Here is a 55,557-nt window from a genome sequence, read left to right on the forward strand (position 1 = left end):
GCGTCTAAGCATTTTCTTTTTAATTAACTTGCCCGCTTTATCGACGCCAACAGCATGAAAAACAGACTTTGCGATATCTAAACCGATTGTAGTAATCTTCATAGGTGGACCCGTCCTCTTTCTGATGAGTTTTAGCGACTACATCGTGGCCCATTGCGAGGCCGATTAAAAGTGGATGGGTCCATTCCATTATCCATGACCGAACTCACGCACTCTTTATTAAATCAAGAGCTCTATTCGCCCTGCGGCAACTCCGAGTGGAGGTGTATTCCTTGGAGTTTTGAGTCGTTAGATAGCGATTGAACAGCAAAAAATAAGCGCGAAAAATGAGAAAGCTAAAACGATATCAAGTGATTACCCATCAAACTGTATAAAAAACCGCTACCGCAAAAAAGCAAATTCCTATAGCATCATTTATACCCATTTACATGGATGTGGCAGTGGCCATATTTGAGATTTAGTCAACAAGCGATTTATGCCCTGCAAACAGCGCAGCGCATAAATACTAAGACGTTAACTGCTACCTAGAATTGAGATTATGCGCGTAAAACTAAAAAAGATAGCCGACAATTTGAGCGATGAAGAACATTCATCTATCGCGGATGAAATACGCCAAGGAAAAATCGATGGTATATCTCTATCATACTTAGGTGGTGCTTTTGGTCCTACATGGTCTGCGGGTAACGATTACAGTTTAGATTTCCTGAAACACTATTCGGGCATTAGAGCTTTAGAGATTTTTCTTCCTGCGCTAACAAGTATTGATGCTATTGCTGAGCATGTAAACGATATAGAGTTTTTGAGTCTGGGAGAGCTTAATAAAAAAACTGTATCTTTAAGGCCTCTATCAGATCTGAATAAGTTAAATTCTCTGAGTTTGGTCAAAAATAAGAAAGATATCGATTCTATAGCTACGCTCACTAGCCTTAGAGACCTAACCCTTTCAGGGTATCAAGAAAAACAAATAGAGCATGTTGCCAGTCTGAGTAATTTAGAAAGTTTATATTTGGGTTTCGGCACATTTGAAGACCTAAATGCTATTAAAGGATTATCTAAGTTAACAAGCCTAGAAATACTTTGGGTAAAGAAATTACACGACCTAAGTGCCCTGGAAAACCTGACATCTCTTGAGATATTGCATTTAAGTACTCTAAAGCAAGTTACATCCATTCCAGATGTTTCCAATCTAAAGCACCTTAAGAGCTTGGTCATGGATACCATGAATGGACTTTCCTCTTTGTCAGGTATTAAAGGTAGCTCAATTAACGAATTGGCTGTAATTAATTCGAAGATAGATCCTGTATTGTTTTCTGAGCTAAATAATAGTTTGCCAGTGCTGCAGCGGCTTGTACTTGGTCTCGGAACTAAAGGGAAAACAAATGAAGCATCTAGTTTCTTTGATAGTTCCGTTATATGCGACACATTTAATGATTTAAAATACAGTACAGCCAGAGGCTATAGAATTGAGTTCTGCAGTTAACAAGGCGCTGCTGTCGAACAAATTTTCCGCTGCGCTCCGCAGAGCGCGGCGTTAGGCATACACAATGAGCCGTAGATACCTTAATCTTCAAGAAGCCAAGTCGGCGCTTAAGCGAGGGAAAGCAGTTGAGTGCTTTCTTGGTGGCTGTGAACGGGATGGCCGTGCTGGTATTCAGTGGCTAAGCGTTCGAGGTCCCAAATCCGAAATAGATGTTTCAGTTTACGAAACTGCTGATTTGGGTGATGAATCATTCCTTAATATTTATGAGTTTGGTCCACTAGATCCAGACCTAGAGCTAGAGGATGCCAATGAGGTCAAATCATTCACTTCATTTGGCCAAGCGATAGAGTTTATTGAGCAACGATTCGCAGGATCATCTGAAAGGTTATTGAACGAGTTTATGATTCAAGATGAATATGCCGACTATATTTCGAGGGGCCGGAAGTAGAAATGCCTAACAATCGCAGGCACAGCGACGGCCTTTTCGTTGCAGCTCCGCCTTCACTACAAAGCCGCGCGTGCTGCGGGCGTTAACTTTATGGAAGAACTATGCACCCTCAAGCACCGCTTAAATTTTGCTATCAGGCCCTTACAAAAAAGGCGGCAAGCTATTATCGCTGGTGGGTTATCGGCACTATGTTACTTGTTCTTGCTGCATTCGTTGGTGTTACAGCTTTTGAAATGGCTGAGTGGTTATTATTTTTAACCTTTGTCCTTGCAGGGATGGTAATGACTATCACAACGCTAAGGCTTTTCTTAGTGAAACTATTTGAAGAGAATGCTGATGCGATTAATCTGTTCTCTAGTTATTTTCCGTCTCTGCTAGGCACCCGTAGATTGGAGTTAGCTTGTAAGATAACAAATTCAGTTTATTACGGAGTGTTTTATCTTTGTTGTTATTTCTTGTTGGCAGCTATTTTTTTGTTCCCGCTGTCTTTAGTTGTAGAGTATGCAAAAAGTTAACAAGGCAAGTCAGCATCGCACCTTCGGTGCTGGACTCGCTAACGCTCGCCGCTTGCGGCGTTATGTTCTCAGGGAGAGGTTGTGAATTTGGAGCACTTTTTACGAGCCGTGTTTATTGCTATAGCAATATGTTTTGTTCCAATTATGCTGTTTTACTGGAGTAATGAATCTGACTTAATAACAATGGATTTTAAATACTTCTATGGATCAATACGTTTTGTTTTAGTGTTCTATTTTATATTCTCAATTATTGGATGGATGTTAATTGGCTTTCCTGTGCATTGGGTGGCAGTAAAGTTCTTTAATCAGAATAAATGGTGTTATTTTTTAGGGATTCTAGCTTTCGGTATTCTGATTTCACTACCTTCTATGAAAATTGAATTGTTTTTGTTTTATGCAGGTATTTCGGGATTACAAGCAATCTTATTTTTGTGGTGGTTAGCAAGAGAACATAATAAGTTGCTTAAACGGACGTAAAACAGTTGGCTTGCGTTTGTAAGGTGATAACCCATAGGAATTTTAATCCGAACTCCACGAATTAGAGTAAAAAAACTAGCTCACTTTTGTACAAATGTGAGTTATAATATTCTGTGGAAATGACTATTCATGTAACATTATTCAGTCGGTTTTAATTCGCGAAATAAAAAGAGCATTAAGGATGAACTTAATGCTCTTTTTTATGGATAAATGCCTGCTCAAACTGTATTGCGGTAATGGGTTTACCGTAGAGGTAGCCTTGGCCTAAGTCGCATTCCTCGTGGCGAATAAAGGCATCTTGTTCTAGGGTTTCTACGCCTTCGGCGATCACTTCCAAGTCCAGTTTCTTACCAATGGCAATAATTGCCTTTGTTAACTCTCTATTTTGTTCGTTTTCTTCGAGTTTACTAATAAAGCAGCGATCGATTTTTAAGGTGTCGAAAGAGTATTTTTGTAGATAACTTAAGGATGAGTAGCCTGTGCCAAAATCATCTAGGGAGATGCGGATACCGAGTTCTTGTAGTTTTTGGATGGCATTGTGGGCAATATGTTCATCCTGCATCAGCATGCCTTCGGTAATTTCAAGTTCTAAGGCGGTGGGTGGCAATTGATAGAGGGTGAGTAAGTCGGCTATGTGTTCGCTAAAGCGGGGATTGCGCATTTGCAAAGGGGAAATATTGATGGCGATTTTAAACTCTTGGCCTACCTCGCGACACCATTTTGCCGCCTGAGACAGCGCGGTATGCAATACAAAATTGCCAATATCAATAATCTGGCCATTACGTTCAGCTAAGGCGATGAATCTGTCTGGGGCGACATTGCCAAGGATGGGATTATGCCAGCGCAGCAGGGCTTCGGCACCAATCACTTGCTTCGTCTTTAAGTTAATAAAGGGTTGGTAATGCAGGCTTAACTCGTTCTTGTTCAGTGCATCGACCAAGTGGGATTCCAGTTGATAGCGTAGGTTTAAAGCGGCTTGCGTATCTTGATTAAAGAAGCTGTGAGTTGAGCCATCAGCCTTGCTGATCGTCATGGCCGCTCCGGCTTTTTGCAGCAGGATGGCGGCATCGATACCATCCATAGGCGCTTGTGCTATGCCCATGCTCGAGGGAATCGTGATTACAAAATCAGCCACACCAAAGGGCGTGTTACAGCAGTTAAGCACTTTATTGATGAGTTTATTGGTTTCGTTATTCGAAGGTTTGTGGGCTTGAATAATCACAAATTCGGCGCCAGCGATGCGGGCGATAAAGGTGTTTTCATCGGTATAGTGCTGTAAACGTTGGCTGAGAATAGTGAGAATTTTATCGCCAATCAGGTAACCATAACTGTCGTTGATGGATTTGAAATTGCGCAGCCCAAGATAGAGTACTGAAATCTTTTCTTTGCGATTAACTTCTTCGAGCATGATAGACAGACTATTAATCAAATTGATGCGATTGGGTAATCCCGTCAGTGGATCATAGCTTTTATGGTATTCCAGTGAGGTTTCGGTGGAGGTGCGGTTTTCGATTTCTTTGATGAGCTTGCCGCTAAGTTCGGCGAGTTCATGGGTGCGCTGTTGTACTTTTTGCTCTAGCTGCTGATTGTGCAGTTGTAGCTTAGCCTGTTGATAAAGGGTGACTAGGTTAGCTTCGATACCATTTTGAAACCGAGCGAGTAAGCTGCGAAAAGATTGGGGGTAATTATGCTCTTGGCTATCGAGCATGCAGATAGTGCCAAAGGCACTGCTATCTGGCCAACGTAAAGGTAAACCACAGTATGCGATCATGCCGAGTTTAATGTCAGGATTTTTGTCCCAGTTTTTATCCTTTAGGGCGTTAGGAATGTGGAGTTCCTTACCTTCTTTGATCACTGTTTCGCAGTAAAGCCCGTGGCCTAAACTGTCTTTATCATGTTTTTTATAGGGATTACCTTGGGTGCGGCTCGAGGTAAAGACCTCAATATCGGTTTGATGGACACGCATGATCAAAGCGGCGGGGGTGTCGACTAATTCAGAGAGCAAATCTAAGGTTTGTTGCCAGTTATCAACCATTTCTTGGGGAACAACGATTTTGTCTGTGTCGATAGCAATGTCGGCAAATAAACGATCTTTTTGAGACTGGTTAATGGCGAGGTTGTATGGCATGAATGCTCAGTCCTAGAGGCGCGATACTATTCATAAACTATAGTCTTTTTACTCATGATGTGAGTCTTTTCGGTAAATTTAGTTACTGCAAAATCTCGGTTCTATCTTAAATGCTGCGCTGTTAGATCTCTTAAGTGTTAGGTAAGAATTCAACGGTACTCTAACACTAAATGTTCTGATTTTTGGATTTATTAGTGAATAACTATCTGAAATATAAAGTTATGATGACATTTATGGATTTTGCTAAGGGGCATTTAATTACGCCGCTTTTAGTGTTTGCAGTGATCATAGTGGGGCTTGAATGGACTCACGCTGATATGAAAGTTGCGACTTTGTTATTTCATTGGCAAGGGGGCATCGACTCTTGGCCATTGAGAGGATATTGGTTGACCGAAGATTTACTGCATGTCACTGGGCGTAACTTTGTCATCTTGCTGGCGGTGAGTGTCGTAGTCGGCATTGCCTTTAGTTTTCGAAGTGACAGGGTAAAACCGTACCGCAAGGGCCTGATTTACCTATTTAGTAGCGTATTGGTGAGTGTGTTGCTGGTCCGAATTGGCAAGAGCGTTACTCACATGACCTGCCCGTGGGATGTGATTGAGTTTGGCGGCCAGATGATACATTCATCCTTGTTTTCTCGTTTACCTAAAAGTGCTGAGTTTGGTCAATGTTTCCCGGGTGGCCATGCCAGCGGCGGGTTTGCTTGGGTTGCCTTGTATTACGTGCTGCGTGAGTATCGCCCGCATTTAGCTAAGTTTGGATTAATCTTTGGTTTGAGTTTAGGCCTAGTATTTGGCATTGGCCAAGAGTTACGCGGCGCCCACTTCTTGAGTCATGATTTATGGAGTTTAGCCATAGCATGGACGTCCGCTAGCTTACTCTACTATGTGTTTTTTCTGCACTCGCCTGCGTTTAGAAAGTCTAAATTGGTCGCTTTGGGTCAAATGTTCAAGGTTACAAGTAGTGGAATATCGCAAAAATAACGAGCTGTGAAGCTAAAGCCCTGAGTCCTTATTGGGTTCAGTGTTTTTTTATGGCTTAAAATCTAAATTCGAAGCGCATATCAGGTCTGCGTAGGCGAGATCTTTCATCTAACAGTTGGTTTTTTTCGTTGAGTAGGCTGTTTTTCTGTTTCAATAAGTCAGCCTTGTCGGTGAGATTATTGATCTTGCCATCAAGACTGCTTATTTCTCTCTCTATGGTATTTAAGCGATCGGCAATCTCAGTTAAACGTTTGTTGGTCAGGTATTGTTGATGGCCTTGGTTATAGCGCTCAACAAACTGGTTATTACTGCAAACCCCATAATAACTTTCTCCTGCTAAGCCTACGCGGTAGCCATTTTCTGGCACGCAGTAACTGGCTAACCCTTGCTGGTATCCTTGTTTCCACTGCGCGGTATCGACACTGAGATTAAATTCACGACAATCTTTTTGATATTGATTTAATTGCCCAGAACTTGTCCCACGGTTGCCATCGGCAAGCCCAAGGGCAAACCAATCACTATTGGCGCATTCTTCAATAGATAAGCTGCTGCATTGAGTCAGGGATAAGACTGAAAGTGCGAGGAAAATGCTGGGATAGTGCATGGATAAGTTCTCTATATGTTGTGGCGTTTAGGATAAAGGCTCTTATGGGGGAGATCTAGCTATATATACCGCCGTTTATACGGTCATAGATGCGTTTTGTTGGGCTGAATCCATCACAGTTTAGCGGATGAATACATGATAACCAGCTGATATTGTGTTAGTTTGTGGTTAACACTTTAAATGTCTGCTTTGGTGCTCGCTATGATTTCACTTATTTCATCTGCGTATTCAGCTTCATTACCGGCAGTTAAGTCGGCTCATCAATCCCTTGATACCGCCGAGCCAAGCGGACTTAAATCCTTTACCTATGGTGCATTAGGGCTGGCGGCTCCTAAAGCTGAGGTCAGTTTTGATGGCACTGCAAGGAGTAAAATACCTGAGCCTAGTGCGGATGATGTAGATGACGTTAAGAGTTCAAACGACACTTATTACAGTGCAGGCCAAATATTGAAAGCGGCGGCGACCGTGGGCAGTGTGATTGCCTTGTTTGTTTGAGTTAAGTTCCTGCACCAATTTAGCTATGGGTATTATTTCAACTGGCTTGAATTGGTATATTCGCCGCGGAATATGGCTTGTTGTTTTGAGTCTGGTTTTATTGGGGTGAGCATAAAAGAATATTCTTTTAGTTAAAGTGGTATTTTCAGTCTCTTTCTTTGCCAACGCGCTGAGTAAATCTGGTATTGTGTTTAACACGCAAGTGCATTAGTTTTTACTTAAAATTCGTTTAACAATCCTAAACTATATTCATCAAACTTCCGCTGGAGACCGCTTTTGTATGAAGATTTGCCCGCAGTATTCCATATCATGCCTAAGTAAGGTATAAGGGCGCTATGAAAACTCCGAAACGAATCCAACCCCTGGTTGATGAAGGACTGGTCGATGAGGTCATTAGCCAGTTAATGAGCGGTAAAGAAGCGACTGTGTACGTTGTACGCAGTGGTGATGATATCCGCTGTGCCAAAGTCTATAAAGAAGCGGACAAGCGCAGTTTTAAGCAAGCTGTGTTATATCAAGAAGGCCGAAAAGTCCGTAACAGTCGTCGCGCGCGCGCGATGGAAAAAGGGTCTAAATTTGGCCGCGATCAGCAGGAAGAAGCTTGGCAAAATGCTGAAGTTGAAGCTCTTTACCGTTTAGCGAATGCGGGTGTACGTGTGCCAACGCCTTACGGCTGTTTCGATGGCGTGTTGCTGATGGAGTTAGTGACGGATGCCGAGGGCAATGTCGCGCCGAGATTAAACGATGTCAGTATGTCGGCAGAAAAAGCCTTGAAGGATCATGCGTTGGTGATGACCTATGTCAAACGTATGCTCTGTGCGGGGTTAGTGCACGGTGACTTGTCTGAGTTTAACGTGTTAGTTGATAGTGAAGGGCCAGTGATTATCGACTTACCTCAGGCCGTCGATGCCGCTGCAAATAACCATGCTAAATGGATGTTAGCGCGTGATGTGAATAACATGACTCAATACTATGGTTTGTATGCTCCTGAGCTGTTAAAAACACAATACGCCAAAGAAATTTGGGCCCTGTTTGAAGCCGGTGAATTGAAGCCTGAAACGCCATTAACGGGTGAGTTTACCGAAGTGCTGGTTGAAGCCGATGTTAGTGCGGTCTTGGAAGAAATCCAAGCAGCCTTTGAAGAGGCGCAAGAGCGTAAGCAGCGGATCCAAGAGGCAAACGAAGAAGACTATTAATCGTCAGTCGTTGTTTTTCACCCATAAAAAAGACGCTCAAAGTAGCGTCTTTTTTATGCTAAAAATTAAGTGAAATTATTATTTTTGTTGTTGATTTTATTATTGTTATTTAATTTTTGGCGTTAGCCAATCCTTGGCTTAATCCCCGATGGAAGCTGGGGCCATCCTTATTGCTACAAACAAGCTAGCAATCATCGAACAGTGTAATAAAAGGACAAGAGCTGAGAGAGAAATATGTTCATGACTTGGGGGAGCACAATTCACATATTTAATCTTTGGGGAAGATAACTCCCTCAATCCTTGCCGAAACCTTGGTCACTCCTCAGTCAATCTATGTAATACCAATCACGGCCTTCCTTGGCGCACTACACTCATTGCAGTGCTGGATCATCATTGATCCTGTGAATAAAATGACAAGGCCAGAGAGAGAAATATGTTCATGACTTGGGGGAGCACAATTCACATATTTGATCTTGGGGGAGATAACTCCCTCCCTAGTCTTGTCGAAACTTTTGCATTGTCCCTATCCGTTTGTTGCTGTTAATACTATTTCCCAATCTTCGCTGGGTTCATCAATTTGGACGACAAGGCCGGACTAAAAAGGGCGCTGTTATTATTGTTGTTAGCACATCTTTTACATCGTTAGCGTTATCAGCAGGGCGATATGCAATCTCGTCCGGCCTTGTCTATTCGGGCACGTTTAGCTTGTTGTACAGGCTAACCTATCGTGCGTAGCTCTTGATTGAGCTGTTTAATTTTTTTCTGTAGCTGGGCAATCTCACTCATTAATGCGCATTCTCTTTGCTGGGGTTGCAGATCGCTTTCTCGCACCCATTGGTAGACTGCCTTGGCAGATAAACCGTATTGGCGTGCAACATCCGACAGTAAGCGACCTTGTACTTTAACCTCGGTGATAACATGTAGCTTGAGACTATTTTCTGCGATTCCCATGAGCGTTCCCTCTTTTACTGCCTTCGAACCAAAATATGACCGTTTGCGTTGCCTTTTATTGATGATAGTGACGCTGTTCTAAATCCCACTGGCTCAGACCTAGATGGCGCAGACAAATCCATTCGTGGCGACATAGTGCGATAAAGTTCATGACCGTTTTCATACTTCCTCCTTCATGACCCTAAATACTCGAGCCCATTTTCTGTCTCGATAGGTCCATTTAATTTGGATTAATCCTGTTGAAGTCGACTCTAGTTTTTCGGCGATGTTTACCGCGTCTGACTGTCTACTCACTTAGTAGTATGTAAAATTCGTGCCAATATTCTAATTTTTATTTTAACCTTTTAAATCATTGGATTGCGCCTTCGATTAAAACAGCGTTATTTTTTAGTGCCGCCAATAAAGGTGCAAGGTGCACTATTTCGGTGCCATAGACTTGATATGACATTGGGCGGTACAAGCCATCATTGAAGCCCGAAATCTGTATCTTTGCTGACTAAAATCTGGATTAGCATAATTGAAGATGGATAAAGGATTGTCTCCAGCGCAATTGCTTATATACTGCCTGCTTTGTGGCAATCCCTAGGTCATTCGTATTACCTAATGGACGTGATATTTCTTGCCCTTTTGAGCGGTATTCACAGTCATCAATCATATAAAGAGGTTATAAATGATGAAGTGTTTTCAGGCAGTGCAATCTAAACCATCCCTGTTAGCCATAGTGGTATTGACGACTGCGCTAGTTGCATCGGGTTGTACAACAATCAATCCCTATTCAAACGAAGAACAAACCGCTAAAGCGACCAGTGGCGCATTGATTGGTGCCGTCGCGGGTGCCGCAATTGGAGTGGTATCTTCGAGCAAGAGCGACCGCGGTAAAGGTGCCTTAATTGGTGCAGCATCGGGCGCTGCAGTCGGTGGTGGTATTGGTTATTACATGGATGTGCAAGAGACTAAATTACGCCAACAATTAGCCTCAACGGGCGTGAGTGTGACCCGTAACGGCGATAACATCATTTTGAATATGCCTAATGAAGTGACCTTCGGCGTAGATCAAACCGAGTTAAGTGACGGTGCTAAACGCGTGCTGAATTCAGTGGCGGTTGTGGCCAAGGAATACAGCAAAACGCAGCTCAACATATTAGGTTATACTGACAGTAGTGGTTCAGACTCTTACAATTTACGTCTGTCACAGGTCCGTGCTAGCGAAGTGGGTAATTACTTGATGAATAAAGGCGTTGCCTCTGCCCGTGTAAAATCAAAAGGTATGGGTGAAGCGAGTCCTATTGCATCAAATGCCAATGCAAATGGCCGCGCACAAAACCGCCGCGTTGAGATCGTACTAATACCAACGGGTAAATAGTCTGGTCTAAGCACAAAGTTCTCGCTGAAAAAGTCGCCTTGGGCGACTTTTTTGTTTTCAGTGATGGGCTAATTGAATGATTAGCTTGCTGTGCTTCAATTAGACAATTTGTCCTTTATGAAGCGCACCTTGAGTGACCTGCACCACAAACATATCACTGCTAATTACCTTGGGATGAGTTCAGCTTGATCCCTTTATCGATTTCACGTTCTGTATGGGAATAAGTCCCAAGAATGACTTTTAGTGTCTAAAGGAGAATATGACTATGATAAGCAAAAATGTGTTAGTAGCCTTGAGTTTAAGTCCTGTCATCATGGTGACAGCTGTACAAGGAGTGCCGATGAAAGCCGAACTGACCACAGGAGTCGCGCCGATAGAACTGCGCGCCGCAGGCAGTTTAAAGGCTGCGATGAGTGATATTATTGCTGCTTATCAAGCACAGTCGCAAATGAGTGTTGTAGCGCAATATGCGCCCTCAGGTTTATTGTTAAAACGCATTCAAGAGGGCGAGAAAGTTGATATCTTTGCCTCGGCAAATATGAAACATCCACAGGCATTAGTGGATTCGGGTCAGGGCGAAGCGGTGCAAATGTTTGCCCGTAATCAACTCTGCGCAATTACCCAAGACACAGTTCAGGTGACGAGTGCGACGTTACTCGATACCTTGTTAGATTCTAAGATTAAAGTCGGCACCTCAACCCCGAAAGCCGACCCCGCGGGTGATTATGCCTGGGCCGTTTTTGCTAAGGCCGAAGCGGTAAAACCCAATGCGAAAGCCGCGTTAGAGACCAAGGCATTACAACTGACGGGCGGCCCTGAGAGCGTTAAACCGCCTAAAGATCGCAACCCCTATGGCTGGGTGATGGAAAACAAGCAAGCGGATATCTTTTTAACCTATTGCACTAATGCTGTGCTGGCTAAAAAAGAAGTGCCGAGTTTACAAATCATCGACTTACCGCTGGAACTCGCCGTGGGTGCCGACTATGGTTTACTGGTTTTACAAGGCGCTAATACTGCCGCTAAGCCGTTAGCTGAGTTTATTCTATCGACCAAAGGCCAAGCGATTTTGAGCAGTTATGGTTTTCAACCTCCGGCAAAATAGCCTTCTTTAGTTTTCCAGCGGGATAAAAAACGGCACCTTTGAGGTGCCGTTTTTGTTATTAGCTCAAACGGTTAAAGCGTTAGTTCATCAGGTAGAGCGTCGCTAACCCGAGGAAGGCGAACAGGCCAACCACGTCAGTGACTGTAGTGAGCACCATACCGCCAGCGAGGGCAGGATCGATTTTAAGTCTTTTTAAAATCAATGGAATACTCGCACCTGCAAGCCCTGCTACTGTCATGTTGATCAGCATGGCGCTACCAATTAAGCCCGCCAGTGCCATATCATCCTTCCATAGCCACACGGCGACAAAGACTAAAATCGACCACATCAAACCATTGAGAAAACCAATCGATAGCTCTTTACCGATAAGCCAGCGAGCGTTGCTTTGGCCGATATGGCCTAAAGCAATACCGCGGATCACGAGCGCTAAGGTCTGATTACCGGCAACACCGCCCATGCTAGGGACAATCGTCATTAGGATGGCGATAGTGGCAAATTGCTCAATAGTGCCTTCAAACATATTGCTGACCGACGATGCGAGCAGGGCGGCGAATAAGTTTATGGTGAGCCAGAGCGAGCGACGTAGGGTACTTTTTAGTACAGGACCAAAGGTATCTTCATCTCCGTCCATCCCCGCCATACCCATCATGGAATGTTCAGCATCTTCGCGGATAACATCGACTACGTCATCGATTGTGATACGCCCGAGCAGCTTACCATCACTGTCGACGACAGGTGCCGATACCCAGTCATTGCGTTCGAATTTCTGCGCGACTTCGCTGTCGGACATGCTCACCGGAATACTTTGAATATTGGGATCCATGATATTGCGAATTGTGGTGCTTGGCGCGCAAGTCAGCAGATCTGCCAGCCTAACACCGCCAAGGACTTTGTCCTGTTTGTCGACCACATATAAGGTATCTGTGGTGTCGGGTAGGTTGCCCCTTTGCCGAAGATAGCGCAGCACCACATCGATATTCACATCGGGTCTTAAGGTGACAGTATCCGTGTTCATCAAGCTGCCGGCGGTCTCATCTGGATAAGATAGAGCTTGTTCTACCCTCAGGCGATTTTGCTCCGTCATCGACTGCAACACTTGTTTGTAAACGGCGTCGGGAAGACTTCGCAGAATATAGGCGAGATCGTCGGTGTCCATGCTTGCTGTCGCTTTCGCGACTCGCTCAGGGCTCATGCTGCGGATCAGTGGGTCTTTGAGCTCTTCACTCAACTCATCGAGTATGTCGCCTATTTGTTCCTGATCGATGAGCTGCCACAATACTTGTCTGGCACTTGGCGGTGATGATTCTAAGATCAGCGCGATATCTGAGGCGGCCATTTTTTGCAGCATATTGCGCACGTGTACGAACATGCCGCTGCTAAGCGCTTGGTTTAACTGGTCAAGACTATGTCCGGTGTGATCGTTTTCTGCATTATCTACGGGCATTTGTCCTCCATTGTGCGGCAAATTGGTTTGAGATCTTAGTGTTGGGCTAGGATTTTACGGTGACTAAGCGTCAGTCGATGACACAGATTAAGACGGCTAAGGTAAGGTTAAGGCCAGCGCCAGCGCAATGACCGCTAGTGTAATCGCCTGTGGCTTGTATCGTCGAGCGACAAATGTTTTGCCATGTGTGAATGGCAAGTTTTTTAAACTAGACATGAAGTGAAACTAACGATGAAGTGCTTAGTGTGAAGTGAAACTAACAGGCTTCGTCAAACTTAGCGTCGATTAAGGCACAAATGGCATCGAGAGCCGGCTCTGCATCTGGGCCTTCGGCGATAAGCTTGATGGTCTTACCCATGCCAGTTTCAAGCATCAGTAAGCCAAGTACACTGGCGGCCGATGCTTGTTTATCGCCTTGGATTAAGGTGATGGTCGCATCAAACTCGGAAGCCAGTACCACCAACTTAGTGGCGGCACGGGCATGTAAACCGAGCTTATTACAGATGGTTATCTGACGTTCAAGTTTTGGCATTATTGAGCTCTCGATGACGGGCATAAACTTTATGTTTACCGTTACTAAAGCGTTTGGCCAATTGCTCTGCGACGTAAACCGATCTGTGCTGTCCACCTGTGCAGCCAATGGCTACCGTTAAATAACTGCGATTGTTACGCTCGAGGTGCGGCAGCCAAGTCTCCAGTAAATTTTCGATTTGCCAGATGAACTTATTAACCAGTGGTTGACGATTTAAGAACTCAGCTACGGGTTCATCTAAGCCAGTCAATGGCCGCAGCGCCAACTCCCAGTGGGGATTGGGCAGGAAGCGCACATCGAACATAAAGTCGGCTTCGGTGGGCATTCCGTGCTTAAAGCCAAAGGACTCGAAGTTGATCACGAGTTCTTTATCGACACTACCAAGGAGAATTTGTCTGACTTGGTCGCTTAAATCATAGATATTCAAATTCGACGTATCTATGTAGTGATCGACCAGTTTTGACATAGGCTCGAGCAGTTTCCCCTCCAGCTTTATCGCTTCTTGCAAAGAGACTCGGCTCTTCGACAAAGGATGCAAACGGCGGGTTTCGCTGTAACGCTTGAGCAGAATTTTATCGCTGGAGTTAAGGAAGAAGCTCGTTAACTCAGTATCTGGAGGTAGGCTAGCGAGTTGTTTTACTAAGACCTTATCCTGCTCAGGCATGTTACGCACGTCGACACTGATGGCGACGAGATCGTTACTGCCTTTGAGTTGCTCAAGCAAACTGCCAATCAATGGCAAGGGAAGGTTATCGACACAATAATAGCCGAGATCTTCGAGTACCCTAAGGGCGACAGATTTGCCTGAGCCTGAGCGGCCCGACACTATGACCAGTTTCATCCAGTGATTACCTGATAGAGTTCCGTTTCATCATGCGTCTTGCGTAATTGCTTTAATATTTGCTTGTCGCTCAGCTTTTCGGCCATGCAAGACAAGGTACTTAAGTGCTGCTGACATTGGTCTGCAGGCACCAGTAGTGCAAATAAAATATCAACAGGTTGCTTATCGATAGCATCAAATGCTATCGGCTCTTCACACTTAATTAGTATGGCAATGGGCTGATCTATATCGGCTAGTCGACCATGTGGAATGGCGATGCCGTTACCTATACCTGTGCTTCCCATCTTTTCGCGCGCCACTAGGCTTTCGAATATCTCTTGAGATGAGAGGGTCGGGTACTGGGCAGCGACTAAGTCGCTGATGAGTTCCAGTACCTTTTTCTTGCTGCCCGGAGTGGCGCAGGTAGTGCACTCCGGCCGCAGTATGGTACAAAGTTCCATTATTAGTGTTTTGTTAACTTCTCTTTGTGTTTAATAACCTGACGGTCAAGCTTGTCAATCAGGGCGTCTATAGCGGCATACATGTCAGCATGCTCTGAAGTAGCAAAAACTTCACCACCTATGAGGTTTATTCTCGCTTCGGCAATCTGTTGCATTTTCTCAACATTGAGCACAACGTGCACATTATTGATCTGTTCGAAATGGCGTTCAAGTTTTGAAAACTTTTCTTCTACATATGCACGTAACGATTCGGTAATTTCGACATGGTGTCCACTTAGGTTTATTTGCATAGAAACGTCCTCCGATATCCACTGTAGGTTATAAACTTTTACGCTGATTAGAAGGTGGAATAAGCATAGCCTCTCGGTACTTCGCAATGGTTCTGCGGGCTACGTTGATCCCTTGTTCTGCCAGAAGTTGTGCCATCTTACTATCGCTTAATGGTTTTTTCTGGTTTTCCGCTGCCACCAGTTTCTTTATAAAGGCTCTGATTGCTGTGGATGAGCACTCACCACCATCGTCAGTACCGACGTGGCTAGAGAAGAAGTATTTTAGTTCAAAAAGTCCCTTAGGGGTATGCATGTATTTTTGAGTTGTGACCCGTGAGATGGTGGACTCATGCATTTCTACCGCTTCGGCAATATCGTTAAGCACCATAGGCTTCATGGCTTCTTCACCATACTCAAAGAAACCTTGCTGATATTGCACTATGCAATTAGCAACTTTAAGCAAAGTATCGTTACGGCTTTCTAAGCTCTTAATAAACCATTTAGCCTCTTGCAGATGGCCGCGAATAAATTGGCTATCGGCTTGGTTTTTGGTACTGCGTGCCATAGAAGCATAATGTTGATTTACATTGATTTTTGGCATGCAGTCAGGATTAAGCTCAACGACCCAGCGGCCATTTTTCTTCGACACAGACACATCTGGGATAACGTATTCGTCATTATTGGGCGTGATCAACAAACCTGGGCGAGGATTGAGGGTTTGGATAAGTGCTATACCATCCCTTAATTCATCTTCTTTTAATTTAGTCTTACGCATCAATAACCTAAAATCACGGGCGGCGATCAGATCTAAATGATCTTTGATCAGCATACGGGCGTTTTCTAGGTTGGGAGTATCAGCGGCGAAATGCGACAGTTGGATCAGCAGGCATTCACTTAAATCGCGGGCGGCAACGCCTATGGGATCAAAATGCTGAATACGCTTGAGTACGGCTTCGACTTCGTCAAGCTCAACTTCAGGATTGCCCATGGCTTCGAGAATTTCTTCAGTGCTTTGGGTGAGATAGCCCTGATCGTCGATGGCATCAATAATGGCGGTGGCAATGGCTAAATCGGTTTCAGAAAACGGCGTGAGGTTTTTTTGCCATTCTAAGTGTTCGTACAAACCTTCACTGGTCTCGCCTTGGAAGGGCATATCGTCTTCACGACTGCCGCCGGGGCCTGAGTTTGGGGAGGCGGTAAACACTTCATCCCATGTGGTGTCCATGGGGAGCTCATCGGGCATGGATTCTTTGGTTAGCGACTCTGCCGTATCTATGGTGGAGCTGTCTTTTTCTGGTGGCAGAGTGCTAGATTCACTGAAATCCGTATCGGATAGCGTTTGGTTTACAGGGGTTTTAGTGGCGTCGAATTGATCCTCTTCCAGCTCGAGAAGGGGATTAGAATCTAATGCTTGCTGGATCTCTTGCTGCAGTTCTAATGACGACAGTTGCAACAGACGTATAGCCTGTTGTAGTTGTGGCGTCATGGTTAACTGTTGACCCAGTTTGAGCTGGAGTGACGCTTTCATGTTACCGCTGATCCCTACGTTATTATTGTTGGATGAGGTCGCTTATTATCATTTTGAGTGAAGCCCAATGGCGGTATAAATTGCCTCCATTGGCTTCGCTCGATTAACTATAGCCTGAATTGTTCACCTAAGTACACAGCCCTAACTTGCTGATTGTCTAAGATCTCTGCTGGAGTTCCTTCGGCAATCAGGTTTCCGTGACTCACAATATAAGCATGTTCACATACATCTAATGTCTCGCGGACATTATGGTCTGTGATCAGTACGCCAAGGCCGCGACTTTTGAGTTGTTCGATAATCTTCTTGATGTCGATAACCGAAATAGGATCGACGCCGGCAAACGGTTCATCGAGCAAAATGAACTTAGGATTAGCGGCTAAAGCCCGCGCAATTTCGACGCGACGACGTTCGCCACCCGACAATGACATGCCTTGGCTGTCACGGATGTGGGTGATATGAAACTCTTCGAGCAGATGTTCTAGTTCTTCTTCTCGTTCTTCGTTTTTAAGTTCTTTACGAGTTTGCAGTACGGCCATGATGTTGTCATGAACAGTTAGCTTACGAAAGATACTGGCTTCCTGCGGTAAGTAACCTATGCCTTTGCGGGCACGCAGATGCATAGGATCTGCGGTTAAATCATCATCGTCGATAAAGATATGCCCCTTATCGCTCTTCACTAGCCCGACAACCATGTAAAAGGTCGTGGTTTTACCGGCACCGTTTGGACCGAGTAGGCCAACGACTTGACCGGTTTTTACCGTCAGACTGACGTCTTTAACCACTTGGCGACTCTTGTAACTTTTTGCCAGATTTTGTGCTCTTAAGGTGATTTGGGTCATTTAGAGTCCTGCTTTTTTACAGGTTTATCCGCTGGAGCATCTGATTTAGCATCATCTTGATAGTTTTCTGGCTGAATAATAGTGATCACGCGATCGTCACCACTGCCAGTACTCTCGGCCATCAATTTCTGTTGAATCATGTTATAGCGGATTAAATTGCCTGTAACTTGGCTACCCGCTTGATCTAATGACGCCATACCTTTCAGAGTTAAGGTGCGGCTTGCCATATCGTAACGAATTTCTTTCGCGCTCGCCGATGCAGGACGGCCATCGTCTAATATCTGGCTATACGTAGCAGGGTTGCCTGTGGCGACTAAAGTTTTGCTATTTTCACCTTCAGCGGAAAATGCACGCAGTTCATTTGCTTGGATTTTTATTGAGCCTTGGGTAACTTCCACCGGACCAAAGAAGATGATCTGGTTGTTTTTGATATCCGCAGTTTGGCTCACAGCTTTAATTTTGACTTCTTGCTTTAAGTCGCCCACTTTCGCGAAAGCACTCATGCTCATAATTAGCATTAGGCTGGCAAGTAATATGTTATTTTGCTTCATATGTTCCTACTACCTGACTGGTCAATTGCACTTCTTGCGCGTTGAGGTCGGCATAAAGGCCTTGGCCTTGAATATTAAAATCTTTCCCTGTGACGTAAATGGTACGGTCAGAGGTCATTATCATAGTGTTGAGATCGAGTTCCAGATAACTGGTGGACAAGGTCTGAATCGGTTCTTCTGGGCTAATGGCATCGATAATAACATTATTTTCTAATACAACCTTGCCAGTTTCCTTGTTTAGCTTGCCCTGATCTGCCCTGAGCTGCCATTGTGCTTTACCTTGGTCTGGATAAACAAGATAAACAGGTTGAGTAAAGAAAGTTTGATTCGTTGAATCATAATGTTCCATGTGTTTCGCCGTCACACGGCTATTCACTAGTCCTTGCTCATTGAACTCAACACTGCGCAGATCTTCAACGATGAAATCTGGGGTATTTTGATCTTTTACTCTGTTATCGGAATCACCGCTGTGTTTGTTCTGGACCTGCCAGTAAAGCGCTAGTGCGGTTCCAAAAAAAGCGATAATCGCGAGTGTCACACGACTCATATACTCATTCCATGGGCCGAAGTGAATTTATTTTGACTTAGGAGTAACAGATCTGTGAGTTCACGCAGTGCACCGTGGCCACCATTGAGCGTAGTCACAAAATGGGCGTGTTGGCGTACATAGGGGTGGCCGTCAGCAACACTGACCGCTAAACCGACGACATTCATCACGGGGAGATCGACAATATCATCACCGATATAAGCCACTTCTTCTGGGGTGACACCATAAAGTGCGAGCAATGCTTCATAGGGCTCGAACTTATTGTCTACGCCTTGGTAAATATGGGTAACACCAAGGGCTGTCATACGGTTTTCAACGATTTTAGATTGACGTCCTGTGATCACGGCGAGGTTGAAACCGCTGGTGAGTAGTGATCGCACGCCATAGCCGTCGCGAGTATGGAAGGCTTTGAGCTCTTCGCCGCTATTGCTCAAGTAAATACGGCCGTCGGAAAACACCCCATCGACGTCACAGATTAACAGTTTAATCTTTTGCGCGCGTTGCCACACATCATCACTGATTGGGCCGTAAAATCCTTGCTGTGGCATTAAATGACTCCTGCTTTTACCATATCGAGCATGTTAAGAGCGCCAATAGGATGGCGATCTTTATCGATAACAATTAATCCGTTGATATTTTTTGAGTCCATCACTTGCAGTGCTTGGGCGGCCAACACATTATCTGTGATCGTGACGCAGTTACGGGTCATCACATCGGCAATGGGCGTCGTGCGTAAATTCACTTCGGCATCAATAACGCGGCGTAAATCACCGTCGGTGAAGATACCAACCAGCTTGCGCTGATCATCGATAATCGCCGTCATGCCTAAGCCTTTCTTGGAGATTTCGTACAGAGCTTCTGTGATGCAAATATCGTGGTTGACGAGCGGTAAGTCATCACCGCTATGCATGACATCGCAGACTTTTAACAGCAACTTACGTCCTAATGCACCGCCAGGATGGGACATAGCAAAATCATCACGGGTAAAGCCTTTAGCTTGTAGTAGCGCAATGGCGATGGCATCGCCCATCACTAAGGTTGCTGTGGTACTTGAGGTTGGGGCAAGTCCAAGTGGGCAAGCCTCTTCTGGGACTTCAATACATAAATGCACTTTAGATAATCGCGCCATATTCGATTCGGGTTTACCCGTTACCGCAATAACAGGCACGCCCATACGTTGGATGACTGGCATTAAGGTGAGGATTTCACTCGACTCACCAGAATTTGAAATCGCTAAAATCACATCGTTATCGGCCAATACACCCAGATCGCCGTGGCTGGCTTCCCCCGGATGCACAAAAAATGCGGGCGTTCCTGTGCTGGCGAGGGTGGCAGAAATCTTATTGCCGATATGGCCCGATTTGCCCATTCCCATGACAATCACTTTGCCTGTGCAGTTGAGGATCAACTCGCAAGCCTCTGCAAATTCAGCCGAATCAACATATTGATAAAGATTGTCTAGGGCTGACTTTTCAATGTCGATAACTTTACAACCCCATTGGCGCAGTTGTGATTTGTCTACCATGTCTATCTCTCTTTTTGCATTGTCTTTGTCGCCCCATTGATGGGATTGGAATAGCACAATTTGGTACGCGATAAAGATGATATGTAATAGGCTTTCTGCCAAGTATTAGTTTGTTTTCAGACAATTTAGCTTATGTCTTGCTGTGGTTAATTACCGAAAACAGCAAAACAATTGCGGAAGGCTAGAGCGATTGATCCGACTCGTCAAGTTCAGCTGCGTTAGCTATTCATGCACAATAACGTGTTTAGCGGCAGAAGGCCTTGAGCAATATCATCGTCTTTGTCGTTTATTTCAATGGATTTATCCCATATCGCAGCGGGTATTACCCTATGGGATGCCTCTATTGCGCAATTGCGTATCGACTCTCCCCGATAAACGTGGGCGAAGAGTGAGCTAAGTGCGAACGAATTAGCCAATACTGCCAATTCTGCAACTAGGTTGAAAACATTAAGTAACATTTTACCTGTGCAGAGTGAAAACTTAGGGCGCATTTTCGCTGTAAATGAGGCAAATTGAAAGTATCGCAGGGCGATAGTGTCGATTCGGTTGTAGGTTAAAGCGCAATTACGTACAATTTGCGGCTCTTCGATTGGTCAGTCTCGGAAGACTAGGATCACCTCATTTGCAAATGTCGGAATCAAGCATGACTCAAGAACAAACGCCGTTGGTTGAGATCCGTAATTTGGGGTTTAGCCGCGGTCAGCGTGTGATATATGAAGATATTAGCCTGTCCATTCCAAGGGGCAAGGTGACGGCGATCATGGGGCCGAGCGGCATAGGCAAAACGACCCTGTTGAAATTGATTGGCGGCCAATTAACGCCTGACCATGGACAAGTGTTATTCGACGGTCACGATATCCATGGCGTGAGTCGTAATGAATTATTTAGTCTGCGTAAGCGGATGAGCATGCTGTTTCAAAGTGGCGCGCTGTTTACCGACATTAATGTGTTCGATAACGTGGCGTTTGCGCTGCGTGAACATTCTGGACTGCCTGAAGACATTATTCGCACTATCGTGTTGATGAAGCTTGAAGCCGTTGGTTTACGTGGTGCCGCTCAGATGATGCCAAGCGAATTGTCCGGTGGTATGCAACGCCGCGCCGCATTAGCTAGAGCCATAGCGCTTGAACCTGAAATGGTGATGTACGATGAGCCTTTTGCAGGGCAAGACCCAATATCGATGGGCGTGTTAGTAAAGCTTATTCGTGAGTTATCCGATGCGCTGAATCTGACTTCAATTGTGGTGTCCCACGATGTGGATGAAGTGCTTGGCATTGCCGATTATGTATATGTGGTGGCTGACAAAAAAGTCATCGCCCATGGTACCCCTGAAGAATTAAAGTACGCTGATAATCCGCAGCTGAAACAGTTTATTCAAGGTGCTCCGGACGGCCCTGTGCCGTTCCATTATCCGGCAAATGATTACCAGCAAGAATTAATGGCAAAAGGAGTTGGCAAGTGAAGTTAATCGACAGTATTGCCGACTTAGGCCGCAGCGCGATTGAGTTAGTGCTCGGCTTTGGCCGTGCAGGCCTTATGCTGTGGGGCGCGATTTTTCGCTGGCCACGCGTGCGTAAAGGTTTTCCATTATTAGTGCGCCAGATTTATGTGGTCGGTGTGCAATCTATGGTGATTATTTTAGTCTCAGGACTCTTTATCGGCATGGTGCTCGCACTGCAAGGCTACAACATCTTAGTTGGTTTTGGCACTGAAGAAAGCTTAGGTCCTATGGTGGCGCTCAGTTTACTGCGTGAGTTAGGGCCAGTTGTTACCGCGTTATTGTTTGCGGGACGGGCGGGTTCAGCATTAACCGCTGAAATTGGTTTAATGAAAAGCACTGAGCAGCTTTCCAGTTTAGAAATGATGGCGATTGACCCATTAAGGCAGATTATTGCACCGCGCTTTTGGGCTGGAGTGATCAGTATGCCATTGCTGGCGTTGATGTTTACCGCTGTAGGTATTTATGGCGGGCACCTTGTTGGCGTGGAATGGAAAGGGATCGACAGTGGTGCGTTTTGGTCGATTCTGCAGGCGTCTGTCGAATGGCGTCAGGACATAGTTAACTGCTTGATCAAAAGTGGTGTGTTTGCCGTAGTGGTCACTTGGATTGCGTTATATCGCGGTTATCAAGTGATCCCAAATCCGGAAGGCATCAGCCGTGCAACGACCCAGACTGTCGTTCAGTCGAGCCTCGCTGTATTGGCATTGGATTTTTTACTGACAGCCCTGATGTTTGGCCGCTAACGGAACACTGCGGATTTCGACACAGGTTAGATGGATTAACAGAGTGGTAGCTGAACATGTTGACACGAAAAATTGAATTATTAGTGGGTGTGTTTCTTTTAACAGGATTGGCCGCTTTTTTGGTCTTAGTCTTTAACGTCGCCAATATTGAAGTGAAAAGCAGCGATAGCACTTATACCATACAAGCCAATTTTACCAACATTGGTGGTTTGAAGGTGCGTTCGCCAGTCAAGGTTGGCGGTGTTGTCGTTGGTCGAGTGAGCAGCATAGATTTAGATCCAGTTAAGTTAGTGGCTGTGGTCACATTAGTGATGGACAAGCGTTACGATAAATTCCCTGAAACCAGTAGTTTAGCCATTTTGACTTCGGGTTTGTTGGGCGAACAATTCTTAGGGTTAACACCGGGTTTTGTCGACGATGATGTCAGTATGCTGAAAGATGGCGATAAGATTGACGACACTCGCTCGGCATTAGTGTTGGAGGAGCTGATTGGTCAGTTCTTATATAGTATGGGTTCGAAGGATAAATAGGGGTTACCGCTATGTTTAAAAACTTATCTCGTTTTTTATTGCCGTTAGTGATGGTTTTAGGGGCAACGAGCGCAGTCGCCGCTGATGTGGTTGTCGATACGACAGATCCGTATGCCATGGTGAAAGCCGTTGCCAATAAAACCTTCGATCGTTTTCACAAAGATAAAGCATTAATCGATGCAAATTCAGACCATTTAAAGGTGATTGTTCGTGAAGAACTCATGCCTTATGTCGATTATAAATACGCTTCTTATAAGGTATTAGGCCAATATCTTAAGGATTCAACTGAAGAGCAACGCAATCGTTTCGTCAATGCTTTTGAAGGTTATTTAATCTCTACTTATGCCCAAGCCTTTACTGAATATACTAATCAAAAAGTGGAATTCTCACCTGGGATTGATTTCAGCAAAGAGAAAATGGTCGATGTAAACGTGCAGATCATCGAAGCCGGTCGCCCACCGATTAAACTATTGTTTAAGGCGCGCCGTTTAAAGGATGACTCATGGAAGGCATTTGATTTAGTTGCCGAAGGTGTGAGCTTACTGTCTTCTAAGCAGTCGGAAATCTCTAATCTAATTCGCCAACAGGGTATCGATCCCGTGATTAAGATGCTCGAAGATCGCACTAAAGAGAAAGTGGTCATGAAGGCTAAGTCTGGGAAGTCACAGTCGTGATTGAATTTGTGCAACAGGGGACAGTTTGTCATCTCAAAGGGCGCATAACCCAAGCCGATGTCATTACACTTTGGCCACAGCGGCAACAACTGCTAAATGAGTCAACCCAGATATTGTCTCTGTCTGGGCTCGAATACAGTGATAGCGCTGGCATGGCATTTTTGCTGGCGTTAGTGCGTGAACATCGCAGCCAACTTGTATTGAGTTCTGCTTCACCACAACTTAAAAAACTAATTGATTTATATGATTTAGATGCCTTCTTTACCGAAGAAGCGCATTGAGAATAGGGTAATAGATTTCATGGAATGCAGCTTAATTGAACAGATTTTACGTGATGCGTTAGGGCTTGAAGAAGTTCACGCTAGCTCGGATGGTAGCCATTATAAAGTGATCGCCGTAGGTGAATGCTTCGATGGTATGAGCCGAGTCAAACAGCAACAAGCCATTTATGCACCGTTGACGGCACACATTGCCAGCGGTGAATTACATGCATTAACGATCAAAACTTTCACGCCGACTCAATGGAAACGCGAAAAAGTTTTCAACATGCCTAGCTAGTGAGGAAAAGTGGATAAACTAACAATTCAGGCAAGCCCCCCGCTTGCCGGTGATGTGATTATTTCGGGTGCTAAAAATGCAGCTTTGCCTATCTTAATGGCAGGCGTATTGGCCGAAACCGATTTTGTGGTTTCTAACGTGCCCAATCTGCGTGATGTGAGTACGAGCTGTAAATTATTACGCTGTCTCGGCGCTGAAGTGACTGAACTCGGTGACGGACAGATCCGCATTTCTACCACTAATCTGAATGAGTTTTGCGCTCCCTATGATCTAGTGAAAACCATGCGTGCTTCTATCTTGATCTTAGGGCCGTTATTGGCTCGTTATGGTACGGCTGACGTGTCATTGCCTGGCGGCTGTGCCATTGGCGCAAGACCAGTGAACTTGCACTTACATGGCCTCGAAATGATGGGCGCCAAGATTGAAGTGAAAGAAGGTTATATCAAGGCCCGTGTTGATGGTCGTCTTAAAGGCGCACATATCTTTATGGACATGGTGAGTGTTGGTGCCACCGAAAACTTACTGATGGCCGCAGCATTGGCCGATGGCGAAACCGTGATTGAAAACGCGGCCCGCGAACCTGAAGTGATCGATCTCGCTAATTGCTTAATTGCCATGGGTGCAAAAATCACTGGTGTAGGCAGTGCGACACTGCGTATCCAAGGTGTTGAACGTTTACAGGGCTGTAATTACCGCGTGATGCCAGATCGTATCGAAACCGGTTCCTTCCTCGTTGCTGCCGCGGTGACCCGTGGTCGTATTCGTTGTTTAAAAGCCGATCCTGCTTCACTAGAGTCGGTTATCGCAAAACTTGAAGATGCAGGCGCGACGATTACTACGGGCGAAGATTGGATTGAGCTCGATATGCAGGGTAAACGTCCGAAGGCGGTGAATATCAAGACGGCACCTTATCCTGGTTTCCCAACCGATATGCAGGCGCAGTTTTGTGTGCTCAATGCCTTAGCACAAGGTACGGCAACCATAACTGAGACTATCTTCGAAAATCGTTTTATGCATGTGCCTGAACTTATCCGTATGGGCGCTACCATGGAGCTTGAAGGCAACACCTGCATCATTCAAGGGATTGAATCTTTAAGTGGTGCTCAGGTAATGGCGACGGATTTGCGTGCGTCAGCGAGTCTAGTGATTGCGGGCTTAGTGGCCGATGGTAAGACGATTGTCGATCGTATCTATCACTTAGATCGTGGCTATGAGCATATTGAGAATAAGTTTCAAGGTTTAGGCGCACAGGTTGTGCGTATTCAGTGATCTGTTACTGACTTAAGCTAATTTTGAATCATTAAAAAACCAGCTAAAAGCTGGTTTTTTGTTTTCTGCAGTTGAGCTCGTAATGCTGAGTGACGCTTTAGTTATCGATCACAACCTTCTCATCGATAATCACAGGCAACTCTTGTTGTTTACCTTGGCGTATCACAGTCATCATCACTTTTTTACCCGGTGTGGTTTCAGCGATGCGGTCCATTAGCATTTCAACGCCTGGCACATCTTCACCATCGTATTTAATAATCACATCCCTTGGCATTAGCAGGGCACGGGCCGCAGGGCCATTAGGATCGACACCCGTAACGAGCACACCTTTTAGATCGGGTAGATTAAGGATTTGTGCCACTACAGGGTTAATCGGCTCGCCAGAAATTCCTAAGGCACCACGGATCACGCGACCATTTTTAATCAACTTACCCATGATGCTGTGGGCTAATTTAATCGGGATAGCGAAGTTAATCCCGTGGCCGCCGCCTTCTTCACCCACTTGGAATGCTGCGGTATTGATACCGATAAGGCTGCCGTTAGTGTCAATGAGTGCGCCACCCGAGTTACCCGCATTAATCGCTGCATCGGTTTGTAGGAAGTCTAAGTAACCTGAACTTAAGCCGTTACGCCCCGTGGCACTGATGATGCCTTGGGTAATGGTCTGGCCTAAATTGTAGGGATTACCAATAGCGAGTACGACATCACCGACTTGAGGCGGACTGTCGAGATTAACGGGGACAATCGGTAAGTTATCGCCTTCAATTTTAAGTACCGATAAATCGGTTTCAGGATCGAAGCCAACCACTTCAGAGGTAAATTTGCGTCCATCTTGCAGGGCGACAACAATCTCATCGGCTTTCTTAATGACATGATAATTAGTGAGAATATAACCTTCTTTACTCATTATCACCCCAGAACCTAGACCTTGAAGTGAGCCTGAATTAAGCGGCCGATTCTGATCTATGCTGAGGCTATAAATATTCACAACGGCAGGAGCTGCACGGCGTACCGCCTTGGCAAAGGATAGCTCGACTGTGTTGTTGGCACGGGTTTGTAGCAGACTACTACCGAGGGATTGGTTATCGATATAACGTGTCACCAATAAAAACATGGCCGCCATGATAAGGCCGAAAAGGGTGGCTTTACCGAGATATAACAGAGTGTCTTTTATAGTCATGGCAGGATGGATCTAGAAAAAGGTGAGTTAGATTAACATGTTTAATCGATGTAAGCATAGGGAACCTAAGCTCCCTATGCTCATCTATGGCAGAAAAAATGGCCTATTTTGTCGATTAACGTAGGACTAAATACAACATGCTCTTATCACGCATTATCTTCAGTGCAACGGCACCTTCTTGATCTTTAAGTTGTGCTTTCAGTGTCTTAAGATCTTTAATCGCAGTACGGTTAATACCGACAATCACATCTCCTTTTTGTAAGCCACTCATGGCCGCTGGTGAGCCTTGTGCGACATCGGTAATTTCAATGCCCTTAGATGAGTTTTCTAAGGACGCACCTTGCAGCATAGGATGCACGGCACCAGCCGCTGTTTCACTGGTTTGGCTCGCTTCACCTAAGGTCACTTTAACTGTTTTCTTATCACCGTCACGGATGAGTCCTAACTCAACGTTAGCACCTGCACCCATAGTGGCGACTTTAGCTCGCAGTTCTTGGAATGACTTAATACCACGGCCATCAACGCTGATGATAATATCACCTGCTTTTATACCGGCCTTCTCTGCGGCACTGCCCTTGGCTACTTCATTCACGAAGCCGCCGTGTTGAGTGTCTAAACCGAAACCTTGGGCGAGTTGGCTATCGAGATCACGTCCCGAAATACCTAATACACCGCGGCGTACTTCTCCGTGTTCGGCAATTTGTGCCACGAGGTTTTTCACCATATTAGCAGGGATGGCAAAGCCAATACCGACGTTACCGCCGCCCGGTGCTACGATTGCGGTGTTAATCCCAATTAACTCGCCGTTAAGATTGACGAGTGCGCCACCCGAGTTACCACTGTTAATCGCGGCATCGGTTTGAATAAAGTTTTCCAGCATTTCAATGCCTAAGCCGCTACGGCCTAAAGCACTAACAATGCCCGAGGTGACGGTTTGACCTAAACCGAAGGGATTACCAATGGCAACGGCAAAGTCACCTACGCGTAAATCATCGGAATCAGAGGATTTGATTGCGATGAGATTTTTCGCTTCAATTTGCAATAATGCGATATCTGACTCTGAGTCAGTACCAATCAGTTTTGCTTTTACTTCACGGCCATCGTGAAGACCAACTTGAATATCATCAGCACCGTCAATCACATGGTTGTTCGTGACGATATAGCCTTTTTCTGCGTCAATAATGACGCCTGAGCCTAAGCCTCTAAAAGGACGTTCTTGCACTTGCTCTTGTGGCGCATTAGGGCCGAAAAAGTAACGGAAAACATCAGGTACTCTTTGCTTAGAAACATGAGTCCCCGTTACCGCTACTGATACGACTGCGGGCGTCGTACGCTCAAGCATAGGCGCAAGACTTGGAATGGATTGTCCCTCAACCGTCTGTGGAATGGCGGCCTGTGAGACGACAGGCATTATAGTCAGGGTCGTGGCTAACATTGCGGCTGAAAGTACAGATAATTTTGTTTTCATCTATTCATAACTCCAAATAAGGGTTGAAAGATCTGGATGTAATGCATCAGCAATCGTGCGAGTGCCAGATCAAATCTGTATCGGTACCGGCTATTTGCCTAGGTAATCACTCTGACTCGCACCTTATTGAAAAAGTTCATTATATTAATAAATGTTAATTTTTTTAGCCTATTTTTTCGGCTGTTTCATACTTGTTGCTGAACAGAAATCTGTGGGCGAGATTAGGATTTTTCAAGCCCTAATATCAGCGGATTTTGCCGATTAAAATGACCTACAGCATAGAGGCTTATTAGACGTTTGTATGCAGTTTAGCGTTAAGGTAAAAGTCGTATTCTGCATTAATATATCCTGCGTCATATTGGCCGTGCTAATATCGTCACAGTTTTAATAAAGGACATAAGAGAATTTAAACGTGCCTCAGTTAAGCCCTTGGCAGCATTATCAAAAAGATCTTACTCGTGATGGTTTTTCCCATGATCCGGCTCAAGAAATTGCCGTTAAGGCTTTACAACGCGTCTATGAAGACTTAACTACGGCAGAAGAGCCGAGTTCTATTGTTGGGAAATTGTTTAGCGCATTAGGCTTAAAATCGGCACCAGCATCACCTAAAGGCCTGTATCTTTGGGGTGGAGTTGGGCGCGGTAAAACTTACTTGATGGATACTTTTTTTGATGCCTTGCCTGGTGAACAAAAATTACGGGCTCACTTCCATCGCTTTATGCATCAATTGCATTTAGATTTGGATGAGTTAAAAGGCGTTCGCGATCCTTTGTTGGTGATTGCGAAAAAGATGGCTGCAAAATATCGCGTTATCTGTTTCGATGAATTCTTTGTCTCTGATATTACCGATGCCATGCTATTAGGTACGCTGTTTCAAGCGTTATTTAAAGAAGGCGTTGTGCTGGTTGCAACCTCGAATATTATCCCCGACGACTTATATAAAAATGGCTTACAGCGCGCACGTTTCTTACCTGCGATAGCCTTAATTAATCAACATTGTGAAGTACTCAATGTGGATTCTGGCATTGACTATCGATTGCGTACCCTTGAGCAAGCAGAGATTTATCATCATCCGTTAGATGCACAAGCTGATGCCAATCTGATACGTTATTTTAGTCAGTTAGCGCCTGAGTCTGAGGTGCTTACTGCTGACATCGAAATAGAAGGCCGCAGTATTAGTATTCGGCAGCAGGCGCAGGGCGTATTGTTGGCTGATTTTAGAGCGCTCTGTGATGGTCCACGAAGCCAGCGTGATTACATGGAACTTGCGCGGATTTATCACACTGTCCTCGTGAGTGGCATAGAACAAATGGGCGCCTTTTTGACAGGCGATGATATCGCCAGACGTTTTTTAGCTATGGTCGACGAATTTTACGAGCGCAATGTAAAGCTGATTGTATCGGCTCAAGTGCCACTCGAAGATATTTATGCCGATGGTTTGCTTAACTTCGAATTTAGACGTTGCCGTTCACGCTTAATTGAGATGCAATCCCACGATTATTTAAAAACCGAACACCTGCCGTAACCCTGTAGTGTAAGAGTTTTGCATTAGCTGCGGCCTTAAATCACCAGAGGCTTGTTAATCCTTAGGATGACAAGTCCGATTGGTCGATATTTTATAATTTTTATCAAAATATCAGGTGATTTTTAACTCAGCTTTGTCTATACTCCGCCACCTGCCCACGTTACTCCGCCAATTGGGCGGAAGTTGTAAGCCGAAGTCGGTGCTCGAAGGGGTACTAAAAGGCAATTTTGTGTTGTTTGCAAATGCAGACAGCATGTGAGACAGAAAATTAACTTTGGGTTTTTGTAATAATGAAGACTTTTACTGCTACACCAGAAACTGTAACTCGTGACTGGTTCGTCGTCGACGCAGACGGCAAAACTTTAGGTCGTATCGCTACTGAAATCGCTGTCCGTTTACGCGGTAAGCATAAACCAGAATACACTCCACACGTTGATACCGGTGATTACATCATCGTTGTTAATGCTGAAAAAGTGACAGTTACTGGTAACAAAGCGAAAGGCAAAACGTACTACTCGCATTCAGGCTTCCCTGGTGGCATTAAGCAAATCAGCTTTGAAAAGCTGCAAGCGCAAAAGCCAGAAATGATCATCGAGAAAGCAGTTAAGGGTATGTTACCAAAAGGTCCTCTGGGCCGTGCCATGTTCCGTAAACTGAAAGTTTACGCTGGCGCAGAACATAACCACACTGCACAACAACCTCAAGTTCTTGATATCTAAACGGGATTAAGCAAATGGCTGCAACTCAGTACTACGGCACTGGCCGTCGCAAAACCTCTACAGCTCGCGTTTTCGCTAAAGCAGGTAGTGGCAACATCGTTGTAAATCAACGTCCTTTGGATCAGTATTTTGGTCGTGAAACTGCTCGTATGGTTGTTCGTCAACCTTTAGAGTTAGTTGAAATGACTGACAAGCTGGACATCTATGTAACTGTTAAAGGCGGTGGTATCACTGGCCAAGCAGGCGCAATCCGTCACGGTATTACCCGTGCTCTGATGCAATTAGATGAAGCACTGCGTCCATCTCTACGTTCTGCTGGTTTCGTTACCCGTGACGCTCGTAAAGTTGAGCGTAAGAAAGTGGGTCTACGTAAAGCACGTCGTAAGCCACAATTCTCTAAGCGTTAATTCGTTTTTGGAATATCAAAAAACCCAGCCTATGCTGGGTTTTTTATTGGCTAAAAATTGACGGTATAAGAAAACTCTTTGGTTGGAGTATGCTGATATACAATAAATTTATATTAAGCGAGTGAGTTTGAGGTAAGCATGACTTTTCAAATTTTTATGCTAGCAGTGGCACTTGTGTTGGTTTTGGAAGGCCTTGGGCCATTATTATTCCCAAATAAATGGCGTCGTTATTTAAATGAACTCTCCCATCAAAATCAGCAAGTTATCCAGCGACTTGGTGGGGCATTAGTCACGGCTGGAGTAGTTCTTTGGGTTATTTTTGCATGAAAAATAGCCTGCTTGCCCTTATTAACTAAGATCTGTTAAAATTCTTTTTTAACCGCAACCTTGCAGCAAATAATGGGCAAAAACGTAGTTGTTCTCGGCACCCAATGGGGTGACGAAGGAAAAGGTAAGATTGTCGACCTTCTAACAGAACAGGCAAAATATGTAGTGCGCTATCAAGGCGGCCACAATGCTGGTCATACCTTGGTTATCGACGGTGAAAAAACCGTTCTTCATCTGATCCCATCGGGTATCCTGCGCGATAATGTGAAATGCATTATTGGCAACGGTGTGGTGCTTGCACCTGACGCCCTGATGAAAGAGATCAACATGCTGAAAGATCGTGGAGTTCCTGTTGAGGAACGTCTGTTGATCTCTGAAGCGTGTCCGCTGATCCTTCCCTTCCATTGTGCCCTTGATATTGCCCGTGAAAAAGCGCGCGGTAATAAAGCTATTGGTACAACTGGCCGTGGTATTGGACCTGCGTATGAAGACAAGATCTCTCGTCGCGGTCTGCGAGTAGGCGACCTGTTCAATGCTGAACTGTTTGCTGAAAAGCTGAAAGAAGTTATGAAATACCATAACTTTATGCTGACAGAGTACTATCAAGTCGAAGCGGTTGATTACGAGCAAACGCTAGCAGATGCGTTGGCTATGGCCGATTATCTGAAGAGCATGTGTGTTGATGTGACTGAACTATTGGATACTGCGCGTAAAGCCAGTGAGCCAATTCTGTTCGAAGGCGCTCAAGGTACATTACTCGACATCGACCACGGAACATACCCATTTGTAACCTCTTCAAATACCACTGCCGGTGGTGTTGCGACGGGTTCAGGTTTTGGTCCGCGTCACTTAGACTATGTCTTAGGTATCATGAAGGCTTACACCACTCGCGTAGGTGCAGGTCCATTCCCAACTGAACTATTATGTGAAGTCGGCGATCATTTAGGTACTAAAGGTCATGAGTTTGGTGCAACAACGGGTCGTAAGCGTCGTCCAGGTTGGTTGGATGCTGTAGCAATGCGCCGCGCAGTTCAAATCAACAGTGTTAGCGGCTTCTGCTTGACTAAGTTAGATGTACTTGATGGTCTGAAAGAAGTGAAGATTTGTGTCGGTTATCAGAATCCTGATGGCACTATCTCTAAAGTCACTCCGCTTGCCGCTGAAGGTTATGAACTGGTTACGCCGGTTTATGAAACTATGCCGGGTTGGAGCGAGTCGACTTTTGGCGCGACATCAATTGAGCAACTGCCTCAAGCAGCGATCAATTATATCAAGCGTCTTGAAGAGTTATTAGAAACACCAATCGACATTATCTCTACGGGTCCTGATCGTAACGAAACCATGATTTTGGTTAATCCGTTCAATTAAGATCTGTTAAGGCCGTGTTTCACGGCCTTTTTCTCTGCTTCTTTATGCCTTTCTCTGTTTTATTCTGCGGTTAGAAATTCAGCTCAAGCTCAAGAAATAGGTTATACTGCCGATGCAAGTATTCATCCTACTGTCATTGAGAGTCGTTATGCTACGTACAGCACTCGTTGCGCTACTGCCTTTAGTATCTTCAATGTGCTTTGCTGAAACGCAGGCGGTGGATATTTATAGTCAAGATCAATTGCTTGATTTGATCCGTAGCAATCAATACTTAGCGAAAGTGAAACGTGATGATTGCCAGTTAGTCCAAGACATTGAGGCGCGAGCCCAAGTCTTAAAACAGCCTTTATATCAATTTCTTTGGGGCGAAATGCTCAATCATGGAACGTGTGTGAAGGCTAACCCTGTGAAGGGTATTGCTTTGTTACGTGACTCGGCCGAACAAGGTAGCTCAGAAGCGATGTTAAAGCTTGCCGAGTATTATCAGAGTGGGAAATTTGTCATCCGCAATAAAGACAGAGCAGTGCATTATTTACTGCCTGCGGCTGCAAGTGGCAGTTTATCCGCTCGTATGATGTTAGTTCGTTTATTCGGTGAAGGTTATGGTAGTCCTAGGGATTACGAGATGGCCTATCATTGGTTATATAACGATGTATTTGCGGACGAGGCGACTAAGAAAAAAGCCTTGTCTTTACTGCAGGTGTTAGCAGCTAAAATGCCCCCCAGTGCAGTGGCGCGGGCCCAGCAAGAACAGTTGCGAACCCGTTAAGTGGTCTCTTAATCTAGAGACACATTATTTGGATATTGAATGATCAAAGACCCTCATTTTGAGCGTGAACAGGATAAGTACGAAAATCCTATCCCAAGCCGTGAGTATATTCTCGATTACTTACGTTCTCAAAAATCACCTATCACCCGTGACAGCATTGCCGCGGCGTTAAACATCCAAGAGGAAGAACAACTTGAGGCCTTGCGCCGTCGCCTACGTGCGATGGAACGCGATGGCGAACTGGTGTTCACCCGTGGGCAGAGCTATGGCTTACCCGAGAAAATGGATCTGATCCCCGGCACTGTGCTCGGACACAGAGAAGGCTTCGGCTTTTTCAAACCCGATGAAGGCGGTGATGACTTATTTATTTCGAACCGCGACATGCTGATGTATTTCCACGGTGATAAAGTGCTGGCGCAAAAAGCAGGCACAGATCGTCGTGGTCGTCGCGAAGCACGTTTGGTGCGTTTGATCCAGCCGCGCAGTGCCGCGATTGTTGGCCGTTATCATGTTGATAGCGGTATGGCATTTGTCATTGCCGATGATAAGCGTATTACCCAAGAAATTTTAGTCGCGAATGAAGATCGCAACGGCGCCCGCCAAGGCGATGTGGTGGTGGTTGAATTAACGCGTCGCCCTGGCCGTTTTGTTAAGGCTGCGGGTAAAGTGACTGAAGTGCTCGGTAAGCAAATGGCGCCGGGGATGGAAATCGAAATTGCCCTGCGTAATTATGATTTACCCCATACTTGGTCACCTGTGATTGAGAAGAAACTGCGCCGTATTCCCGATGAAGTAACCGACGCCGATAAAGTCGGTCGTGTGGATTTACGTCATCTGCCATTAGTGACGATCGACGGTGAAGACGCCCGCGATTTTGACGATGCCGTGTACGCGGAGAAAAAAGCCGGTGGCGGCTGGCGTTTATGGGTTGCGATTGCGGACGTTAGTTATTATGTGCGTACCGATTCTGCCTTAGATACCGAAGCGCGTGCCCGTGGTAACTCAGTGTATTTCCCGTCGCAAGTGATCCCTATGCTGCCGGAGAAAATCTCCAACGGCCTCTGTTCGCTTAATCCCCACGTCGACCGTTTATGTATGGTCGCCGAGATGACCGTATCTGCTAAAGGTAAGTTATCAGGTTATAAGTTTTATCCGGCTGTGATGTATTCCCATGCCCGTTTCACTTATACCCAAGTGGCAGCAATGTTAGAAGGCGGCCCCATTGCGCCTGAGCACGAGGCTTTGTTCCCGCATTTGCAGTGTTTACAGTCATTGTATTTAGCGCTCGATGAGCAAAGGGCCGAGCGTGGTGCGATTGCGTTTGAAACCATGGAAACGCAGTTCATTTTCAATGAGCAGCGCAAGATTGATAAAATCGTGCCGCGTGGCCGTAATCAAGCTCATAAAATCATTGAAGAATGTATGATTTTAGCCAACGTTTCTGCGGCTAAATTTGTGAAGAAGCACAAAGGCGAAGTCTTGTATCGTGTGCATGAAGCGCCATCTGAGCAAAAGTTGGCGAACTTTAAAGAGTTCCTTGCTGAGCGTGGTTTGACTATGCCTGGCGGACTTGAGCCAACGCCGTCAGATTATCAGAATGTGATGTTGCAAATTGCCGACCGCCCTGATGCTGAACTTATCCAAGTGATGTTACTGCGTTCTATGCGTCAGGCAATTTATACTCCGGATAACGAAGGTCACTTCGGTTTAGCCTTAGAAGAATATGCACATTTTACCTCACCCATTCGCCGCTATCCGGATTTAGTGTTACATCGTGTGATCCGTTATTTACTGGCGAAGGAAAGAGGCGAAGCCACTGAGAAGTGGACGCAGGATGGTGGCTATCACTATCAGCTCGATGAGCTCGACAAATTAGGCGAAGAGTGTTCGACCACAGAACGTCGTGCCGATGAAGCGACTCGCGATGTCAGCGATTGGCTGAAGTGCGAGTTTATGCAAGATCACGTCGGCGATACCTTTGAAGCTGTGATTGCCTCAGTGACCAGTTTTGGTTTGTTTGTACGCTTAAATGAACTGTTTATCGATGGCTTAGTGCATATCTCAAGTCTAGGTAGCGATTACTACCAATTCGACCCTATGCGTCAACGTCTTATCGGTGAGCACACAGGTCAAGTCTATCAAGTCGGCGATCCTGTGACGGTTAAGGTTGCTGCAGTCAACTTAGATGACAGACAGATTGATTTGGTTATGCTGGGTGATGACGGCAAAGGTGGTAAGCGTAAAGCATCTGCCAGCCGTGATAAGCCGATGACAGCCCGTGAGCGCGTTAATCGTGAAGGCGCTAAGCAAGGTAAAGCAGGCAAAACCGCGGCATCTAGCGCCAAGGCTGAAACAGGTAAAACCAAACCTAAGGCCAAAGCTGGCACTAAAGCTAAAAAAGCAGCAGTAAAAGATCCGGCTAAAAAGCCAAAAGCCGCTAAGCGGAGCACGAGAAAGAAATAAATGAAAAAACAAGATATTATTTTTGGGATCCACGCAGTTGAAGCCCTGTTAAAACACAGCCCTGAGCGCATTATTGAGTTGTGGCTGTTACAAGGTCGTGACGATGAGCGCTTAACTGTGCTGGCCGATCAGGCCAAAGCCTTTGGCACGACGATTCAAGTCGCTTCTCGTAAAGCCTTAGATGACAAAGCGGAAAGCAGCCAACATCAAGGCATAGTCGCGCGTGTTAAAGCGGCGAAAGTATTGAATGAGCAAGATTTAGATGTGCTGCTTGCTAACACTGAGCAAGCATTCCTGTTGATCTTGGATGGTGTGACGGATCCCCATAACTTAGGCGCTTGCCTACGTAATGCTGATGCGGCTGGCGTACAAGGTATTATCGTGCCTAAAGACAATTCAGTTGGCTTAACGGCCACGGTAAGTAAAGTTGCATGTGGCGCTGCGGAAACAGTGCCTTTATTCCAAGTGACTAATCTTGCGCGCACTATGCGTCACCTGCAGGATAAAGGTGTGTGGATTGTGGGCACTGCGGGCGAGGCAGATTGCGAGCTTTATCAAGCCGATCTCAAGGGATCATTGGCGATTGCCATGGGTGCGGAAGATAAAGGTTTACGCCGCTTAAGCCGTGAGTCTTGCGATTCACTGATCTCTATCCCTATGGCCGGTAGTGTTTCTAGCTTGAACGTATCGGTTGCAACGGGTATTTGCTTGTTTGAAGCAGTGCGTCAGCGTCGTAGCTAATATGCTTACGTTTGCCTGATCTCACATATGCAGTATCAGGCTTGAAGTAACAACCTGCAGTAACAACTGGTCGTAATAAAAAGGCGGATTAACGATATAAAGTTAATCCGTTTTTTATTGGCCTTTTTTACGTCATCGCTTTGTCTAGGTTGATCTGATGGCTATCAGTTTCATCTATTTGAACGGCTTCAGGCTCTGCTTGCTCAATATCGAAACTAAAGGCGAGTTGCTCCTCATCACTCTCATTATCATCGATAATATCGTCATCGACGCCATCGGCACCTAAATCATGCTCCGATTCATCTAAGTTAGCGCTGGGCGTCATATGCTCTTGAATTGATTCAACATCAACCCGTGGGTCCAATGCTGCCGCCAGTGGTGAAGAGACTAAGTCGCCCGTCGCCATTATGTAGTCTTGGGTGACATTAGTTTCGACTTTTTGCTGTGAATGTACATAACGTAAACGCACAAAGAGTATTAAGGTACAGGCTGACATAAAGCCATATAACATGTTATTGCCAAACCATTGCATTAATGTCGATGCGATAAGCGGACCGATACTGGCGCCTAAGCCGAAGGTTAATAGTATTGTTGCTGATAAGCCGACCCGCTCATTTTGCTCTACTCGAGAGTTGGCAAGCGCTGTGGCGAGCGGATAAAAAGTGAAACCTAAAATACCAAATAGAAAGGTCATCACCAGTGAAATCACCGGATGATAAGGGGTTAAGGCGATAGCCAAGGCTAAGATACCGAGCAATATACAGTTGATACGGATAAGGCGACTGCGGGACATAATGTCGGACAATTTTCCCATTGGCCACTGTGCCAGTAATCCCGCTAAAATCGTTGCCGTCATATACGTGGCGACTTTTTCAGGCGGTAAACCTAAGTTACTGGCGTAGGCGGGAGCGAGACCATAAAACGAACCCACTATCATGCTACCAATCGCGATTGTCGTGAGTGCTTGTGGCGCTTTTTTCCAGTAATAGGCAATTTTGAGTGGGGCTGGCACTAAGGGCGCAGGGTGAAGACGACGCGTGAGTGAAATCGGTACGATACAGAGTGAAAAACAAATTGCGATAAGCAGTAGTGGCTCTAGTCCTAAGTCGGGGAAAATACTGATCGCACCTTGGCCCAAGATTAAGCCGAAGTAAGATACGATCATATAACTCGCAAACACTGTGCCCCTTTGATTACTTTCAGCTTGTTCGTTGAGCCAACTTTCTAACACCATGTATTGGCACATCATTCCCATGCCGACTACAAGTCTGAGGAGCAGCCAAACCGCTAGCTCATCCACGAGTGCATGGCCTAATGCCGATGCAGCGACTATGCCTGCACTGGCGACAAAGGCGCGGATATGGCCCACTTGAGCGATAAGTCGATGACCAATCTTAGAGCCAGCCACTAGGCCAACATAGTAGGCCGACATCATGCCGCCAATCCATATTTGTGGCACATTCATTACTGAGAGCCTGAGCCCAAGATAGGTGGTAAGCAAGCCGCCGGCTAATACCATTAATAATGTGGTGCTATATAAAGAGGCGAAAGTGCGCAGCGGATTAGTCATATACAACTCCGAAAACACAAACTAGATTGATAATGAGGAGTGAGTATATCAGGGGTTAGTGTTTATGTTGTGTTGCAAATTGTTGGTAAATCTTGATTAATTGCGCATTTCTGCTCAAAAAATCACTGAATTATGTCGGAACAACTCAAGGGGATGCTTGTGAAGCATTCACATAGACGCCAGCCGAGTAGGCTGTGAGCGTCATGTTAGTCTATGTATTTTTTCGTATTTTTTAAAAGGAGTTATCTAAAAGTGTAAAGCAAGTTGAAGGTGGTGATGGTATCCATGGGTTGGCTTCCTTCTGGTACCACTTCAGTGTATTTGATGTTCATACCGATCTTAAATGCCCAATCTTGGAACACCAGATTTTTATAGTTCATATCTAAGGTGAGGGTGTTGTTGTTCTCGCCCACTTCCGCGGTGAGATCGGCATTGAGACTGCTGTATTCCTGTAGTTTTTGAGAGAATTTGGCAGCGGTACGAAGAATGACATCTTTTTCGGCATCAGGGCTGGGGATGGTTATCGATTCTGCAGGTAAGTTATATCGATAACCTGGGCCGAACTCGAGACTGAGTTTTGTTTTATAACTACTGATAGCATTGAAACCGTAACCACTCGAAAGCGTTGATATTTGTGTGTAACTACCGAATTGATCCCAAGTAAAATCACCACGTCCGAAGACATAACCCTTAGTCAGTTTATAGTTCGATTGTAACTGTAGCTCATATTTTTCGGAGGTTGTTTGACTTTTTTCTGAGGCAAAATAGGCTTTTAGTGTGGCTTCTTGCTTGGTTTGCTTTGTATCGTAAATCAGTTGGGTTCGACCATTAAAACTGCTGGATTCGGTATTGCCTGTGTTCAGTTGCAAGCCAGCTTCGATTTCCGCGGTAAAATCGCTGGGCGGTTCCTGATAATCAGGTGGAACAAGCGCAAGCGCTGGAAATGAAAGGAAAAACAAACCGATTGGCGCAATAACTTTTAGCATTATGTTTTATTCTTGGTTAGCTGATTTCAGACGTCCGAATGTAGGCGAACCGCCATCATACCTGTATTGATTGGCGAGGCAAAGTTATTGCTTGAGTTTCTGGCTTGCTTTCTGTACTATCTCGCGCTCAAATCAGTCACTATTTTTCGTTCCTTGCCTCCATTTGGTCTGACTGAGCCAATACCGAGGCTACATAACCGTAAGGAGCAATAAATGCGTCATTACGAAATCGTATTTATGGTTCACCCAGATCAAAGTGAACAAGTACCAGGTATGATTGAGCGTTACACAGGTGTTATCACCGAAGCTAACGGCACAATCCACCGTTTAGAAGATTGGGGCCGTCGTCAACTGGCTTACCCAATCCTTGACCTGCATAAAGCTCACTACGTTCTGATGAACGTTGAAGCTAAAGCAGAGACGATCGAAGAGCTAGAAACAGCTTTCCGTTTCAACGACGCAGTTCTGCGTAACATGGTAATGCGTACTAAAGTTGCCGTTACTGAAGCATCTCCAATGGCTAGAGCTAGAGATGAGCGCGATTCACGTCGTGGCCCAGCTGGCGAACGCTCATATGATGAAGCTCACGCTGAAGAAATCGCTGAGTAAGGTAATCTGTGACCACCAATAACTTGGTGTTGTCAGGAACGATAACTCGTTCAAGACGCTTTAAAAGCCCAGCAGGTATTGCACACAGTGTGATTATGTTGGAACACAAATCGCAGCGTTATGAAGCCGAAATGCTCCGCAACGTCTACGTACAAATTCAAGTGATATTGAGTGGCCCACGCTTTGAAAGCGTCGCAGAAGATCTGAAAGCAGGTGTGGAAGTACAAGTGCAAGGCTTTATGACGCTTCAACAGGGGCGTAATGGTCAGAACCGCTTAGTCATCCATGCCGAAAATGTCGAATTGAAAACTTAGGAGACTGTCAACATGGCACGTTATTTCCGTCGTCGCAAGTTCTGCCGTTTCACCGCTGAAGGTGTTGCAGAAATTGATTACAAAGATATCGTTACTTTAAAGAACTACATCACTGAAAGCGGCAAGATTGTTCCTAGCCGTATCACTGGTACTAGTGCTAAATATCAGCGCCAACTAGCTCGCGCTATCAAGCGTGCTCGTTATCTTTCTCTACTGCCATACACTGATTTACATCAGTAATTGCAGTATTCCTAATCGAATATAGAGGATTTGATAATGAACGTTATTCTGCTTGATAAAATCGCTAACCTAGGCAACTTGGGTGACCAAGTTACTGTTAAAGCTGGTTACGCTCGTAACTACCTTTTGCCACAAGGTAAAGCTGTTGTTGCTAACGAAAGCAACGTTAAAGTATTTGAAGCTCGTCGCGCTGAATTAGAAGCTAAATTAGCTGCTGAATTAGCTGCTGCTAACCTACGTGCTGAGAAAATCACTGCACTGGAAGCTGTTGTTATTGCTTCTAAAGCGGGTGATGAAGGCAAACTGTTTGGTTCAGTTGGCAACCGTGACATCGCTGATGCAGTGACTGCTGCTGGTGTTGAGCTGGCTAAATCAGAAGTTCGTTTACCATTAGGCGCTCTGCGTACTACTGGCGACTTCGAAGTTGAAGTTCAGTTACACACTGAAGTTAAAGCTGTTGTTAAAGTTTCTATCGTTGCAGAAGCTTAATTACTCCTTGCTTTAATCTTAGCTTGTATTAAGAGAAACACCGCTTTGGCGGTGTTTTTTTATGGCTGAAATTCAGTATTTAGCTGTGGTCAATATGGTTTGATATTGGTTTGCGATGGATGAATACCAATCACATTAAATATTTAATCAGTTCAGAGCCTCACAGGCATCTCAATCCAAGGCGCATTGACGCAGAAATGGTTATTCCCTTTTAAGTCAATGCAACACGGGAGTGGGATGCCTGTGTTGCTCCCGAGGGCGGCTGATGTTAACGGCATGGCAACGCGCTTTATACTGCGTTTAAGGCTTTCGACAGAGCACCACTATGCCTTCAAGCCTTCGCTTTGTCTAAAGCGCGTTGAACTCCCGCTGAATGAACAGATATTTAATACGATTGGTATAATGCGGTAAGTGATATGTCTACTCATTCAGTCTCAAAGCGTATCCGCGTTTAAAATACTAGCCCAAATAAAAGCCGCTCACTGTCATGACAGTGAACGGCTTTTGACTAGATGGGTTGAATCCGTGTTTGGCTCAGAGTATTAATTTCTCACTAAATCCAATTCTTGGATTAAGTTATCGGCATGGTCGACTTCATCCATCATCCACAGGATATAGCGAATATCCACGTGCACCGCGCGAGTGATGGTTGGGTTGAAGAACCAATCTTTAGTGATAGCTTCATAGGTTGAGTCGAAGTTAAGGCCCACTAACTCACCTTTTCCGTTGAAGACTGGTGAGCCGGAGTTACCACCTGTGGTGTCCACGCTGGATAAGAAATTAACCGGTACTGAGTTAAATTCTTCTGGTTTATCTAAGCAAGAGAACAGACGGCAAATCCAGCCACGGGGATCTTGATACACGGATTTGACCAAGTGCTCACCAAAACGTTGCTCGTGAATTGCATCGAGGAGTTTTTTCGGCGCATTATAGGGCTCAACGCCTGTGTGTTTTGCGACTATGCCATCAAGACGAGTAAACGGCTGTTTATAGAGCGCATCACGTGATTGATAACCATCAACCATGCCATAGCTGATCCGTAGCGTACCGTTGGCGTCAGGATAGACTGGCCAGTTGTTTGCTTTGTAGTATTCGATCACGGCCGCCATATAATCAGGGCGAGCACTAGACAGCTTGCCGTCTAAGATTTTTTCTGACTTTTCCTGTGCCATATTCGTGTCATAAAGTGCTACGGCTAAACGAATAAAGGGATCGGCACTGGTTTCGAAAGCGCTAGCATCGGCATTCATCCACGCGAGGCGCTTAGCTTGGTCTGTGAGCGTAGTGAGTGAGTACAAACCATCGAGTTTAGCTGCGAGATCGGCATCTTTAGTGTTCGCACTTAGCATTTCATCGAGTGCAGCTACGCGATTTGATTGGCTAAGGTAAGCATTTAAATCCTGTAGCCACAAAGTCTTATCAACAGTGACATCAAAACTTGAATCGATACGTTTAAGACGTGAGCTTAGCATAGCAATATCACGTTCTTGGTAGCCTTGCTCACGCTCGGCATCGGGCTTTTGTTTTTCTTTAGCAAGACGGTAGAGGCTGTTTGCTGCGGTTAACAATGTGCTAGATTGGGCATTGGTAAAGTAGTAATTACTTTGGAATGCTTGTTGTTGCTCGGCGAGTAACACTTCTAACTCAGCAATGAGATTTTGATTTAGCTTAGGGTTTTGTTTAAGCCAAGCTAAAAAATTATCTTCACGGCTTTGCTTAATGCCAATGATATCCGTTGCTTTAAAACCCGCTAGTAGGCCGTTGAGTTTCTTCATCCGGTTGGCCATTGAGGCCATATTACCTGCGTACTTAATGGCGATATCGGCATCTTTTTGTCCCATAGCCTCGATAGTATCAATCTGTAATTGATAACGCTTAGCTTGAGTTGGGTACAACCAATCACTGGCAAATTTAAGTTCACTGGTCAGGTTGTAACGGCTAGTCGTGCCTGGGTAACCCGCCACAAACACGCCATCACCGGCTTTTACGCCATCGGCATTGACCTTAAGGTAGCTCTTTGGTTGGTAAGGAATGTTATCGTCGCTATAAGCAGCAGGTTTGCCATCTTTTCCGACGTAAGCTCGTAGGAAGGCAAAATCACCCGAATGGCGTGGATATTCATAGTTATCAATATCGCCACCATAGCTCCCAACACTTTCAGGTGGTGCGTAGACTAAGCGCACATCGCGGATCATCAATTGCTTGATTAAGTAGTATTCTAAGCCGTTATGGAAACTGCGCACATTACAACGATAGTTAGCATCGGCTTCACAGCTTTTGATGAGCGCTTTACTGTGATTTTGGATATCTTCGTAACGACTTAGCGGGTCTTGGCTGAGGTCTTTATTGATTTGCGCGGTGACATTGGTCACTGCTTCTGTGATGTATAAACGTTCGTTGGGACCGGCAGAGGGTTCCTTGTCCATCGATGTTGCTAAAAAGCCTTGTTCTAGGTAGTTATGCTCTTGCTTAGTGTTATATTGTATCGCCTTGTAGGCACAATGGTGGTTTGTCACAACTAGCCCTTGGGGGGAGACAAAACTGGCGGTACAATAGCCCAGCCCAACCACAGCGTTCATTGGATAACTTGTCAGATCGGCCAGTTTTTCTGCCGGAATATCGATTCCGCGTTCACTGAGTTTGTCTGCAATTGAAGGCATTTGATAAGGTTGCCATTGTCCTTCGTCGGCAGTTGCTATGCCGGATGTCAGTACTAAGGCCGCAACCAATGCAATACGCATGTTCTTTCCTTATTGATTGTTAGAGTGTCCGTTGGAATGAAATAACAGGCGAGTGTAAACATCCTGTTTGCTTGACGCGGGTTTTATATCATATTTTGTTAAGTTGTTGGAAATCGGGAGCGTTAATGTCACAACAAGGTGCTTTTAAGCCTAAAAGTAAGCCAAGAGATTTGCAGCTTGATGGACTCAAGCTGCCACCGCATTCAATTGAGGCTGAACAATCGGTATTAGGCGGCTTGATGTTAGATGCCGAAGCGTGGGACAGGGTCGCTGAGGCTGTAGTAAAAGAGGATTTTTACTCTCGCTCACATAAGATGATCTTCTCTGCCATGCACAGATTGGTTGATTTAGGGCAACCGATCGATTTGATCACGGTTTCTGAACAGCTCGAAGTTGAAAATCAATTAGAAGATGCCGGTGGTTTTGCCTATTTAGGTGAGATTGCGAAAAATACCCCAAGTGCGGGTAATATTTTATCCTACGCCGAAATCGTCCGTGAACGCGCCGTAGTGCGTGACATGATCCGCGTCGCACATGAGATTGCAGATGCGGGCTATAACCCAGAAGGTCGTGACTCGGGTGAATTACTCGACCTGGCTGAGAGTAAAGTCTTTAAGATCGCCGAGATGCGAACTAATGCTAACGAAGGTCCCGAAGGCATTAAAACCATTCTGGAAAAAACAGTCGATAAGATTGAGCAGCTTTATAACAACCCCCATAACGGTGTGACTGGAGTATCGAGCGGTTTTAACGATCTCGATAAAATGACCGCAGGCTTCCAGTCCGGTGACTTGATTATCGTTGCGGCGCGTCCTTCTATGGGTAAAACCACCTTCGCGATGAACTTGTGCGAACAGGCCGCAATGAATGAAGATAAACCCGTACTTATTTTCAGTCTCGAGATGCCGTCCGAACAGATTATGATGCGTATGCTGGCCTCCTTGGGTCGTGTTGATCAAACCAAAATCCGTACTGGTCAGCTCGATGATGAAGATTGGGCGCGGGTTTCATCGACCATGGGGATCATGCTCGAACAAGGTAAAATGTATATCGATGACGGTTCGGGGTTAACGCCGACCGAAGTCCGTAGCCGCGCGCGTCGTATCGCCCGTGAGTACGGTGGTTTATCTATGATCATGATAGATTACTTGCAGTTAATGCAGGTGCCCGCCTTAAAAGATAACCGTACCTTAGAAATTTCTGAAATTTCACGCTCGCTGAAAGCATTAGCCAAAGAGTTGGAAATCCCGATTATTGCCCTGTCGCAGCTTAACCGCTCGCTTGAACAAAGGGCCGATAAACGTCCTGTTAACTCGGATTTACGTGAATCGGGTGCTATCGAGCAAGATGCGGATCTCATCATGTTTATTTATCGCGATGAAGTGTATAACAACGATTCTCAAGATAAAGGCACGGCAGAAATCATCATTGGTAAGCAACGTAACGGCCCCATTGGTCGGGTGCGGCTCACTTTCCAAGGGCAATTTTCGCGTTTCGATAATTATGCTGGGCCGCAGTTTGAAGAAGATTAATTGACGTTTAAAAACAGTCAGTTTGCGTTTGCAGAAGATGAGCTGTATTGATGTATTTTTTATATCCGTGACTTTTTATTTCCTGAGTAAACAAGGTAAATTTTGAACCCTTTTCCCCGTGCAGAAATTAGCAGTAGTGCACTGCAAACCAATCTCGCTGCGTTGCGTCAACAGGCACCAGCGAGTCGTGTGATGGCCGTCGTTAAAGCGAACGGTTATGGTCATGGATTATTGAATGTCGCTAATTGTTTAGTCAATGCCGATGGCTTTGGCCTAGCACGATTGGATGAGGCCTTAGAATTACGAGCGGGCGGCGTGACAGCGCGTTTATTGTTACTAGAAGGTTTTTTCCGTGCCACCGATCTCCCGTTACTCGTCGGGCATGATATTGACACTGTAGTGCACCACAGCTCTCAGCTTGAAATGTTAGAGCAAACTGTGTTGTCAAAACCTGTCACTGTCTGGCTTAAAGTGGATTCAGGCATGCATCGTTTAGGTTTTACGCCCGAACAATTTTCAACGGTTTACGCAAGGTTAATGGCCTGTCCCAATGTGGCAAAACCGATCCATTTGATGACACATTTTGCCTGTGCGGACGAGCCTGAAAACACCTATACCTCAGTACAGATGGCGGCTTTTAATACGTTAACGGCAGGCTTGCCCGGATTTAGAACCTTAGCAAACTCTGCTGGTGCTTTGTATTGGCCTCAGAGCCAAGGCGATTGGATCCGTCCTGGTATCGCACTCTATGGTGTATCTCCTGTTACTGGTGATTGCGGTGCGAATCACGGGCTAGTTCCTGCGATGGAATTGGTATCACAGTTGATTGCGGTACGGGATCATAAAGCCAATCAGCCAGTGGGCTATGGTTGTTTCTGGACCGCGAAGCAAGATACCCGTTTAGGTGTCGTGGCGATTGGCTATGGTGATGGTTATCCTCGCAATGCACCGGAAGGCACACCCGTGTGGGTCAATGGTCGTCGCGTACCCATAGTAGGCCGCGTCTCTATGGACATGTTGACTGTCGACTTAGGCCAAGATGCGCAAGATAAGGTTGGCGACAGTGCTTTGTTGTGGGGTAAAGCATTACCCGTTGAAGAAGTCGCTGAACATATCGGTACTATCGCTTATGAATTAGTCACTAAGCTCACCCCAAGGGTTGCGGTTTGCTTAGCTTAACCCTGACAAATGGAAGTATTTGGGGACACTTTTTAGCAAGAAAACGGTGATTAAACACCGTTTTCTTTTATGTAAAGTGTCAGGATGAATAATTGCCTCTACACGAATGGTTACTGCAAATAACACTATGAATTATAGTTATTTGTTAGCGAGAGAAGTGTCGAACCTGTAGGGCTGAGATAAGCGAAATAGTGGTTTGCAGTTCACCGTTGGCGACGCAATATGTTTTGGACCTGAGGATGAAGCTGTGCTGAACTGGTGTTAGGCGGCAAAATAGACGATAAAAATATCTCAATTCAGGTTACGGTAAACCAGCTGTTCTGATCTTTGTTATCTGGCTTTAAAAAAGCGAATGAAACATAAGATCCAGAGCGACAGGATAGTTAATGTATTTTGAGCTGACTGGCTTGATGTATTTAAGCTATTAGTTTTCAAAACATATTTCAATATAAGCAGTACCATGCGGGCTTGTAAATGGCATGATAATCTTAGTGCCATTAGCTTTATGGGAAATAGTATGGCCTTTTCCTGATACGACCATAGGAGTGGCCATTTCAAATTCATAGCCTTTTTGACCCAAAAGATTTTTTGCGCCACCAGTCACCATATTCGTAATTTCGCCTACTAAGTCAGTCACTTCCTCGTTAATTTTACCCGGGTTTTCGCCCAGCATATTCTGCATTATCTGCAAAACAAGCTTTTGTTCGAAGGTAATCGACAGTGATCCTTTTGTTTGGGGTCCAACAAGACCTATTAGGCCGGATACATCACCCTTAGCTAAGTTATCTACTTTGATTTGGGGTTTGCCCGGCGTCAAATCCATGCTCGCCATCGTAGATATGACATTGAGCAAAGATTGGAGGAAAGGATTAATAAAATTAACGTTCATGCCTAAGTTTGTCCTCTTTTGAGCCTAAACCATGGAGTAATGGCATTGCTTAAGGCTATTAGAAAAGTTGCTTATCGACAGCAATCTTGATCACACTCTATCAGCTTAGATGAGACCGCTATAAATGTGAGGCTAATTTAAAGATATTCTTATCATTTATCTGAGTTATAGGCAGCTAAAGCTCCATATAACCGTTTCCTTTATTGTTTAGATCGTTTTGTATGATGGTTCATAAGTTTGCTTGGAAGACGCTTATCGTCAAATGGCGTTGTTTTACGTCTCATACATACAAAAATGGGCTGCATTAGCCCCATTCATAGTGGCTCATGAGTGCCGATGCTGCAAAGTTTTTTAGCCTTTTTATGGAGTAACTCGACTTTTATTTGCACTTGAACTTGTGAGAAGGCGTTGCTACTCAACTCTCTATCCCATCGCGTCTTACGTAATCCCATTTTATATGGCTATTTTCGGCATTGTGGAGTGCTATCAAAAAGGCGTCTTGGCCTTGAGTGTCTTAGCTGACTTTGTAAAAGTACGATGTTCGCTGTAAACTGTCTCACTTTTTGCTTCACCCTAACGACGCATTTGTAGTGTGTTGTTCAGTACGTGTTTTCAGGTCAATTACTGGGAACACCATCTTGAGCGCTCAATCTTATAATTTGGGATACCTCACAGGATGCCCGGCAATTAGACAAATGCACAAATGTGTAAAAACAGCTTAAAATGTGAGCGTGATGATTCAGTCTAAAATGAGTAAAAACCCTGTTATATCAACTATTCCAATCGATAGAACCTTTTCCATTGCGCCCATGTTGGATAGAGCGGATTTTAATCTAGTTGATTGATAAATATTAATAAAATATTTGCGTGGATGCCTATTGGATACCTCGCTTTTTTTGGATTGGTTTTGGATACCTGAAAGCGTAATCTACTGTTTATCAACATTGAGGTGATCTATGGATAGAAAATCTTTAATAATACTCACGCTGATATTAACGATCGGTCCTACTTTTTCGGCTAATGCTGAAGTCTATAAATGTGCTGATGGAAAGTATCAAGCCGATCCCTGTGATGAAAACAGTCAGCCAGTTGATTTAAGTGGCGTTGGTAGCTTTATCAAAAGCAATGACAGCATTTCTCAATCAAGCGTGGGTTCAAACGCGACTTCTGATAAGAAAAAAGAAATCAGTACCTATATCGAGAAACAACGTATTACCCGAGAGATCACTCGGCTTGAGGGTGATCGTAAGCGGGTGATTGCGGCGCGTGACCAGCGCTTACGTAATCTGCGTGAAAGTCGGCGGTATGCGAATAACAACTTAGCCGGTGCAACCTGGCAACAAAGCTTAGCTCAGGAACAAGTCGCAGCAGCCCAAGAAGCCGACACGTTGGTGTCATCTATCGATAGGCAAATAGAGCAGCTTAAAGACGAGTTAAAATAAATGGTAGGTCTAATTCATAGTTTTATCTGATTGATAGTCACTGTACGACGTGACAACTTTGTCCTTGTCGTTTTTGATAAATAGTTGTAATGTCAGTTAGATAGCTAAGTGTGGATTTAGGTAATAGACTTGAATACTTATGCGCACAAATCAACGTTTTTATTTCATAAGTTAATGTATGTTCACTAAAAAAAATTTATCCGTAGAAAAAAATATTAATCTGTTGAACTTTAAAGAGCGAACAGAGTATGAACTGCAATATTTACGAAGTTATATTGTAGATATTAGTGAAGCAATCTCAGAGAAGGGTGTTACTTTAGAAGAGCAAATGATCGCAGACCTTGATAGTCGACCAAATGATGAAGCAGTTTTAGTTGATCTATTTGAGAAAGAGATTTCGAAGCTAAAAAGTTACTTTCACCATTCTTCAATCGTCCTAGTTTACACTCTCCTAGAGAGTTCTCTTTCTCATTTGAGTGACGAGATAAGAAACTTTACTAATAGTAAATTACTTCTACAAGACCTGAATGACAATAACTTGATTGGTAAATCAATTAAATACATTAATTTAATTTGTGACATTGACCTTAAGAAAGAAAAAAGGCTTTATGACCGCATATGTGAATTTCAACAATTGAGAAATCAAATTGTTCATCAAAACTCACGAGTCAGAGGTAATACTCCAGAAGCACTAGCTAAAAATGCTAAAGCACTTGAGGTTACCTTTTCAGGGATTGAAATTAACTATAAATCATGGGATTTCCACGTGACTGATAACACATTAATTAAGGAACTTGTTGATGTTGTAGAGGAGTTCTTATCTATAGCTATAAAAAAGGTAAATTCTCAAATTTTTATAGTAGAAATATGATGGTAAATTTACTCACATCAGCTTAGTTCCTTGAAGTATTAGGGCTAGTTATTTTGTAGCTGCCTTCAACACAATACATATAAAACTATTTTATTTGGTCCTGTGCAGGTAGCATTTTTCGGTTCTTAAACTGTAACTACATGAACGCATTTTTCTCAAAAAGTAGTAGAAACGGCTTTAAAATTCATGATGACAAACACTAGATGCTGTTATTTATATAGTATTATTTGACCTTTCACGGAAAAAACCAAAATAGTTTTATCGAGTTTACAGGGCTAGCGTCAGTTCCAGTATATGTCTTTACAATCAATTACTTGTTTTAATTTTGCTTGATATAGTAGATTTGGGATTCGTGTTGGCACATTTTTGTGATGGTATATTTGATAAAATACTGATAAATTTATTTTTTACAACTAATTAGTTGTGCGCGTTTTTACTGGTCTAATGAGGTAAGCGCGCATACGTATTAATAGAATATTAGGCTGAACACATTGTCACGGAGTATAAATGAAGGAATCAATCGAATTTTTAAAGTTATTATTTGAACAGGAAAATCATTGGTTAATAGTTTTATCCGTAATCATTGCTACGCCTTACCTGCTTAAACTACTTAAAGAAATATCTACAATATCCCACACAATAGAAATAAAAAATATTGAAGGGTTTTCCTCTAGTATAAACGAGGAAAATAGTGCAGCAGCAAAGTATAAGCTTGAAAAATATTTCGCTCAGCTTTATAAACGCTCATTTACATACAAAGAAATTAAATACTTACTTAGTTTTGAGTCTCCTTCAACAGCGATTAAAGACTATATTTGGGGCTTCTCATATTTAAAGTTTGAAGATAATAAAATAAACTATCGAAAAAACTATTGGTTAAAAACGATAAGATGGTCTAATGATATTTTATTTATGCTATCTTCTTTGTGTGGAGTAGTTTCTATTTTAATCCTTATAGCGGTATTAATGGCTGGTGCTAATGGTGAACTTTTATTTAATTTAATATGCGCAGTTTTCTATATGTTCTTTATCGCTTGGCTCACGTTAAAAGGGGGGAGAGATGTTAATGCTGCATGCCGAGTTGTCGAAAAGCAACCTAAAAAGCTGACTAAGACACAGAAGACACAACAGCGCTAAAAAGCGCCTTACACATCGCTGTTTGTGACCGTGTGACTCGCAAGAAGTTGCTCGCCGTTTAGGCGAGCATTAGCCCCCACAAATCTAAAAATTGAATCCGTACTGTGTCCGTACAAGTTGCGCTGTGGTTGTTTAAACTTTATACTCCAATCCATTACGGATTAACTCCGTACGATAGGAGGCTTTATGGCTACTGCAAGACTTGATATCCGATTGGATGAAGAGATCAAAGCTAAGGCTGAGAAAGCATCGGCTTTGCTCGGGTTAAAAAGCTTAACTGAATACGTTGTTCGCTTAATGGACGAAGATTCAACTCAGGTGATTGCTGAGCATGAAAGCATTACGGTTAAAGCTGATGTATTCGACCAATTCATAATGGCTTGTGATGAGGCTAAGGCCCCGAACAAGGCATTGCGTGAAGCGGCAGCATTTACTAAACGTGGTGACTTTAAGTGAGTTACTCCAAGACTTTTAAAGAATTGGATAAATCACAACACGATAGAGCATCATTTGACTGTGGCGAAGCAGAGTTAAACGATTTTATCCAAACTCAAGCAGCGAAACACATGCAAGCAGGTATTAGCCGCACTATGGTTTTACCTGCTTGTACGCCATTGCCCAATCAAAAATATCCAATTTGCTCATTTTATACTATCGCCCCAAGTTCAATTTGCCGTGATACCTTACCGCAAGCCATGGGAAAAAAGTTACCACGCTATCCCATTCCGGTCTTTCTGCTTGCTCAACTTGCCGTCCATAAAGAGTTTCATGGCAGTGGGCTAGGTAAAGCTAGTTTAATCAAAGCGCTAGAATATCTTTGGGAAATTAACGCTCACATGCGAGCTTATGCCATTGTTGTCGATTGTTTAACTGGCCAAGCTGAATCATTCTACGCCAAGTATGGTTTCGAGGTGCTTTGTGAAATCAACGGTCGTGTCAGAATGTTTATTCCAATGAAAACAGTCGGTCAGTTGTTAACTTAGATGCTTCATGCCGTCTCCTTGTCCTTCGGTATGAGGAACAGCACTTACATAATCTGCGTGAAAGTTGCCAGTAAGCTAACAACAACTTAGCCGGTGCACCTTGGCTACAGAGTTTATCTTAAGAGCTAGTTGCTGCAGTCCAAGAGGCCGACACGTTGCCGTCTTCTATCGATCGGCAGTTTGAGCAGTTGAAGAACGAAGTAATAAAATAAAGTTTTTTATAGTTTCACTTGATGCAGAATTGCACAAAACATATATCTGGGTAATAATTCATCGCTCGGATAAATTTCAGCTTGTTCCTGAGACGAAAACAACAACGACTAGGAGTTCTTTTGACTCAACCAGTACCAAAATCAAACGGTTATTTTGATGACCTGTCTTTTCGCATTCAAAATAATTTAAGATTTGATGATTTAGAGTTTAGAAGATTCTTACAAGAGGTTAATAAGCTTGAGCAACATCATGTGAAATTTGAGTTGGCAGGGTTAGCTTATTTTTTACAGGGTGATAAAGAGCAAGCGCTCGCAAATTATAAAAATGCATTGGCCAGTAGCATGGCTAGTGTTGAAACTAAGCGTAACTATTATTTTTTATTACGCAAACTTGGTTTATTGAATCAAGCTACTGATTTTGCTCGTGATTTAAATAAAGTCTGTAACATCCCAGAGTTTTTAAAAAGTCTATACTTGTTGTATGTTATAGCACTAGATCTAGATGGCGCTGAAGATGTATATGATCAGCTCCATAGAATGAATAAATTCGAACCTGTGGAAGTCATTATAGAGGCTTCAAAGGAAGTGGATTTAATGAAGAATTTCTGTAGCAATGTTATCAAAAAAGAGCAATTAGCGCTCATTGGTCAAGCTGCTTTACAAACTGCAGAGGAGCATGGTTGCATACTCCTCGGTAATCGTATTACGCATCTGGAAGAAAGCAGTCATCTTTCAGTTAGCTATGTTATTGACTGTGAGAGTTATACATCAGACCAAGTTTTTGATATCAACGTTTCTTTGATTGATACCCTTATTGACATGGAGTTGGACTGTATACCTGCTGTTGTTCAATTCGTAAGGCTGGATAAAAATCGAGTAGCTTTGGATGGTAGTGACGTCATTGTAAAAACAGAGGAGGTTGTGAATGGCAGTCAGTCGTGAGTGCTTTTTGCAGTCGGCAAAAGAGGCAATGGTAACTGGCACTGAGATTGGCTACCGTAATTGTGTAAGTCGCTCTTACTACTCTATGTATCATGCAGTATTAGCTATTTTGAAAAATGAAGTCCCATTTGATAATGGTGGTGGGGTTCACTTCAAGCTTATTAAATATCTGGAAAATGCAGGAAAGTCTGAACCACACTGCGCAAAAAAACTTAAAAAGTTGGCATACTTCTTAAAAATATCAAAAGACCAACGTTGTAAAGCTGATTATGAAATAGATCGTAATCATATTGCTAAATCCAGCGCAGAGGATGCTATTAGCCGAGCTAGTCGTGTAATGGCAATGTGTGATGAATTAGCCGCCGCCGCATAGATTTGGCTAGGCCAAACTAAGGCAACTATTGGTGCCTTAGTTTTATATCAAGTATTTGATTAGTTATCTTGAACCTTTTTTGAACATCCTTCGTTTTCATCTTCAACCCACTCACCAGAGTCGAGCAGTTGCTTGGCGCACTCACTGCAAATTTGATGTGTATTGCCACAGTGTTCGACAAAGGTTGGTCTATGCGCTTCACAGAAATAACCCTCGCAGCTGATCTCATCTTCGCCATGCATACCACCACACGCATAAGAAAGACCACGGTCGATTTGTTTGTGGCAACCCGGATGATCACAGGTTGCTTCGAAGGCATAACCAATGGGTCTGCCGTTACTATCCTCACCACAATTTGACCAGCTCATTGCTTACCATCCTCAATGTAACGATGAAAATCATCCTCGCCACACGTTGCAAACTCCTTTTCGCAATGCGCCCATGAACAGACAAATTCGTTTTCGCATAGATCTGATGCGTAAATCGTATTTTCACCGCCACAGTGTGGACATGAAACTATTAGCCCTGCAGGCTTTGCCATCTTCTTCATTGCTCATCCTCATCATTGACTGAAATAGGCAGCGTTTCACCGAAGTTTGCCATAGCAACATGCAATCCAACCTTGAAGCCTTGGAGGAATTTTTTATCAGAAATTGTTTGGTCGCCTAAAACCACGCTTTCAGTGCCTTTATATTGCTCAAGCTCATCACGCCGCATCTGAAACCATTCCTCAAGCTGTTCTATTAACCTTGCTGCATCGCCAGATACAAATGCTGATTCAACGGGGGCAATTTCTATCTCTAACTGTGTATCAGTCATCACTTCGCCTCCTTTCCCTTCGGGGCAAAAAACAGTGCGACGGGGCCATCTTCGGTGTCGTGAATACTCAGCAAGAATGAGCCGGCCTTTTCGCAAACGGGTTGCCAATCGCTGATATCGGTGTCGCCCTCGTCAAAGTAGCGCTCGATCAGGTTTTCAGGTGCATCGAGTTCAAACCAAATTGCCACAAACTCGCCACCGTTTTCGGCTGCCCATGCTTCACACTCTGCGCGGGTCACTCCTTCATCCCACTCGGGTAAATCTGGATGGGTCCAATAACCTTCTTCACGTTTAACTGTTGCTGCTTGTATAGGGTTCATGCTGCTTCTCCTTTTATCCTGAGTTTTGATTCTGCGTTGAGTGCGAATACTTCGGCGTCGGCTTGGCCGAAGTCGCTGCACTCGATGGCGTTAAAAGACTTACAAATGCCCCAGCCTTGATAGTTGTTTGGGGTGTACTTCACTTCGATTTGTTGCTGATCGCACATCAAGGTGGAGTAGGGCTTAGATAACGTGACCACGCCCGCTTTAGTGCTGAACGTATTCATGCCACCTCCTTGTTTTGGTTGTCGCTTGTTTGGCTTACAGGCGAATGGCAGGGCAGACGCATTGGGTGATATCGGTACGAATACACTATGGTGCGGCTAATGCCCTTGGCTAAGTTGGTTAAACCGTTGCCCAATGCTTGCCAGTACAGGCAATCTAACGCGCCGAGCGCCAGCGCGATTTTGATGCTGTCGCCCGTTGTGGCCTTGAGTAGCAGGCTTAACTTATAGCTGCGGTAATGGTTTAACAGATGGCGAAACGCCGCTGATTGAGTCATTTAGGCCACCTGCTTCGGTTGCAAAGGAGTTGTTAGCAAAGCGCTTGATTTCAAATGAGTTAATTGCAGCTTGGCCCAGTCGATGGCCTTAATGGCCTCGACCGTGGCGGCGATTTGCTCTAACTTCTTTTGCCCGCGCATAAAGTTAGACAGTTCAATACCGTGGCGAGCCGCCGCACGTTCGGCGGGTAGGGCGCTGGTGTAATGTAGTGTTAACGCGGCAATCACCTCGGGCGAACTAATGCGGGTAAGCGACAGCAATAACGCAACGCGCTCTTGTGATTCAAAGCCTGGGAGTAAGTGGTTCATGCTGCACCACCTGTGGTACTGATCACCCTGAACTCGATAACCCACACCCACGGGTTGGCATCCCAATTTTCATAGATTGAGTTCCATAGGGACTTAAAAGCATGTTGTGGGTTTTTATACCAACGCCAATGAGGCGAGTGAGGCTTATGGCTTGAATGCTTTTCAACTCCGCCCCATTGTTGGTAAACGGAGCTATATTGCAAACCTTCGGCTTTTGCATCTTGCTCGCTGATATCATTTAGCCTTTCTACCCGAACGGCAGTGACTTCAAGCAGAATACGAGCGCAAGAACGAGGCATATGGATAGATGGTTTCCATTTGCTTTCGCCACTATCACCCGTTGCTTTGAATAGAACCGTTCCGTTAGCCGGACATGAGCAAGGCGATTCACTGCAACCACATTCATCAGATGAATTGAACTGTCGCCAAGTCTCACGAACATAAAGCTGATCACCAACCAAGCCAAATGGACTACTTACTTCATCAGAACACCAAAACTTGAATATTCCTTTTGATGTTTCTAGCGGGAGTCTTTCGCTTTGAACTTGAGCAGGATTAACCGTTCTCCGCGTCTGTGTTTTACGCCCATCAAGAATGG

The 55,557-nt window shown here is 44.6% G+C and carries 64 protein-coding genes and 1 pseudogene (1 of these 65 only partly in view); 37 read left to right on the forward strand and 28 right to left on the reverse strand.

Translation table 11 applies throughout. From position 1 onward, the window contains the following. A pseudogene (locus L5L91_RS17090) lies at positions 1-102 on the reverse strand (IS110 family transposase); the annotation flags it as partial. A 436-nt stretch (positions 103-538) separates the two neighbouring features. Between L5L91_RS17090 and L5L91_RS17095 the strand changes: the two are divergent. The 4 genes from L5L91_RS17095 to L5L91_RS17110 all read left to right on the forward strand — a co-directional run bounded on the left by L5L91_RS17095 (position 539) and on the right by L5L91_RS17110 (position 2,920). Further along, complete coding sequence (locus L5L91_RS17095; protein WP_168825520.1) at positions 539-1,480, forward strand: leucine-rich repeat domain-containing protein; 942 nt, start codon at positions 539-541, stop codon at positions 1,478-1,480. Positions 1,481-1,544: 64 nt separating this feature from the next. After that, positions 1,545-1,928 (forward strand): hypothetical protein, encoded by a 384-nt coding sequence (locus L5L91_RS17100; RefSeq protein ID WP_263237244.1) that lies wholly within the window; start codon positions 1,545-1,547, stop codon positions 1,926-1,928. A gap of 101 nt (positions 1,929-2,029) precedes the next feature. Continuing rightward, a complete protein-coding gene (locus L5L91_RS17105) occupies positions 2,030-2,443 on the forward strand; it encodes a hypothetical protein (protein WP_168825515.1) in 414 nt (137 codons plus the stop codon). An 81-nt stretch (positions 2,444-2,524) separates the two neighbouring features. Then, positions 2,525-2,920: a hypothetical protein gene (locus L5L91_RS17110; protein ID WP_168825513.1), complete on the forward strand. Its 396-nt coding sequence runs from the start codon at positions 2,525-2,527 to the stop codon at positions 2,918-2,920. 187 nt (positions 2,921-3,107) lie between these two features. Here L5L91_RS17110 and L5L91_RS17115 read toward each other — a convergent pair whose 3' ends face one another. Further along, on the reverse strand, positions 3,108-5,048 hold the full coding sequence (locus L5L91_RS17115; RefSeq protein WP_263237245.1) for a GGDEF domain-containing protein: 1,941 nt from the start codon (positions 5,046-5,048) through the stop codon (positions 3,108-3,110). Between the two features lie 224 nt (positions 5,049-5,272). On the opposite strand from L5L91_RS17115, the gene L5L91_RS17120 reads away from it, so the two are divergent. After that, positions 5,273-6,031, forward strand: coding sequence for a phosphatase PAP2 family protein (locus tag L5L91_RS17120; RefSeq protein WP_263237324.1), 759 nt, complete (start codon positions 5,273-5,275; stop codon positions 6,029-6,031). A 55-nt stretch (positions 6,032-6,086) separates the two neighbouring features. Here L5L91_RS17120 and L5L91_RS17125 read toward each other — a convergent pair whose 3' ends face one another. Beyond that, positions 6,087-6,635, reverse strand: coding sequence for a DUF2799 domain-containing protein (locus L5L91_RS17125; RefSeq protein WP_113939984.1), 549 nt, complete (start codon positions 6,633-6,635; stop codon positions 6,087-6,089). Positions 6,636-6,815: 180 nt separating this feature from the next. On the opposite strand from L5L91_RS17125, the gene L5L91_RS17130 reads away from it, so the two are divergent. Both L5L91_RS17130 and L5L91_RS17135 read left to right on the forward strand, forming a co-directional pair. After that, the gene (locus L5L91_RS17130) at positions 6,816-7,130 is read left to right on the forward strand and encodes a hypothetical protein (RefSeq protein WP_317630181.1); all 315 of its coding nucleotides are present in this window, start codon (positions 6,816-6,818) and stop codon (positions 7,128-7,130) included. A gap of 335 nt (positions 7,131-7,465) precedes the next feature. Beyond that, positions 7,466-8,326 (forward strand): PA4780 family RIO1-like protein kinase, encoded by an 861-nt coding sequence (locus L5L91_RS17135; protein ID WP_028759534.1) that lies wholly within the window; start codon positions 7,466-7,468, stop codon positions 8,324-8,326. A gap of 717 nt (positions 8,327-9,043) precedes the next feature. On the opposite strand, the gene L5L91_RS17140 is transcribed toward L5L91_RS17135, so the two are convergent. Next, positions 9,044-9,277 (reverse strand): transposase, encoded by a 234-nt coding sequence (locus L5L91_RS17140; RefSeq protein ID WP_106649408.1) that lies wholly within the window; start codon positions 9,275-9,277, stop codon positions 9,044-9,046. Between the two features lie 673 nt (positions 9,278-9,950). Between L5L91_RS17140 and L5L91_RS17145 the strand changes: the two genes are divergently transcribed. Together L5L91_RS17145 and L5L91_RS17150 are read left to right on the forward strand one after the other, a co-directional pair. Beyond that, positions 9,951-10,640 carry an OmpA family protein gene (locus L5L91_RS17145; RefSeq protein ID WP_173497922.1) on the forward strand — a complete coding sequence of 230 codons (690 nt, stop codon included), beginning with the start codon at positions 9,951-9,953 and terminating at the stop codon, positions 10,638-10,640. Positions 10,641-10,905: 265 nt separating this feature from the next. Next, positions 10,906-11,742, forward strand: coding sequence for a molybdate ABC transporter substrate-binding protein (locus L5L91_RS17150; protein WP_263164654.1), 837 nt, complete (start codon positions 10,906-10,908; stop codon positions 11,740-11,742). A gap of 79 nt (positions 11,743-11,821) precedes the next feature. Here L5L91_RS17150 and mgtE read toward each other — a convergent pair whose 3' ends face one another. From mgtE to L5L91_RS17205, 11 genes are all read right to left on the reverse strand, one after another. Beyond that, positions 11,822-13,186 carry a magnesium transporter gene (mgtE, locus tag L5L91_RS17155; RefSeq protein ID WP_113939980.1) on the reverse strand — a complete coding sequence of 455 codons (1,365 nt, stop codon included), beginning with the start codon at positions 13,184-13,186 and terminating at the stop codon, positions 11,822-11,824. Between the two features lie 256 nt (positions 13,187-13,442). Next, positions 13,443-13,718, reverse strand: a complete 276-nt coding sequence (locus tag L5L91_RS17160; RefSeq protein WP_006083073.1) for an HPr family phosphocarrier protein — start codon at positions 13,716-13,718, stop codon at positions 13,443-13,445. Next, entirely contained in the window at positions 13,705-14,559 is an 855-nt protein-coding gene (gene rapZ, locus L5L91_RS17165) for an RNase adapter RapZ (protein WP_113939979.1), read from the reverse strand. The genes L5L91_RS17160 and rapZ overlap by 14 nt, the downstream gene beginning before the upstream one ends. After that, positions 14,556-14,999 (reverse strand): PTS IIA-like nitrogen regulatory protein PtsN, encoded by a 444-nt coding sequence (gene ptsN, locus L5L91_RS17170; protein WP_006083071.1) that lies wholly within the window; start codon positions 14,997-14,999, stop codon positions 14,556-14,558. The genes rapZ and ptsN overlap by 4 nt, the downstream gene beginning before the upstream one ends. 2 nt (positions 15,000-15,001) lie before the next feature. Beyond that, entirely contained in the window at positions 15,002-15,289 is a 288-nt protein-coding gene (gene hpf, locus L5L91_RS17175) for a ribosome hibernation promoting factor (protein ID WP_006083070.1), read from the reverse strand. Between the two features lie 28 nt (positions 15,290-15,317). Next, positions 15,318-16,796: an RNA polymerase factor sigma-54 gene (locus L5L91_RS17180; protein WP_105251391.1), complete on the reverse strand. Its 1,479-nt coding sequence runs from the start codon at positions 16,794-16,796 to the stop codon at positions 15,318-15,320. Between the two features lie 107 nt (positions 16,797-16,903). Next, complete coding sequence (gene lptB, locus L5L91_RS17185) at positions 16,904-17,635, reverse strand: LPS export ABC transporter ATP-binding protein (RefSeq protein WP_105251392.1); 732 nt, start codon at positions 17,633-17,635, stop codon at positions 16,904-16,906. Next, the gene (gene lptA / locus L5L91_RS17190) at positions 17,632-18,186 is read right to left on the reverse strand and encodes a lipopolysaccharide transport periplasmic protein LptA (RefSeq protein ID WP_263237247.1); all 555 of its coding nucleotides are present in this window, start codon (positions 18,184-18,186) and stop codon (positions 17,632-17,634) included. The genes lptB and lptA overlap by 4 nt, the downstream gene beginning before the upstream one ends. After that, positions 18,173-18,733, reverse strand: coding sequence for an LPS export ABC transporter periplasmic protein LptC (gene lptC, locus L5L91_RS17195; RefSeq protein WP_105251394.1), 561 nt, complete (start codon positions 18,731-18,733; stop codon positions 18,173-18,175). The genes lptA and lptC overlap by 14 nt, the downstream gene beginning before the upstream one ends. After that, on the reverse strand, positions 18,730-19,281 hold the full coding sequence (kdsC, locus tag L5L91_RS17200) for a 3-deoxy-manno-octulosonate-8-phosphatase KdsC (RefSeq protein WP_028759542.1): 552 nt from the start codon (positions 19,279-19,281) through the stop codon (positions 18,730-18,732). Before kdsC ends, lptC begins: the two co-directional genes overlap by 4 nt. After that, a complete protein-coding gene (locus tag L5L91_RS17205; protein WP_168825500.1) occupies positions 19,281-20,258 on the reverse strand; it encodes a KpsF/GutQ family sugar-phosphate isomerase in 978 nt (325 codons plus the stop codon). Before L5L91_RS17205 ends, kdsC begins: the two co-directional genes overlap by 1 nt. A gap of 643 nt (positions 20,259-20,901) precedes the next feature. On the opposite strand from L5L91_RS17205, the gene mlaF reads away from it, so the two are divergent. The 7 genes from mlaF to murA are packed head-to-tail and all read left to right on the forward strand — an operon-like array spanning position 20,902 to position 25,533. Further along, positions 20,902-21,720: a phospholipid ABC transporter ATP-binding protein MlaF gene (mlaF, locus tag L5L91_RS17210; protein ID WP_063882287.1), complete on the forward strand. Its 819-nt coding sequence runs from the start codon at positions 20,902-20,904 to the stop codon at positions 21,718-21,720. After that, a complete protein-coding gene (mlaE, locus tag L5L91_RS17215) occupies positions 21,717-22,502 on the forward strand; it encodes a lipid asymmetry maintenance ABC transporter permease subunit MlaE (protein ID WP_105251396.1) in 786 nt (261 codons plus the stop codon). The genes mlaF and mlaE overlap by 4 nt, the downstream gene beginning before the upstream one ends. Before the next feature lie 56 nt (positions 22,503-22,558). Further along, positions 22,559-23,032, forward strand: a complete 474-nt coding sequence (gene mlaD, locus L5L91_RS17220) for an outer membrane lipid asymmetry maintenance protein MlaD (protein ID WP_028759401.1) — start codon at positions 22,559-22,561, stop codon at positions 23,030-23,032. Positions 23,033-23,043: 11 nt separating this feature from the next. Beyond that, on the forward strand, positions 23,044-23,706 hold the full coding sequence (locus L5L91_RS17225; protein WP_105251397.1) for a phospholipid-binding protein MlaC: 663 nt from the start codon (positions 23,044-23,046) through the stop codon (positions 23,704-23,706). After that, a complete protein-coding gene (locus L5L91_RS17230) occupies positions 23,703-23,987 on the forward strand; it encodes a lipid asymmetry maintenance protein MlaB (RefSeq protein WP_105251398.1) in 285 nt (94 codons plus the stop codon). The genes L5L91_RS17225 and L5L91_RS17230 overlap by 4 nt, the downstream gene beginning before the upstream one ends. A gap of 19 nt (positions 23,988-24,006) precedes the next feature. Next, positions 24,007-24,264, forward strand: a complete 258-nt coding sequence (locus L5L91_RS17235; RefSeq protein ID WP_006086065.1) for a BolA family protein — start codon at positions 24,007-24,009, stop codon at positions 24,262-24,264. A 9-nt stretch (positions 24,265-24,273) separates the two neighbouring features. Beyond that, a complete protein-coding gene (gene murA / locus L5L91_RS17240; RefSeq protein ID WP_105251399.1) occupies positions 24,274-25,533 on the forward strand; it encodes a UDP-N-acetylglucosamine 1-carboxyvinyltransferase in 1,260 nt (419 codons plus the stop codon). 97 nt (positions 25,534-25,630) lie between these two features. On the opposite strand, the gene degS is transcribed toward murA, so the two are convergent. Continuing rightward, positions 25,631-26,713: an outer membrane-stress sensor serine endopeptidase DegS gene (gene degS, locus L5L91_RS17245; RefSeq protein ID WP_263146696.1), complete on the reverse strand. Its 1,083-nt coding sequence runs from the start codon at positions 26,711-26,713 to the stop codon at positions 25,631-25,633. A gap of 115 nt (positions 26,714-26,828) precedes the next feature. Beyond that, a complete protein-coding gene (degQ, locus tag L5L91_RS17250) occupies positions 26,829-28,181 on the reverse strand; it encodes a Do family serine endopeptidase DegQ (RefSeq protein WP_263237249.1) in 1,353 nt (450 codons plus the stop codon). A gap of 412 nt (positions 28,182-28,593) precedes the next feature. Here degQ and zapE point away from each other — a divergent pair, with 412 nt between their 5' ends. The 8 genes from zapE to rlmB all read left to right on the forward strand — a co-directional run bounded on the left by zapE (position 28,594) and on the right by rlmB (position 36,500). Further along, complete coding sequence (zapE, locus tag L5L91_RS17255; RefSeq protein ID WP_105251402.1) at positions 28,594-29,706, forward strand: cell division protein ZapE; 1,113 nt, start codon at positions 28,594-28,596, stop codon at positions 29,704-29,706. Positions 29,707-29,996: 290 nt separating this feature from the next. Further along, positions 29,997-30,425 carry a 50S ribosomal protein L13 gene (rplM, locus tag L5L91_RS17260; RefSeq protein ID WP_105251403.1) on the forward strand — a complete coding sequence of 143 codons (429 nt, stop codon included), beginning with the start codon at positions 29,997-29,999 and terminating at the stop codon, positions 30,423-30,425. Positions 30,426-30,439: 14 nt separating this feature from the next. Next, the gene (rpsI, locus tag L5L91_RS17265; protein WP_006083052.1) at positions 30,440-30,832 is read left to right on the forward strand and encodes a 30S ribosomal protein S9; all 393 of its coding nucleotides are present in this window, start codon (positions 30,440-30,442) and stop codon (positions 30,830-30,832) included. Positions 30,833-30,970: 138 nt separating this feature from the next. Next, positions 30,971-31,159 (forward strand): DUF2065 domain-containing protein, encoded by a 189-nt coding sequence (locus tag L5L91_RS17270; protein ID WP_198573776.1) that lies wholly within the window; start codon positions 30,971-30,973, stop codon positions 31,157-31,159. A 72-nt stretch (positions 31,160-31,231) separates the two neighbouring features. Further along, positions 31,232-32,527: an adenylosuccinate synthase gene (locus tag L5L91_RS17275; protein WP_263237252.1), complete on the forward strand. Its 1,296-nt coding sequence runs from the start codon at positions 31,232-31,234 to the stop codon at positions 32,525-32,527. Positions 32,528-32,639: 112 nt separating this feature from the next. Beyond that, positions 32,640-33,296 (forward strand): flagellar protein MotX, encoded by a 657-nt coding sequence (gene motX / locus L5L91_RS17280; RefSeq protein ID WP_105251405.1) that lies wholly within the window; start codon positions 32,640-32,642, stop codon positions 33,294-33,296. A gap of 39 nt (positions 33,297-33,335) precedes the next feature. Next, entirely contained in the window at positions 33,336-35,759 is a 2,424-nt protein-coding gene (rnr, locus tag L5L91_RS17285; RefSeq protein ID WP_263176651.1) for a ribonuclease R, read from the forward strand. Then, positions 35,760-36,500, forward strand: coding sequence for a 23S rRNA (guanosine(2251)-2'-O)-methyltransferase RlmB (gene rlmB / locus L5L91_RS17290; RefSeq protein ID WP_028759536.1), 741 nt, complete (start codon positions 35,760-35,762; stop codon positions 36,498-36,500). Positions 36,501-36,627: 127 nt separating this feature from the next. On the opposite strand, the gene L5L91_RS17295 is transcribed toward rlmB, so the two are convergent. Then, a complete protein-coding gene (locus L5L91_RS17295) occupies positions 36,628-38,070 on the reverse strand; it encodes an MFS transporter (protein WP_263169163.1) in 1,443 nt (480 codons plus the stop codon). Positions 38,071-38,312: 242 nt separating this feature from the next. Continuing rightward, complete coding sequence (locus L5L91_RS17300; RefSeq protein WP_263208403.1) at positions 38,313-39,056, reverse strand: YdiY family protein; 744 nt, start codon at positions 39,054-39,056, stop codon at positions 38,313-38,315. Between the two features lie 213 nt (positions 39,057-39,269). Here L5L91_RS17300 and rpsF point away from each other — a divergent pair, with 213 nt between their 5' ends. From rpsF to rplI, 4 genes are read left to right on the forward strand one after another with little or no spacing between them, the layout of a single operon-like run. Continuing rightward, complete coding sequence (gene rpsF / locus L5L91_RS17305; protein WP_105251410.1) at positions 39,270-39,665, forward strand: 30S ribosomal protein S6; 396 nt, start codon at positions 39,270-39,272, stop codon at positions 39,663-39,665. An 8-nt stretch (positions 39,666-39,673) separates the two neighbouring features. After that, complete coding sequence (gene priB, locus L5L91_RS17310) at positions 39,674-39,979, forward strand: primosomal replication protein N (RefSeq protein WP_105251411.1); 306 nt, start codon at positions 39,674-39,676, stop codon at positions 39,977-39,979. A 12-nt stretch (positions 39,980-39,991) separates the two neighbouring features. Next, entirely contained in the window at positions 39,992-40,219 is a 228-nt protein-coding gene (rpsR, locus tag L5L91_RS17315; protein WP_006083042.1) for a 30S ribosomal protein S18, read from the forward strand. A 36-nt stretch (positions 40,220-40,255) separates the two neighbouring features. Then, a complete protein-coding gene (gene rplI / locus L5L91_RS17320; RefSeq protein WP_113939970.1) occupies positions 40,256-40,708 on the forward strand; it encodes a 50S ribosomal protein L9 in 453 nt (150 codons plus the stop codon). Positions 40,709-41,250: 542 nt separating this feature from the next. On the opposite strand, the gene L5L91_RS17325 is transcribed toward rplI, so the two are convergent. Next, a complete protein-coding gene (locus L5L91_RS17325; RefSeq protein WP_263164669.1) occupies positions 41,251-43,449 on the reverse strand; it encodes a S46 family peptidase in 2,199 nt (732 codons plus the stop codon). 125 nt (positions 43,450-43,574) lie between these two features. On the opposite strand from L5L91_RS17325, the gene dnaB reads away from it, so the two are divergent. Together dnaB and alr are read left to right on the forward strand one after the other, a co-directional pair. Beyond that, positions 43,575-44,981 (forward strand): replicative DNA helicase, encoded by a 1,407-nt coding sequence (dnaB, locus tag L5L91_RS17330; protein WP_105251415.1) that lies wholly within the window; start codon positions 43,575-43,577, stop codon positions 44,979-44,981. Between the two features lie 102 nt (positions 44,982-45,083). Further along, positions 45,084-46,160, forward strand: a complete 1,077-nt coding sequence (gene alr, locus L5L91_RS17335) for an alanine racemase (RefSeq protein ID WP_263142828.1) — start codon at positions 45,084-45,086, stop codon at positions 46,158-46,160. A gap of 424 nt (positions 46,161-46,584) precedes the next feature. Here alr and L5L91_RS17340 read toward each other — a convergent pair whose 3' ends face one another. Continuing rightward, entirely contained in the window at positions 46,585-47,049 is a 465-nt protein-coding gene (locus L5L91_RS17340; protein ID WP_105251417.1) for a chemotaxis protein CheX, read from the reverse strand. Positions 47,050-48,005: 956 nt separating this feature from the next. Between L5L91_RS17340 and L5L91_RS17345 the strand changes: the two genes are divergently transcribed. From L5L91_RS17345 to L5L91_RS17375, 7 genes are all read left to right on the forward strand, one after another. Further along, positions 48,006-48,491, forward strand: coding sequence for a hypothetical protein (locus L5L91_RS17345; RefSeq protein WP_263237253.1), 486 nt, complete (start codon positions 48,006-48,008; stop codon positions 48,489-48,491). Between the two features lie 178 nt (positions 48,492-48,669). Then, a complete protein-coding gene (locus L5L91_RS17350) occupies positions 48,670-49,362 on the forward strand; it encodes a hypothetical protein (protein WP_263237254.1) in 693 nt (230 codons plus the stop codon). A gap of 507 nt (positions 49,363-49,869) precedes the next feature. Beyond that, positions 49,870-50,499 carry a hypothetical protein gene (locus L5L91_RS17355; protein ID WP_263237255.1) on the forward strand — a complete coding sequence of 210 codons (630 nt, stop codon included), beginning with the start codon at positions 49,870-49,872 and terminating at the stop codon, positions 50,497-50,499. A gap of 186 nt (positions 50,500-50,685) precedes the next feature. Continuing rightward, positions 50,686-50,955, forward strand: coding sequence for a DUF1778 domain-containing protein (locus L5L91_RS17360; protein WP_011847802.1), 270 nt, complete (start codon positions 50,686-50,688; stop codon positions 50,953-50,955). Further along, on the forward strand, positions 50,952-51,482 hold the full coding sequence (locus L5L91_RS17365; protein WP_263237256.1) for a GNAT family N-acetyltransferase: 531 nt from the start codon (positions 50,952-50,954) through the stop codon (positions 51,480-51,482). The genes L5L91_RS17360 and L5L91_RS17365 overlap by 4 nt, the downstream gene beginning before the upstream one ends. A 332-nt stretch (positions 51,483-51,814) precedes the next feature. Beyond that, the gene (locus L5L91_RS17370; RefSeq protein WP_263237257.1) at positions 51,815-52,636 is read left to right on the forward strand and encodes a tetratricopeptide repeat protein; all 822 of its coding nucleotides are present in this window, start codon (positions 51,815-51,817) and stop codon (positions 52,634-52,636) included. Beyond that, positions 52,620-53,009 carry a HEPN domain-containing protein gene (locus L5L91_RS17375; protein WP_263237258.1) on the forward strand — a complete coding sequence of 130 codons (390 nt, stop codon included), beginning with the start codon at positions 52,620-52,622 and terminating at the stop codon, positions 53,007-53,009. The genes L5L91_RS17370 and L5L91_RS17375 overlap by 17 nt, the downstream gene beginning before the upstream one ends. 59 nt (positions 53,010-53,068) lie before the next feature. On the opposite strand, the gene L5L91_RS17380 is transcribed toward L5L91_RS17375, so the two are convergent. The 7 genes from L5L91_RS17380 to L5L91_RS17410 all read right to left on the reverse strand — a co-directional run. Further along, positions 53,069-53,377: a hypothetical protein gene (locus L5L91_RS17380; RefSeq protein WP_263237259.1), complete on the reverse strand. Its 309-nt coding sequence runs from the start codon at positions 53,375-53,377 to the stop codon at positions 53,069-53,071. Positions 53,378-53,555: 178 nt separating this feature from the next. After that, complete coding sequence (locus L5L91_RS17385) at positions 53,556-53,828, reverse strand: hypothetical protein (protein ID WP_263237260.1); 273 nt, start codon at positions 53,826-53,828, stop codon at positions 53,556-53,558. After that, complete coding sequence (locus tag L5L91_RS17390) at positions 53,828-54,148, reverse strand: hypothetical protein (protein WP_263237261.1); 321 nt, start codon at positions 54,146-54,148, stop codon at positions 53,828-53,830. The genes L5L91_RS17385 and L5L91_RS17390 overlap by 1 nt, the downstream gene beginning before the upstream one ends. Then, on the reverse strand, positions 54,145-54,375 hold the full coding sequence (locus L5L91_RS17395; protein ID WP_173244319.1) for a hypothetical protein: 231 nt from the start codon (positions 54,373-54,375) through the stop codon (positions 54,145-54,147). The genes L5L91_RS17390 and L5L91_RS17395 overlap by 4 nt, the downstream gene beginning before the upstream one ends. Beyond that, positions 54,372-54,650 (reverse strand): hypothetical protein, encoded by a 279-nt coding sequence (locus L5L91_RS17400; protein ID WP_263237262.1) that lies wholly within the window; start codon positions 54,648-54,650, stop codon positions 54,372-54,374. The genes L5L91_RS17395 and L5L91_RS17400 overlap by 4 nt, the downstream gene beginning before the upstream one ends. Beyond that, a complete protein-coding gene (locus tag L5L91_RS17405) occupies positions 54,651-54,959 on the reverse strand; it encodes a hypothetical protein (RefSeq protein WP_263237263.1) in 309 nt (102 codons plus the stop codon). After that, positions 54,956-55,557 carry the 3' portion of a hypothetical protein gene (locus L5L91_RS17410; protein ID WP_014357906.1) on the reverse strand. The gene runs 43 nt beyond the window's last position, so the window shows 602 of its 645 coding nt (coding positions 44-645); the start codon falls outside the window, past its right edge; it ends in the stop codon at positions 54,956-54,958. The genes L5L91_RS17405 and L5L91_RS17410 overlap by 4 nt, the downstream gene beginning before the upstream one ends.

The sequence above is a fragment of the Shewanella sp. SM55 genome (assembly GCF_025654025.1).
GTDB classification, from domain to species: domain Bacteria; phylum Pseudomonadota; class Gammaproteobacteria; order Enterobacterales; family Shewanellaceae; genus Shewanella; species Shewanella oncorhynchi.

Coding starts and splice junctions, on each gene's coding strand:
- L5L91_RS17095 (WP_168825520.1), top strand. CDS start 539: ATGCGCGTAAAACTAAAAAAGATAGCCGACAATTTGAGCGATGAAGAA.
- L5L91_RS17100 (WP_263237244.1), top strand. CDS start 1,545: ATGAGCCGTAGATACCTTAATCTTCAAGAAGCCAAGTCGGCGCTTAAG.
- L5L91_RS17105 (WP_168825515.1), top strand. CDS start 2,030: ATGCACCCTCAAGCACCGCTTAAATTTTGCTATCAGGCCCTTACAAAA.
- L5L91_RS17115 (WP_263237245.1), bottom strand. CDS start 5,048: ATGCCATACAACCTCGCCATTAACCAGTCTCAAAAAGATCGTTTATTT.
- L5L91_RS17120 (WP_263237324.1), top strand. CDS start 5,273: ATGACATTTATGGATTTTGCTAAGGGGCATTTAATTACGCCGCTTTTA.
- L5L91_RS17125 (WP_113939984.1), bottom strand. CDS start 6,635: ATGCACTATCCCAGCATTTTCCTCGCACTTTCAGTCTTATCCCTGACT.
- L5L91_RS17130 (WP_317630181.1), top strand. CDS start 6,816: ATGTCTGCTTTGGTGCTCGCTATGATTTCACTTATTTCATCTGCGTAT.
- L5L91_RS17135 (WP_028759534.1), top strand. CDS start 7,466: ATGAAAACTCCGAAACGAATCCAACCCCTGGTTGATGAAGGACTGGTC.
- L5L91_RS17140 (WP_106649408.1), bottom strand. CDS start 9,277: ATGGGAATCGCAGAAAATAGTCTCAAGCTACATGTTATCACCGAGGTT.
- L5L91_RS17145 (WP_173497922.1), top strand. CDS start 9,951: ATGAAGTGTTTTCAGGCAGTGCAATCTAAACCATCCCTGTTAGCCATA.
- L5L91_RS17150 (WP_263164654.1), top strand. CDS start 10,906: ATGATAAGCAAAAATGTGTTAGTAGCCTTGAGTTTAAGTCCTGTCATC.
- mgtE (WP_113939980.1), bottom strand. CDS start 13,186: ATGCCCGTAGATAATGCAGAAAACGATCACACCGGACATAGTCTTGAC.
- L5L91_RS17160 (WP_006083073.1), bottom strand. CDS start 13,718: ATGCCAAAACTTGAACGTCAGATAACCATCTGTAATAAGCTCGGTTTA.
- rapZ (WP_113939979.1), bottom strand. CDS start 14,559: ATGAAACTGGTCATAGTGTCGGGCCGCTCAGGCTCAGGCAAATCTGTC.
- ptsN (WP_006083071.1), bottom strand. CDS start 14,999: ATGGAACTTTGTACCATACTGCGGCCGGAGTGCACTACCTGCGCCACT.
- hpf (WP_006083070.1), bottom strand. CDS start 15,289: ATGCAAATAAACCTAAGTGGACACCATGTCGAAATTACCGAATCGTTA.
- L5L91_RS17180 (WP_105251391.1), bottom strand. CDS start 16,796: ATGAAAGCGTCACTCCAGCTCAAACTGGGTCAACAGTTAACCATGACG.
- lptB (WP_105251392.1), bottom strand. CDS start 17,635: ATGACCCAAATCACCTTAAGAGCACAAAATCTGGCAAAAAGTTACAAG.
- lptA (WP_263237247.1), bottom strand. CDS start 18,186: ATGAAGCAAAATAACATATTACTTGCCAGCCTAATGCTAATTATGAGC.
- lptC (WP_105251394.1), bottom strand. CDS start 18,733: ATGAGTCGTGTGACACTCGCGATTATCGCTTTTTTTGGAACCGCACTA.
- kdsC (WP_028759542.1), bottom strand. CDS start 19,281: ATGCCACAGCAAGGATTTTACGGCCCAATCAGTGATGATGTGTGGCAA.
- L5L91_RS17205 (WP_168825500.1), bottom strand. CDS start 20,258: ATGGTAGACAAATCACAACTGCGCCAATGGGGTTGTAAAGTTATCGAC.
- mlaF (WP_063882287.1), top strand. CDS start 20,902: ATGACTCAAGAACAAACGCCGTTGGTTGAGATCCGTAATTTGGGGTTT.
- mlaD (WP_028759401.1), top strand. CDS start 22,559: ATGTTGACACGAAAAATTGAATTATTAGTGGGTGTGTTTCTTTTAACA.
- L5L91_RS17225 (WP_105251397.1), top strand. CDS start 23,044: ATGTTTAAAAACTTATCTCGTTTTTTATTGCCGTTAGTGATGGTTTTA.
- L5L91_RS17235 (WP_006086065.1), top strand. CDS start 24,007: ATGGAATGCAGCTTAATTGAACAGATTTTACGTGATGCGTTAGGGCTT.
- degS (WP_263146696.1), bottom strand. CDS start 26,713: ATGACTATAAAAGACACTCTGTTATATCTCGGTAAAGCCACCCTTTTC.
- degQ (WP_263237249.1), bottom strand. CDS start 28,181: ATGAAAACAAAATTATCTGTACTTTCAGCCGCAATGTTAGCCACGACC.
- rplM (WP_105251403.1), top strand. CDS start 29,997: ATGAAGACTTTTACTGCTACACCAGAAACTGTAACTCGTGACTGGTTC.
- rpsI (WP_006083052.1), top strand. CDS start 30,440: ATGGCTGCAACTCAGTACTACGGCACTGGCCGTCGCAAAACCTCTACA.
- L5L91_RS17270 (WP_198573776.1), top strand. CDS start 30,971: ATGACTTTTCAAATTTTTATGCTAGCAGTGGCACTTGTGTTGGTTTTG.
- L5L91_RS17275 (WP_263237252.1), top strand. CDS start 31,232: ATGGGCAAAAACGTAGTTGTTCTCGGCACCCAATGGGGTGACGAAGGA.
- motX (WP_105251405.1), top strand. CDS start 32,640: ATGCAAGTATTCATCCTACTGTCATTGAGAGTCGTTATGCTACGTACA.
- rnr (WP_263176651.1), top strand. CDS start 33,336: ATGATCAAAGACCCTCATTTTGAGCGTGAACAGGATAAGTACGAAAAT.
- rlmB (WP_028759536.1), top strand. CDS start 35,760: ATGAAAAAACAAGATATTATTTTTGGGATCCACGCAGTTGAAGCCCTG.
- L5L91_RS17295 (WP_263169163.1), bottom strand. CDS start 38,070: ATGACTAATCCGCTGCGCACTTTCGCCTCTTTATATAGCACCACATTA.
- L5L91_RS17300 (WP_263208403.1), bottom strand. CDS start 39,056: ATGCTAAAAGTTATTGCGCCAATCGGTTTGTTTTTCCTTTCATTTCCA.
- rpsF (WP_105251410.1), top strand. CDS start 39,270: ATGCGTCATTACGAAATCGTATTTATGGTTCACCCAGATCAAAGTGAA.
- rpsR (WP_006083042.1), top strand. CDS start 39,992: ATGGCACGTTATTTCCGTCGTCGCAAGTTCTGCCGTTTCACCGCTGAA.
- rplI (WP_113939970.1), top strand. CDS start 40,256: ATGAACGTTATTCTGCTTGATAAAATCGCTAACCTAGGCAACTTGGGT.
- L5L91_RS17325 (WP_263164669.1), bottom strand. CDS start 43,449: ATGCGTATTGCATTGGTTGCGGCCTTAGTACTGACATCCGGCATAGCA.
- dnaB (WP_105251415.1), top strand. CDS start 43,575: ATGTCACAACAAGGTGCTTTTAAGCCTAAAAGTAAGCCAAGAGATTTG.
- L5L91_RS17340 (WP_105251417.1), bottom strand. CDS start 47,049: ATGAACGTTAATTTTATTAATCCTTTCCTCCAATCTTTGCTCAATGTC.
- L5L91_RS17345 (WP_263237253.1), top strand. CDS start 48,006: ATGGATAGAAAATCTTTAATAATACTCACGCTGATATTAACGATCGGT.
- L5L91_RS17350 (WP_263237254.1), top strand. CDS start 48,670: ATGTTCACTAAAAAAAATTTATCCGTAGAAAAAAATATTAATCTGTTG.
- L5L91_RS17355 (WP_263237255.1), top strand. CDS start 49,870: ATGAAGGAATCAATCGAATTTTTAAAGTTATTATTTGAACAGGAAAAT.
- L5L91_RS17360 (WP_011847802.1), top strand. CDS start 50,686: ATGGCTACTGCAAGACTTGATATCCGATTGGATGAAGAGATCAAAGCT.
- L5L91_RS17375 (WP_263237258.1), top strand. CDS start 52,620: ATGGCAGTCAGTCGTGAGTGCTTTTTGCAGTCGGCAAAAGAGGCAATG.
- L5L91_RS17380 (WP_263237259.1), bottom strand. CDS start 53,377: ATGAGCTGGTCAAATTGTGGTGAGGATAGTAACGGCAGACCCATTGGT.
- L5L91_RS17385 (WP_263237260.1), bottom strand. CDS start 53,828: ATGACTGATACACAGTTAGAGATAGAAATTGCCCCCGTTGAATCAGCA.
- L5L91_RS17390 (WP_263237261.1), bottom strand. CDS start 54,148: ATGAACCCTATACAAGCAGCAACAGTTAAACGTGAAGAAGGTTATTGG.
- L5L91_RS17395 (WP_173244319.1), bottom strand. CDS start 54,375: ATGAATACGTTCAGCACTAAAGCGGGCGTGGTCACGTTATCTAAGCCC.
- L5L91_RS17400 (WP_263237262.1), bottom strand. CDS start 54,650: ATGACTCAATCAGCGGCGTTTCGCCATCTGTTAAACCATTACCGCAGC.
- L5L91_RS17405 (WP_263237263.1), bottom strand. CDS start 54,959: ATGAACCACTTACTCCCAGGCTTTGAATCACAAGAGCGCGTTGCGTTA.